This window comes from Terribacillus saccharophilus, assembly GCF_002272745.1.
Taxonomy (GTDB): Bacteria; Bacillota; Bacilli; order Bacillales; family Amphibacillaceae; genus Terribacillus; species Terribacillus saccharophilus_B.
The window spans coordinates 1-54,358 of the sequence record NZ_NPBD01000019.1; the positions used below are offsets into that span (position 1 = coordinate 1).

76 protein-coding genes, 1 pseudogene and 1 other annotated feature (1 of these 78 cut by a window edge) are annotated in these 54,358 nt (G+C 44.3%); of the genes and pseudogenes, 13 read left to right on the forward strand and 64 right to left on the reverse strand.

All coding sequences use genetic code 11. From position 1 onward, the window contains the following. On the reverse strand, positions 1-2,423 hold a 2,423-nt coding region (locus CHH58_RS17165), incomplete at its 3' end, for a cation-translocating P-type ATPase (RefSeq protein ID WP_095262902.1). A gap of 180 nt (positions 2,424-2,603) precedes the next feature. On the opposite strand from CHH58_RS17165, the gene pdaB reads away from it, so the two are divergent. The 5 genes from pdaB (at position 2,604) to CHH58_RS17190 (ending at position 7,276) form a co-directional block, all read left to right on the forward strand. After that, a complete protein-coding gene (gene pdaB / locus CHH58_RS17170; protein ID WP_095233795.1) occupies positions 2,604-3,365 on the forward strand; it encodes a polysaccharide deacetylase family sporulation protein PdaB in 762 nt (253 codons plus the stop codon). A gap of 65 nt (positions 3,366-3,430) precedes the next feature. Beyond that, positions 3,431-3,997 carry a spore germination lipoprotein GerD gene (gene gerD, locus CHH58_RS17175; protein ID WP_095231179.1) on the forward strand — a complete coding sequence of 189 codons (567 nt, stop codon included), beginning with the start codon at positions 3,431-3,433 and terminating at the stop codon, positions 3,995-3,997. A 128-nt stretch (positions 3,998-4,125) separates the two neighbouring features. Further along, a complete protein-coding gene (locus CHH58_RS17180) occupies positions 4,126-5,448 on the forward strand; it encodes an ABC transporter substrate-binding protein (protein ID WP_249275169.1) in 1,323 nt (440 codons plus the stop codon). Positions 5,449-5,471: 23 nt separating this feature from the next. Next, a complete protein-coding gene (locus tag CHH58_RS17185; RefSeq protein WP_095231178.1) occupies positions 5,472-6,386 on the forward strand; it encodes a carbohydrate ABC transporter permease in 915 nt (304 codons plus the stop codon). Next, positions 6,386-7,276 carry a carbohydrate ABC transporter permease gene (locus tag CHH58_RS17190; protein ID WP_095231177.1) on the forward strand — a complete coding sequence of 297 codons (891 nt, stop codon included), beginning with the start codon at positions 6,386-6,388 and terminating at the stop codon, positions 7,274-7,276. The genes CHH58_RS17185 and CHH58_RS17190 overlap by 1 nt, the downstream gene beginning before the upstream one ends. A 33-nt stretch (positions 7,277-7,309) precedes the next feature. On the opposite strand, the gene CHH58_RS17195 is transcribed toward CHH58_RS17190, so the two are convergent. Further along, positions 7,310-8,371 carry an Mrp/NBP35 family ATP-binding protein gene (locus CHH58_RS17195; protein WP_095231176.1) on the reverse strand — a complete coding sequence of 354 codons (1,062 nt, stop codon included), beginning with the start codon at positions 8,369-8,371 and terminating at the stop codon, positions 7,310-7,312. A gap of 100 nt (positions 8,372-8,471) precedes the next feature. Then, positions 8,472-9,194 (reverse strand): N-acetylmuramoyl-L-alanine amidase CwlD, encoded by a 723-nt coding sequence (gene cwlD, locus CHH58_RS17200; RefSeq protein ID WP_095231175.1) that lies wholly within the window; start codon positions 9,192-9,194, stop codon positions 8,472-8,474. A gap of 173 nt (positions 9,195-9,367) precedes the next feature. Between cwlD and CHH58_RS17205 the strand changes: the two genes are divergently transcribed. Genes CHH58_RS17205 through CHH58_RS17220 form a run of 4 tightly spaced genes read left to right on the forward strand, consistent with a single transcriptional unit; the run spans position 9,368 to position 10,676 of the window. Further along, on the forward strand, positions 9,368-9,580 hold the full coding sequence (locus CHH58_RS17205; protein ID WP_095231174.1) for a hypothetical protein: 213 nt from the start codon (positions 9,368-9,370) through the stop codon (positions 9,578-9,580). 20 nt (positions 9,581-9,600) lie between these two features. Then, positions 9,601-10,032, forward strand: coding sequence for an NUDIX hydrolase (locus CHH58_RS17210; RefSeq protein ID WP_095234761.1), 432 nt, complete (start codon positions 9,601-9,603; stop codon positions 10,030-10,032). Positions 10,033-10,044: 12 nt separating this feature from the next. Then, the gene (locus CHH58_RS17215) at positions 10,045-10,227 is read left to right on the forward strand and encodes a hypothetical protein (RefSeq protein WP_095231173.1); all 183 of its coding nucleotides are present in this window, start codon (positions 10,045-10,047) and stop codon (positions 10,225-10,227) included. 14 nt (positions 10,228-10,241) lie between these two features. After that, positions 10,242-10,676, forward strand: coding sequence for a VOC family protein (locus CHH58_RS17220; protein ID WP_095231172.1), 435 nt, complete (start codon positions 10,242-10,244; stop codon positions 10,674-10,676). A 34-nt stretch (positions 10,677-10,710) separates the two neighbouring features. On the opposite strand, the gene CHH58_RS17225 is transcribed toward CHH58_RS17220, so the two are convergent. Beyond that, a complete protein-coding gene (locus tag CHH58_RS17225) occupies positions 10,711-11,580 on the reverse strand; it encodes a cation diffusion facilitator family transporter (RefSeq protein ID WP_095262903.1) in 870 nt (289 codons plus the stop codon). A 229-nt stretch (positions 11,581-11,809) separates the two neighbouring features. On the opposite strand from CHH58_RS17225, the gene CHH58_RS17230 reads away from it, so the two are divergent. From CHH58_RS17230 to CHH58_RS17240, 4 genes are all read left to right on the forward strand, one after another. Next, entirely contained in the window at positions 11,810-12,010 is a 201-nt protein-coding gene (locus tag CHH58_RS17230) for a hypothetical protein (protein WP_095231170.1), read from the forward strand. Positions 12,011-12,095: 85 nt separating this feature from the next. Next, positions 12,096-12,257, forward strand: coding sequence for a hypothetical protein (locus tag CHH58_RS18505; RefSeq protein WP_170937682.1), 162 nt, complete (start codon positions 12,096-12,098; stop codon positions 12,255-12,257). 81 nt (positions 12,258-12,338) lie between these two features. Beyond that, positions 12,339-12,653, forward strand: coding sequence for a hypothetical protein (locus CHH58_RS17235; protein WP_179867407.1), 315 nt, complete (start codon positions 12,339-12,341; stop codon positions 12,651-12,653). Between the two features lie 188 nt (positions 12,654-12,841). Continuing rightward, positions 12,842-13,342, forward strand: coding sequence for an HAD family hydrolase (locus CHH58_RS17240; protein ID WP_095262904.1), 501 nt, complete (start codon positions 12,842-12,844; stop codon positions 13,340-13,342). A 62-nt stretch (positions 13,343-13,404) separates the two neighbouring features. Here CHH58_RS17240 and CHH58_RS17245 read toward each other — a convergent pair whose 3' ends face one another. The 60 genes and pseudogenes from CHH58_RS17245 to CHH58_RS17535 all read right to left on the reverse strand — a co-directional run. Further along, positions 13,405-13,707: a hypothetical protein gene (locus CHH58_RS17245; RefSeq protein WP_095233790.1), complete on the reverse strand. Its 303-nt coding sequence runs from the start codon at positions 13,705-13,707 to the stop codon at positions 13,405-13,407. 105 nt (positions 13,708-13,812) lie between these two features. Further along, entirely contained in the window at positions 13,813-14,628 is an 816-nt protein-coding gene (locus CHH58_RS17250) for a glycerophosphodiester phosphodiesterase family protein (RefSeq protein ID WP_095262905.1), read from the reverse strand. Between the two features lie 77 nt (positions 14,629-14,705). Further along, positions 14,706-15,236 (reverse strand): hypothetical protein, encoded by a 531-nt coding sequence (locus CHH58_RS17255; RefSeq protein WP_095231166.1) that lies wholly within the window; start codon positions 15,234-15,236, stop codon positions 14,706-14,708. A 42-nt stretch (positions 15,237-15,278) separates the two neighbouring features. After that, positions 15,279-15,809 (reverse strand): dihydrofolate reductase family protein, encoded by a 531-nt coding sequence (locus tag CHH58_RS17260; protein ID WP_095233788.1) that lies wholly within the window; start codon positions 15,807-15,809, stop codon positions 15,279-15,281. A gap of 112 nt (positions 15,810-15,921) precedes the next feature. Next, on the reverse strand, positions 15,922-16,314 hold the full coding sequence (rpsI, locus tag CHH58_RS17265) for a 30S ribosomal protein S9 (protein ID WP_038565267.1): 393 nt from the start codon (positions 16,312-16,314) through the stop codon (positions 15,922-15,924). Between the two features lie 21 nt (positions 16,315-16,335). Continuing rightward, positions 16,336-16,773, reverse strand: a complete 438-nt coding sequence (gene rplM, locus CHH58_RS17270; RefSeq protein WP_095220661.1) for a 50S ribosomal protein L13 — start codon at positions 16,771-16,773, stop codon at positions 16,336-16,338. Positions 16,774-16,944: 171 nt separating this feature from the next. Beyond that, on the reverse strand, positions 16,945-17,688 hold the full coding sequence (gene truA / locus CHH58_RS17275) for a tRNA pseudouridine(38-40) synthase TruA (RefSeq protein ID WP_095233787.1): 744 nt from the start codon (positions 17,686-17,688) through the stop codon (positions 16,945-16,947). An 11-nt stretch (positions 17,689-17,699) separates the two neighbouring features. Beyond that, complete coding sequence (locus CHH58_RS17280) at positions 17,700-18,503, reverse strand: energy-coupling factor transporter transmembrane component T family protein (protein WP_095231163.1); 804 nt, start codon at positions 18,501-18,503, stop codon at positions 17,700-17,702. Further along, positions 18,500-19,363, reverse strand: coding sequence for an energy-coupling factor ABC transporter ATP-binding protein (locus CHH58_RS17285; protein ID WP_095261601.1), 864 nt, complete (start codon positions 19,361-19,363; stop codon positions 18,500-18,502). Before CHH58_RS17285 ends, CHH58_RS17280 begins: the two co-directional genes overlap by 4 nt. Then, complete coding sequence (locus tag CHH58_RS17290; RefSeq protein WP_095234753.1) at positions 19,339-20,172, reverse strand: energy-coupling factor ABC transporter ATP-binding protein; 834 nt, start codon at positions 20,170-20,172, stop codon at positions 19,339-19,341. Before CHH58_RS17290 ends, CHH58_RS17285 begins: the two co-directional genes overlap by 25 nt. Positions 20,173-20,376: 204 nt before the next feature. Next, entirely contained in the window at positions 20,377-20,730 is a 354-nt protein-coding gene (rplQ, locus tag CHH58_RS17295) for a 50S ribosomal protein L17 (protein WP_038565254.1), read from the reverse strand. A gap of 46 nt (positions 20,731-20,776) precedes the next feature. Continuing rightward, entirely contained in the window at positions 20,777-21,721 is a 945-nt protein-coding gene (locus tag CHH58_RS17300) for a DNA-directed RNA polymerase subunit alpha (protein ID WP_038565251.1), read from the reverse strand. Between the two features lie 185 nt (positions 21,722-21,906). Beyond that, positions 21,907-22,296, reverse strand: a complete 390-nt coding sequence (rpsK, locus tag CHH58_RS17305; RefSeq protein WP_038565248.1) for a 30S ribosomal protein S11 — start codon at positions 22,294-22,296, stop codon at positions 21,907-21,909. A gap of 18 nt (positions 22,297-22,314) precedes the next feature. Then, positions 22,315-22,680: a 30S ribosomal protein S13 gene (rpsM, locus tag CHH58_RS17310; protein WP_038565245.1), complete on the reverse strand. Its 366-nt coding sequence runs from the start codon at positions 22,678-22,680 to the stop codon at positions 22,315-22,317. A 22-nt stretch (positions 22,681-22,702) separates the two neighbouring features. Next, positions 22,703-22,816: a 50S ribosomal protein L36 gene (gene rpmJ, locus CHH58_RS17315; protein WP_003156543.1), complete on the reverse strand. Its 114-nt coding sequence runs from the start codon at positions 22,814-22,816 to the stop codon at positions 22,703-22,705. Positions 22,817-22,851: 35 nt separating this feature from the next. Further along, positions 22,852-23,070 carry a translation initiation factor IF-1 gene (gene infA / locus CHH58_RS17320; RefSeq protein WP_038565240.1) on the reverse strand — a complete coding sequence of 73 codons (219 nt, stop codon included), beginning with the start codon at positions 23,068-23,070 and terminating at the stop codon, positions 22,852-22,854. A gap of 4 nt (positions 23,071-23,074) precedes the next feature. Beyond that, the gene (locus tag CHH58_RS17325) at positions 23,075-23,383 is read right to left on the reverse strand and encodes a KOW domain-containing RNA-binding protein (protein ID WP_095231160.1); all 309 of its coding nucleotides are present in this window, start codon (positions 23,381-23,383) and stop codon (positions 23,075-23,077) included. Positions 23,384-23,766: 383 nt separating this feature from the next. Continuing rightward, a complete protein-coding gene (locus CHH58_RS17330; protein ID WP_095231159.1) occupies positions 23,767-24,417 on the reverse strand; it encodes an adenylate kinase in 651 nt (216 codons plus the stop codon). Positions 24,418-24,456: 39 nt separating this feature from the next. Beyond that, a complete protein-coding gene (gene secY, locus CHH58_RS17335; protein ID WP_038565234.1) occupies positions 24,457-25,746 on the reverse strand; it encodes a preprotein translocase subunit SecY in 1,290 nt (429 codons plus the stop codon). Then, positions 25,746-26,186 (reverse strand): 50S ribosomal protein L15, encoded by a 441-nt coding sequence (gene rplO, locus CHH58_RS17340; protein ID WP_038565232.1) that lies wholly within the window; start codon positions 26,184-26,186, stop codon positions 25,746-25,748. The genes secY and rplO overlap by 1 nt, the downstream gene beginning before the upstream one ends. Positions 26,187-26,216: 30 nt before the next feature. Continuing rightward, positions 26,217-26,399, reverse strand: coding sequence for a 50S ribosomal protein L30 (rpmD, locus tag CHH58_RS17345; protein WP_038565229.1), 183 nt, complete (start codon positions 26,397-26,399; stop codon positions 26,217-26,219). A 13-nt stretch (positions 26,400-26,412) separates the two neighbouring features. Beyond that, the gene (rpsE, locus tag CHH58_RS17350) at positions 26,413-26,916 is read right to left on the reverse strand and encodes a 30S ribosomal protein S5 (RefSeq protein ID WP_038565226.1); all 504 of its coding nucleotides are present in this window, start codon (positions 26,914-26,916) and stop codon (positions 26,413-26,415) included. A gap of 21 nt (positions 26,917-26,937) precedes the next feature. Then, the gene (gene rplR, locus CHH58_RS17355) at positions 26,938-27,300 is read right to left on the reverse strand and encodes a 50S ribosomal protein L18 (RefSeq protein WP_038565223.1); all 363 of its coding nucleotides are present in this window, start codon (positions 27,298-27,300) and stop codon (positions 26,938-26,940) included. A 32-nt stretch (positions 27,301-27,332) separates the two neighbouring features. Further along, on the reverse strand, positions 27,333-27,869 hold the full coding sequence (gene rplF, locus CHH58_RS17360) for a 50S ribosomal protein L6 (RefSeq protein ID WP_095231158.1): 537 nt from the start codon (positions 27,867-27,869) through the stop codon (positions 27,333-27,335). Positions 27,870-27,898: 29 nt separating this feature from the next. Next, positions 27,899-28,297 (reverse strand): 30S ribosomal protein S8, encoded by a 399-nt coding sequence (gene rpsH, locus CHH58_RS17365; RefSeq protein ID WP_038565217.1) that lies wholly within the window; start codon positions 28,295-28,297, stop codon positions 27,899-27,901. A 31-nt stretch (positions 28,298-28,328) separates the two neighbouring features. Further along, positions 28,329-28,514 carry a type Z 30S ribosomal protein S14 gene (locus CHH58_RS17370; protein ID WP_038565213.1) on the reverse strand — a complete coding sequence of 62 codons (186 nt, stop codon included), beginning with the start codon at positions 28,512-28,514 and terminating at the stop codon, positions 28,329-28,331. Between the two features lie 21 nt (positions 28,515-28,535). Continuing rightward, positions 28,536-29,075 (reverse strand): 50S ribosomal protein L5, encoded by a 540-nt coding sequence (rplE, locus tag CHH58_RS17375; protein WP_038565210.1) that lies wholly within the window; start codon positions 29,073-29,075, stop codon positions 28,536-28,538. Between the two features lie 25 nt (positions 29,076-29,100). After that, positions 29,101-29,412, reverse strand: a complete 312-nt coding sequence (rplX, locus tag CHH58_RS17380) for a 50S ribosomal protein L24 (RefSeq protein ID WP_038565207.1) — start codon at positions 29,410-29,412, stop codon at positions 29,101-29,103. 36 nt (positions 29,413-29,448) lie between these two features. Beyond that, positions 29,449-29,817 carry a 50S ribosomal protein L14 gene (gene rplN / locus CHH58_RS17385; protein ID WP_038565204.1) on the reverse strand — a complete coding sequence of 123 codons (369 nt, stop codon included), beginning with the start codon at positions 29,815-29,817 and terminating at the stop codon, positions 29,449-29,451. A 43-nt stretch (positions 29,818-29,860) separates the two neighbouring features. Continuing rightward, positions 29,861-30,124, reverse strand: coding sequence for a 30S ribosomal protein S17 (gene rpsQ, locus CHH58_RS17390; protein WP_038565201.1), 264 nt, complete (start codon positions 30,122-30,124; stop codon positions 29,861-29,863). Between the two features lie 22 nt (positions 30,125-30,146). Further along, positions 30,147-30,347, reverse strand: a complete 201-nt coding sequence (gene rpmC, locus CHH58_RS17395; protein WP_038565198.1) for a 50S ribosomal protein L29 — start codon at positions 30,345-30,347, stop codon at positions 30,147-30,149. After that, positions 30,337-30,771: a 50S ribosomal protein L16 gene (gene rplP / locus CHH58_RS17400; protein ID WP_095220651.1), complete on the reverse strand. Its 435-nt coding sequence runs from the start codon at positions 30,769-30,771 to the stop codon at positions 30,337-30,339. The genes rpmC and rplP overlap by 11 nt, the downstream gene beginning before the upstream one ends. After that, positions 30,765-31,431 (reverse strand): annotated as a pseudogene (gene rpsC, locus CHH58_RS17405) (30S ribosomal protein S3). Before rpsC ends, rplP begins: the two are co-directional and overlap by 7 nt. Before the next feature lie 3 nt (positions 31,432-31,434). After that, positions 31,435-31,776 carry a 50S ribosomal protein L22 gene (rplV, locus tag CHH58_RS17410; protein WP_038565189.1) on the reverse strand — a complete coding sequence of 114 codons (342 nt, stop codon included), beginning with the start codon at positions 31,774-31,776 and terminating at the stop codon, positions 31,435-31,437. An 18-nt stretch (positions 31,777-31,794) separates the two neighbouring features. Beyond that, on the reverse strand, positions 31,795-32,073 hold the full coding sequence (rpsS, locus tag CHH58_RS17415; RefSeq protein ID WP_095231157.1) for a 30S ribosomal protein S19: 279 nt from the start codon (positions 32,071-32,073) through the stop codon (positions 31,795-31,797). 57 nt (positions 32,074-32,130) lie between these two features. Next, a complete protein-coding gene (gene rplB, locus CHH58_RS17420) occupies positions 32,131-32,961 on the reverse strand; it encodes a 50S ribosomal protein L2 (RefSeq protein WP_095231156.1) in 831 nt (276 codons plus the stop codon). A 28-nt stretch (positions 32,962-32,989) separates the two neighbouring features. Beyond that, positions 32,990-33,280 (reverse strand): 50S ribosomal protein L23, encoded by a 291-nt coding sequence (rplW, locus tag CHH58_RS17425; protein WP_038565180.1) that lies wholly within the window; start codon positions 33,278-33,280, stop codon positions 32,990-32,992. Next, positions 33,280-33,903, reverse strand: a complete 624-nt coding sequence (gene rplD, locus CHH58_RS17430) for a 50S ribosomal protein L4 (RefSeq protein ID WP_038565177.1) — start codon at positions 33,901-33,903, stop codon at positions 33,280-33,282. The genes rplW and rplD overlap by 1 nt, the downstream gene beginning before the upstream one ends. Positions 33,904-33,929: 26 nt before the next feature. Then, entirely contained in the window at positions 33,930-34,559 is a 630-nt protein-coding gene (gene rplC, locus CHH58_RS17435) for a 50S ribosomal protein L3 (RefSeq protein ID WP_095220650.1), read from the reverse strand. A gap of 27 nt (positions 34,560-34,586) precedes the next feature. After that, complete coding sequence (rpsJ, locus tag CHH58_RS17440) at positions 34,587-34,895, reverse strand: 30S ribosomal protein S10 (protein WP_095231155.1); 309 nt, start codon at positions 34,893-34,895, stop codon at positions 34,587-34,589. Between the two features lie 363 nt (positions 34,896-35,258). Next, entirely contained in the window at positions 35,259-36,449 is a 1,191-nt protein-coding gene (gene tuf, locus CHH58_RS17445) for an elongation factor Tu (RefSeq protein ID WP_095231154.1), read from the reverse strand. A 124-nt stretch (positions 36,450-36,573) separates the two neighbouring features. Further along, complete coding sequence (gene fusA, locus CHH58_RS17450) at positions 36,574-38,652, reverse strand: elongation factor G (RefSeq protein WP_095231153.1); 2,079 nt, start codon at positions 38,650-38,652, stop codon at positions 36,574-36,576. 39 nt (positions 38,653-38,691) lie between these two features. Continuing rightward, positions 38,692-39,162, reverse strand: a complete 471-nt coding sequence (gene rpsG / locus CHH58_RS17455) for a 30S ribosomal protein S7 (RefSeq protein ID WP_095231152.1) — start codon at positions 39,160-39,162, stop codon at positions 38,692-38,694. A gap of 41 nt (positions 39,163-39,203) precedes the next feature. Then, on the reverse strand, positions 39,204-39,617 hold the full coding sequence (rpsL, locus tag CHH58_RS17460; protein ID WP_038565163.1) for a 30S ribosomal protein S12: 414 nt from the start codon (positions 39,615-39,617) through the stop codon (positions 39,204-39,206). A gap of 109 nt (positions 39,618-39,726) precedes the next feature. Then, positions 39,727-39,978, reverse strand: coding sequence for a 50S ribosomal protein L7ae-like protein (locus CHH58_RS17465; RefSeq protein ID WP_095231151.1), 252 nt, complete (start codon positions 39,976-39,978; stop codon positions 39,727-39,729). 143 nt (positions 39,979-40,121) lie between these two features. Further along, the gene (rpoC, locus tag CHH58_RS17470; RefSeq protein WP_095231150.1) at positions 40,122-43,733 is read right to left on the reverse strand and encodes a DNA-directed RNA polymerase subunit beta'; all 3,612 of its coding nucleotides are present in this window, start codon (positions 43,731-43,733) and stop codon (positions 40,122-40,124) included. Positions 43,734-43,790: 57 nt separating this feature from the next. Next, positions 43,791-47,330, reverse strand: coding sequence for a DNA-directed RNA polymerase subunit beta (gene rpoB / locus CHH58_RS17475; protein ID WP_038565154.1), 3,540 nt, complete (start codon positions 47,328-47,330; stop codon positions 43,791-43,793). A gap of 65 nt (positions 47,331-47,395) precedes the next feature. Further along, complete coding sequence (locus CHH58_RS18815) at positions 47,396-47,527, reverse strand: hypothetical protein (RefSeq protein WP_255220341.1); 132 nt, start codon at positions 47,525-47,527, stop codon at positions 47,396-47,398. 430 nt (positions 47,528-47,957) lie between these two features. Next, entirely contained in the window at positions 47,958-48,560 is a 603-nt protein-coding gene (locus CHH58_RS17480) for a class I SAM-dependent methyltransferase (RefSeq protein ID WP_095231149.1), read from the reverse strand. Between the two features lie 92 nt (positions 48,561-48,652). After that, positions 48,653-49,015: a 50S ribosomal protein L7/L12 gene (gene rplL, locus CHH58_RS17485; RefSeq protein WP_095231148.1), complete on the reverse strand. Its 363-nt coding sequence runs from the start codon at positions 49,013-49,015 to the stop codon at positions 48,653-48,655. 52 nt (positions 49,016-49,067) lie between these two features. After that, positions 49,068-49,568: a 50S ribosomal protein L10 gene (rplJ, locus tag CHH58_RS17490; protein ID WP_095262906.1), complete on the reverse strand. Its 501-nt coding sequence runs from the start codon at positions 49,566-49,568 to the stop codon at positions 49,068-49,070. 39 nt (positions 49,569-49,607) lie between these two features. Beyond that, positions 49,608-49,752: a sequence feature (ribosomal protein L10 leader region), on the reverse strand. Positions 49,753-49,801: 49 nt separating this feature from the next. Continuing rightward, on the reverse strand, positions 49,802-50,494 hold the full coding sequence (gene rplA / locus CHH58_RS17495; protein ID WP_095231146.1) for a 50S ribosomal protein L1: 693 nt from the start codon (positions 50,492-50,494) through the stop codon (positions 49,802-49,804). Positions 50,495-50,658: 164 nt separating this feature from the next. Beyond that, positions 50,659-51,084: a 50S ribosomal protein L11 gene (gene rplK / locus CHH58_RS17500; RefSeq protein ID WP_141235032.1), complete on the reverse strand. Its 426-nt coding sequence runs from the start codon at positions 51,082-51,084 to the stop codon at positions 50,659-50,661. Positions 51,085-51,248: 164 nt separating this feature from the next. Beyond that, entirely contained in the window at positions 51,249-51,782 is a 534-nt protein-coding gene (gene nusG, locus CHH58_RS17505; RefSeq protein ID WP_038565138.1) for a transcription termination/antitermination protein NusG, read from the reverse strand. A 149-nt stretch (positions 51,783-51,931) separates the two neighbouring features. Next, on the reverse strand, positions 51,932-52,108 hold the full coding sequence (gene secE / locus CHH58_RS17510) for a preprotein translocase subunit SecE (protein ID WP_038565135.1): 177 nt from the start codon (positions 52,106-52,108) through the stop codon (positions 51,932-51,934). A 25-nt stretch (positions 52,109-52,133) separates the two neighbouring features. Next, positions 52,134-52,280, reverse strand: coding sequence for a 50S ribosomal protein L33 (gene rpmG, locus CHH58_RS17515; RefSeq protein WP_084160788.1), 147 nt, complete (start codon positions 52,278-52,280; stop codon positions 52,134-52,136). Positions 52,281-52,352: 72 nt separating this feature from the next. Beyond that, complete coding sequence (sigH, locus tag CHH58_RS17520) at positions 52,353-53,003, reverse strand: RNA polymerase sporulation sigma factor SigH (RefSeq protein ID WP_095231143.1); 651 nt, start codon at positions 53,001-53,003, stop codon at positions 52,353-52,355. An 86-nt stretch (positions 53,004-53,089) separates the two neighbouring features. Beyond that, positions 53,090-53,599 carry an NYN domain-containing protein gene (locus CHH58_RS17525; RefSeq protein WP_095231142.1) on the reverse strand — a complete coding sequence of 170 codons (510 nt, stop codon included), beginning with the start codon at positions 53,597-53,599 and terminating at the stop codon, positions 53,090-53,092. A gap of 2 nt (positions 53,600-53,601) precedes the next feature. Further along, positions 53,602-54,345 carry a 23S rRNA (guanosine(2251)-2'-O)-methyltransferase RlmB gene (rlmB, locus tag CHH58_RS17530; protein ID WP_095231141.1) on the reverse strand — a complete coding sequence of 248 codons (744 nt, stop codon included), beginning with the start codon at positions 54,343-54,345 and terminating at the stop codon, positions 53,602-53,604. Next, positions 54,335-54,358, reverse strand: partial view of a Mini-ribonuclease 3 gene (locus CHH58_RS17535; RefSeq protein WP_095262907.1) — the 3' portion only. The gene runs 381 nt beyond the window's last position; 24 of the gene's 405 nt are visible here — the last part of the coding sequence; its start codon lies beyond the right edge, outside the window; it ends in the stop codon at positions 54,335-54,337. Before CHH58_RS17535 ends, rlmB begins: the two co-directional genes overlap by 11 nt.

Here is a 54,358-nt window from a genome sequence, read left to right on the forward strand (position 1 = left end):
ATGGTCTGAGTATTGGACCTCGCAGAAAACGTTTGGAGTGTCCTGGCCAAAATAAGCGTCGTAAAGGCCATCGCTATTCCCATTTCGGTAGAATGCTGCAATCCAATATAGAAGGAAACGATGACTGCCGCTCCTATTAGCACCCCTCGAACGATTACACTTTGCAGCGTACCGCCAGAGAATATGCCCTCATTTATATCACGAGGTTTTCGTTTCATCACGTCCGGCTCTTCCTTCTCCATACCAAGAGCCAGCGCCGGCAAGGAATCATTGATTAAGTTAATGAACAGCAGCTGCAATGCAGTGAATGGATTTGGCATATTGAGAAAGACAGCGAAAAGGATAGCGATAATCGCACCCAGGTTCCCGGCAAACAAATAGCCTATCGCCTTTTTGATATTATCAAACACCGTGCGCCCTACTCCGACAGCGTTGACAATGGAGACAAAATTATCGTCTGCGAGTACCATAGCTGATGAATCTTTAGCTACATCCGTTCCGCTCCCCATAGCTATTCCTATATCTGCTTGCTTCAGTGCAGGGGCATCATTCACACCGTCTCCGGTCATTGCAGTAATAGATCCTTTGTTCTGCCACGCCCGGACAATTCTGATTTTGTTTTCCGGTGATACACGGGCATAGACAGAGATTCGACCAAGCTTCTCATCCAATTCTTCTTCAGATAATTTATCCAGTTCCTTACCTGTTAGAGCAAGATCTCCTTCTTCCATCAATCCGATTTCTTTCCCGATTGCCTGAGCTGTGGTTTTATGATCACCGGTGATCATGATACTGCGTATACCAGCACTTCTTGCTTCCGCAATGGAAGCAGGAACAGCTTCGCGCGGAGGATCAATCATAGCTGTAAGACCCACTAGTACAAGATCTTGTTCATCCTGTTCCTCCAATGAACCCTTATCGTCGGGTATCTTTTTGTAACCATAAGCCAGTACACGAAGCGCATTATCGGAGAATTTTTCGTTCTGATCCATTACTTCTTTAAGACGCGTTTCATCCAATGATTGTTCTTCTCCATCAATTAGGATGTGTGTGCATCTTTCGAACAGCACATCGGGTCCGCCCTTAATCAGCATTAGTCTATCTCCATCTAAGCGATAGACAGTGGACATCATCTTTCTATCCGAGTCGAAAGGCAGCTCCATTTCGCGTTCCTTCTCTTTTCGGAGCCGAGCTGGATCCAGTCCCATCTTCTGTCCGAAATGAATCAGTGCTGTTTCTGTCGGGTCTCCTATTTCTGCGCCCTCCTCACTGACACTAGAGTCATTGCAGAGAACAGCGATATTTAGAAGCAACTGCTCCGATTTGCTCCGCGCTGATTCATCTTCCGATATCCCTTCGCTTTTCCCAGGGACGAATGTATCTGTCACAGTCATCTTGTTTTGTGTGAGAGTTCCTGTCTTATCTGTACAAATTACACGAGTAGAGCCTAGTGTTTCCACTGCTGGAAGCCTGCGAATGATTGCTTGTTGCTTAGCCATCTTGGTCGTACCTACTGCCATAACGATCGTTACAATAGAAGATAATGCTTCCGGAATTGCAGCCACCGCTACTGCTACAGAGAAAGTGAAGGCATTAAGAAAGCCTTGGGTCATATCTGCCTGACCATCTCCAAACCAAAGGCGCGCGGCTTGAGCTGCAAAGATCAAAATACACAGCACCAAGACCCCAATTCCGAGTCTTTTACTGAATTCATCCAGCTTTTTCTGTAAAGGCGTCTGCTTGGATTCTGCTGTCTCGATCATATTGGCAATCTGCCCAATTTCAGTATTCTGGGCAATGGCTGTCACAATGAAGCTTCCTCGACCGTTCACTACCAGCGATCCGCTATGTACCATATTGATACGATCTCCAATAGAAGCTTCTTCCTCAATCACGTCTGTCTTCTTATCCGCTGCCTCTGACTCTCCTGTCAACATTCCCTCATTGATTTTTAGAGATTCGCTGCTGATTAGTCTACCGTCCGCCGGTACATAATCCCCTGCATCCAGCTGCACGATATCTCCTTTTGTCAGTTCCTTGGCCGGCACCGTCGTACTCTCTCCACCACGCACTACTTTAGCTGATGGAGCAGACATCTCCTGTAATGCCTCTAATGAGCTTTCCGCTTTCTTTGTCTGAACAACACTGATAACACTATTGAGCAAGATGACAAGAAAAATGATGATGGATTCTACCACTTCCCCCAATGCGAGCTGTACAGCTGCCGCTACAAGCAGGACAATGACCATAGCATCCTTGAAAGTGGCAAGGAACAACTTCCATACTGGATCCTTTTCCTTACTCTTCAATTCATTGTATCCATCCGCTTCCAGTCTCCGCTGGGCTTCTTCCTGCGATATACCCGAGCGTTGGGTCCCAAGTTCCTGTAAAACCTCTTCTGCATCCATGCGGTAAGCCTTCACTCCATGCCCCCCTTTCCAAATTCTCTCCTAATTGGTTTCCCCCAAATAAGCAAAATAGAATCAGCTTTTTTGTAAAAATGTTGTCATTTCTATTAACAGATAGCAGACAAGCATCATGTTCACGGACAGGCATGCATAGAATGGAACTACATTACGGAGACAGCGAAGGGAATGATAGGCATGCAGCACTTTTATGTATTCCGTTTCAACAAATGGAAAAGGTGGGCATTTGTCGTAGCAGCAGCAATGTTCACAGCGTTGATTATCTGGATGGAGACGAGCAGTTCGCTTTCCGTCTTTTCCTCGAAGGAAAAACCAGCAGCTTTGACACAAGGGAGTAAAGATGCTCCTAATATTGCACTAACCTTCAATATAAGCTGGGGAGATACGCAAGCTATCCCTATACTGGATGAATTGAAGGAACAGAATGTAAAAGCAACCTTCTTCGTCAGTGGCGAATGGGCTGAGCGCCATCCGCAAATCATCGACCGGATTGTCGAGGATAAGCATGAATTGGGAATGATGGGCTACCGGTATAAAAGCTATATCGATCAAGAGCCTGCTCAAATAAGAAAAGACCTCTCTTATGCAAAAGAGATATTCCGTAAACTTGGTCATGAAGATATCGAGCTGCTCCGGGCGCCAACGGGAGATTTCAATACTGAAATAATCCAGTTATCAGAGACCCTCGGTTTGAAAGTCATCCAATACAGTGTCAATCCACAGGACTGGCGTAATCCAGGAACACAGCTTATCGTAGATGAAGTCATGGAAGAAGCAAGTAATGGTGATATCATTCAGCTACATGCTTCTGATTCAGTCAAACAAACGGAAAAAGCTCTAGAGACTATCCTGCCCGCACTGAAGAATAAAGGATATCATTACGTCACTGTCAGCGAACTCATTGCTGGAGGAACCCCTGAATTGAAAGAAGTGAATTAATGCATAAACACTGCTCCTTTTGCGCAAATTAAGGGTACTTACTACAGTGGAAGGAGCACACGTTTATGTTTGTACGGTTAGTTCCGATCTTGTTATTATCCCTATTCGTGCTTACTTCATGCACGGGCGGGCAAGCCGCAGAAAGCAGTCAGCCGGATTATGATACGACCAAACAAATGGTCGCCGATATATTGAAAACAGATGAAGGCAAAAAAGCCATCTCAGAAGTGATGTCAGATGAGACAATGCAGGATTTGGTCTCCTTGGATGCTAGCAAAGTAGAAGATGCTATCAATAAATCATGGACATCAGAAGAAGGACAAAAATTCTGGAAAGAACGTTTCGAAGATCCGGAGTTCGTCGCAGCCTTCGCGAAAAACATCGGACCTGAGCAGAAGAAGCTCGTCAAAGATTTGATGAATGATTCCGATTTCCAAAAGCAGATGCTGCAGCTCTTGCAGGATCCAAAAGTACAAGAGCAGATGCTCAATGTCATGAAAAGTCAGGATTTCCGCAAGGAGCTGGAGAAAACAATCCAGGAATCTGCGGAGACACCAATGTTTGAGCAAAAGCTGATGCAGACTGTCCAAAAAGCATTGGAAGAAGCGCAATCCAAACAAAAAGAGAAGTAAACCTATAAGACCTAGGCGGATTATATCTGCCTAGGTCTTTTTTATCATCTTCTCTTAAAAGCGTTTCCAACTTTTTTACGGTGGGTAATAGAAGAACGCTTTCATAAATTAATCGGAGGGACTAAATTATGCTGAAAAGATTCTGTCTGCTAGCACTTGCATTACTCCTATTCCTGACGGGTTGTGCTGGATTTACCGGTGGATCAGAGGGAACTCAGGCTTCTGAAGGAAAAACTGAGGATGGTAAAGTAAAGATTGATTTCTGGACATTCTGGGGTTCGGAGATCCGCCGTCCTGTAATAGACAAAATCATCGAAGATTTTAATAACTCGCAAGATGAAATTGTAGTAGAACATACATACATACCATTCGGCGATATTTGGACAAAAGAATTGGCTGCTATCGCGGCAAACAATCCCCCAGATGTTGTCATTAATGACATTAACGCCACTGCCCTCCGCGGACAAGAAGGACAAGCTGAGAACCTGGCGCCATATTTGGAGAAAGACGATATTTCCGGACGATTCTATGAGAATCTTTGGGACACTACCTTGTATGAAGGCGATTCCTACGGGATTCCATTCAATACAGACACACGATTGTTGTTCTATAACAAAGATGCCTTCAAAAAAGCTGGACTAGATCCGAACAAGCCCCCTGAAACTTGGGAAGAGCTTGAAGAGTATGCTGAAAAACTCGACAAGAAGTCCGGCAATACATATGAACGAATCGGCTTCTATCCGCTTTATGGCGTAGGATCTGACGTGTGGCTATTGAATGGATCTGGAATGAATTATTTCAACGAGGATGATGAACCGGTCATCAATAGTGAAACAAACGTTGATACGATGGAATGGATCAAGAGCTGGAAAGATAAATACGGCGAAGACACTATCAACCGTTACCAATCTCAAATCGATAGTCAGCAAAGCAATCCTTTCTTTAACGGTTCGCTCGGTATGATGGCGAACGCAGCAACCTTCTACACACAAATTCGCGACTATGCACCTGACCTTGATTTTGGCGTAGCTCCATTACCGGAGAAAACATCTGGCAACGGCAACACAAGCTGGGGCGGCGGATTTGTAGCTGAGATTCCGAAAGGCTCTTCTCACCCAGATGAAGCATGGGAATTCATCAAATATCTAACAGATAAAGAAGCACAGGAATACTGGGCAGTGAAGAACTTCGATAATATAGCCAACATCGAAGCGTCAGAAAGTGCAGCAGCATCTGACGAACTATCAGAAAAGGATCAGATGGTTTATGAAATGGCAGCACAGAACCTGAACGAAACATTGCTTACCCCAATGCCTGCTTATGCCCCGGATTATGTGAATCTCATTAATCCGCAGCTCGATGCTATCCTTATAGAAAATAAACCAGCGCAGGAAGCATTGGATAAAGCACAGCAGGATGTCGAAGAACTTGTAGAAAAAACAGCACAATAGGGTTTCTTTTTTGGGGGGATACGATGAAAAAGAAAAAATGGTGGACGATGGGAAGACGTGAAAGTCTCCAAGGGTATATTTTCGTTGCCCCTTGGGTTATCGGTTTCCTCGCGTTCACACTAGGTCCGCTGGCGTTCTCTTTGTACGCCAGCTTTACCGATTACAACATCACATCCCGCATGGACTTTGTGGGTTTACAGAATTATGATCAGCTATTTACAGGGGATGACCTATTTTGGACATCCCTATATAACACGTTATACTTTGTTATTTTCTCTGTACCGCTCACAACCATAGGGGCTATCTTTATTTCGATGCTGATGAATCAAAGCCTGCCGGGCATGCGAATTTTCCGGACAATTTTCTATCTTCCGGCAGTTTTATCTGGTGTCGGCGTCTATCTGCTTTGGATGCAGCTCCTGGATCCCGGAACAGGTCTTGTTAACACCATTCTTTCCTGGTTCGGTATAAATGGACCGAACTGGCTGTTCGATCCCGATTGGACGAAACCGTCTCTTATCTTTATGAAGCTATGGAGTGTCGGCGGCAGTATGCTGCTTTATCTTGCGAGCATGCAAGGTATAAGCAAAAATCTGTATGAGGCAGCAGAAATAGACGGGGCTGGAGCATGGAAGAAGTTTCTGCATATCACGTTACCATTGATTACCCCAGTCATTTTCTTCGATATCATTACAAGTACAATAGGCAGCTTCCAAATCTTCCAAGAAGCATATGTTATGAGTCAAAACGGATCTGGAGGCCCAGCAAGCTCTATGCTGTTTTATAACCTTTATATGTGGATTAAAGCATTCCAATCGTTTGATATGGGCTATGCTATGGCAATGTCGTGGATTCTGTTTGTTGTTGTCCTCATAATCACGCTTATAAACCTGAAGCTTGCACCAAAATGGGTGCATTATGAAGGAGATGATAAGTGATGGACATGACAGAACGAAAGCAGCTTCCCAACAAACAAGAAAGAAGAAAGCCTGTTATAAGCAATAATCTGCTGCGGACGTTGAATTGGGTCCTGCTCGTAGTCGGAAGCCTCTTCCTATTATCACCAATCTGGTGGATGATTAGCACCTCTCTCAAACCGATGGAGGAGATCATGCAGTTTCCACCTACCCTATTGCCTCAGGAATGGCATTGGGAGAACTACGTACATACATGGCAGTCTGCTCCGTTTACGACGTATGCCGTGAATACCATTACCATTACACTCATTTGTGTGGTCGCTAACGTATTTGTGAATAGCTTTATAGCTTACGGGTTTGCTAAGATTCCATTCCCAGGCAAGAATCTCCTATTCACGATCGTTCTATCGACAATGATGATTCCTGGTTTTGTTACGCTAATTCCACAATATGTTCTGTTCGCTAAGCTGGAATGGCTTAATACGTATTATCCGCTCGTCGTGCCTGCCTTGTTCGGCAGTGCGTTCAATATCTTCCTGCTTCGCCAATTCTTCCGGACGATTCCAAACGAAATGATTGAAGCCGCAAAAATGGAAGGTGCGAATCACTTCTATATCTGGAGGAAGATTGCCCTGCCTCTTGTAAAGCCGGCACTGGCAACAGTAGCCATCTTCTCGTTCAACGGTGCATGGAACGACTTCCTTGGTCCCTTGCTTTACGTGAACGATGAAAGCCTCTATACGCTGCAAATCGGACTACAAGTATTCAAGGAGCAGGCGAGCACGCAATGGAATTATCTAATGGCTGGTTCCTTGCTTGTATTGCTGCCTGTGATTATTTTGTTCTTCGTATTCCAGAAGTACTTTATCAAAGGTGCGAATATCACAGGATCAAGCAGCTTCGACAAATAGAAAAAGCTGAGAGCAAAAATGCTCTCAGCTTTTTTATTGCATATATTTTTCTAAAATCGCCCTTGCCAAGTCATCATACGCATCTCCAAGCGGATGATTTTCTTGATAAACAGCCGGCGCAAAGACTCCTTCTTCCTTGTATGGCTGCGCCAGCGGCAAGCGTCCTATCACTTCTGTTTCAAGTGCATCCGCAAGCTTGTCTCCGCCGCCTTGACCGAAGACGTATTCTTTCTCACCAGTTGCCTGTACCTCATAGTACGCCATGTTTTCTACAACACCAAGGATTTCATGCTCTGTACGAAGCGCCATTTGACCAGCACGCGCAGCAACGAAAGCAGCGTTGGGATGCGGCGTTGTCACAATGATCTCCTTGGAGGATGGCAGCATCGTGTGGATGTCTAAAGCCACATCTCCTGTTCCTGGCGGAAGGTCGACAAGCAAGTAATCTAAATCGTCGCCCCATTGTACTTCTTTGAAGAAGCTTGTCAGCATTTTACCAAGCATTGGTCCGCGCCAGATGACTGGTCCGTTATCTTCCACGAAAAAGCCCATCGAGATAATCTTCACACCAAAACGCTCCACTGGTGTGATTTTGTCATCAACCACTTCCGGACGTTTCTCGATACCCATCATTTCGGGAACACTGAAGCCGTAAATATCAGCATCAATGATACCGACTTTAAAGCCGATACGCGCAAGTGCTACTGCCAAATTGACGGTAACCGTAGATTTCCCTACACCGCCTTTACCGCTGGCGATGTTGATGAATTTCGTCTTTGTATCCTTGTCCAGCAAAGATTTCTGCTTACCGGAGGATTGCGTCTGGCTGTAGCGGTCCACTACATCCTGTGGCAGCTGATCGAAGCGTAATCCTACTGTTGCAGCTCCTGCGTTCTTCAGAACATTAACAATTTCTTGCTGCAGCTGCATCTGTTCTGCAGTATTCGCCTTGCCAACCAAAATCTTCACGCTGACATGCCGTTTCTCTTCCTTGATCCGGATGTCCGCGATAGCGCCAGTTTCTCCTAGCGTCGTATGTAGAAAAGGATCTTCGATATCATTCAGAAGCTCCCGTACTTTTTCTTCTGTTACCATGTGAACGCCCCCTACCTAGCTTGTTCCGGAAAACGTTTTCCAGATTGCTTTTACCGCTAGTATAACATATTCTCAAGACAGCTAGGCAAGCGGCGCTCGGTCATTCATCTTCCGGCATCTTCTCGGTTGTATAACGGAGGATTCCCTCATAAATACTGAAAGCCATCTGCTCCTGATAAGGGGAATCCTTCAAGAGCTCAAGCTCCCGCGGATTTGACATGAATCCGATCTCAACAAGCGCACCGGTCGGCTTCGTATGCTTCAGTAGATACATCGTATTCAATGCCAGCGGCACCCGCGTCGTATTTTCCAAGTTACGTTTGATTTCATCCTGGATAAAAGTTGCTAATGCTTTACTGCCTTCATTATCTTCATTGAAAAACGTCTGGGCTCCGGCCCATTTGGAAGAAAGCAATGCATTCGTATGAATGCTGATATAAAAGTCTGCTTCCTTTTCTTCGATAAAGGCCACCCGATTCCTTATGTCCTCTGATTTGCGGCGGGATAGCCCTTTTGTCTCTTCATCCGCCAGATCCACATCATCTTCCCGTGTTAGATAGACGAGCGCACCTGCCTGCTGCAAATAGTCTCGCAGCATTTTTGAGACTGCTAATGTAATTCCCGCTTCCTGTGTTCCATCTGAACCTTCCGCCCCGCCGTCGACACCACCATGCCCCGGGTCTATTACAATCGTCTTGCCAGCTAACGGCAAGGACCAGGAATGAGAAGATTCCTCTGTCGTGACGATCTTCGGTACGTAGTAAGCGAGCAGCATGATAAACAACGCAGCTGCTACGGCTCCTGCAATCCATCTTCTAGTCATTCGTGCTTCCTCCCATACCGCGCATTTGTACACTATATGGGACAACCATACCGGATATACGCTCTTCTTTGGAATTTATGCGAGCACTGGTATAATAAAGCTAGTAATACGAATGAAGCTAGTAATACGATTAAAAATAGCTATACAAAGTATGACAGAAAAGGACGTACAAAATGAATTTCGATAATCAGACGAAACGCTTATATTTGAATGTTGGTATTTATGTCGTGCTGGGCGGAATAAGCGCACTGCTATATTTGCTCCATCACAATCTAATCATTATTGGCATCTGCTTACTCGTCAGCTACTTAATCAGCTACGGTATCTCCAATACTTTTTTTCCTCGCAGCAAAGATACCTTCTACCCGAAGGATGAAAGGAAGTAATTACGTTGGCCAACTATATCATGGACTTACGTGAAACAGTCGGCAGCCGCCCGCTCGTCATGGCTGGTGCCGGTGTCATTATTCGGAATGAATTCGGACAGCTGCTCTTACAGCTAAGAGCGGATACAAAGGATTGGGGACTTCCAGGCGGTGCTATGGAGCTCGGAGAATCACTGGAAGACACAGCCAGACGAGAGCTTTATGAGGAAACAGGACTGCATGCTGAGCGCTTCAGCTTCCAGCGTATGTGTTCAGGACCTGACTTCTATGCTAAGTATCCAAACGGTGACGAGGTGTATAATGTCATCTCTGTTTATGAGGCTTACGGCGTTTCAGGAGAATTCACCATGCTTGATGGAGAAAGCCTGGATTTGCGGTATTTCCCTCTAGATGACCTGCCCGAACTCAACCACATCACCCAGAAAATGCTTTCTGGCCTACTCATTCCATAAAGGGGCACGATTATGACAAGAAAAACCTGGATGTACTTATTTATCATGCTAGCCGGATTATCCATGGGCTTGTACAATAACTTTACCAACTTAGGAACATTGCTGCTCATGATCCTGCTTAGTGCCGCTGCCGTGATCATGATCATCTTTAACATCAGTGTAGGGCTCAAAAACCGGCGACAAAAAAAACAATAGGAGTGTTTGCCGAAATGAACCAGATCAATTTGATTTGCTTAGGTGCTAATGACATGCAAGCATCACTTGCTTTCTATCGTGATGGCCTGGATTTCGAGACAAGCGTAAAAGAGAACTCACCGAATATCGTCTTCTTCAACAACAGAGGAACGAAGCTGGAATTGTTTCCGCTTGATGCATTACGCAAGGATATCAATGCGGATAATCCGCCTGAAACAGGCACTGGATTTCCTGGGTTCACACTTGCTTATAATGCCAAGACGGCACAGGAAGTTGATTATGTAATCGAGAAAGCGGCACGAGCTGGTGCTACGATCGTCAAACAGCCGCAGCGTGTTGATTGGGGTGGCTACAGCGGTTATTTCACTGACCCTAACGGCTATTATTGGGAAGTAGCGTTTAGCGAGCATTGGAAGTTCGACGAAAACAATATGCTGATCATTGAGTAAAGAAAAAAGCCAGAAGCATATTCGCTTCTGGCTTTTATTGTGGTTCCACATGAACATTTACCCAATAGACGTCATGCTCGCGCTTTAGCGTCTTCTCAACTGTTGTTGCTACGTCATGGGCTTGCCGGATGTCCAGCGTGGAATTGACCAAGATCTCTGTATCAACGATGGCATTATTTCCATAGCTTCTCGCTTTCATCGTCTTTATGCCTTTTACACCTTGGATTTTCATTATCGTCTCCGTGTACGAAACCATTAGTGTTTCATCGAATCCATCGGTCAGCTGATGGGAAGAAGAAGTGAAGATCTCCCAAGCCGTCTTACAGATAATCAAACTAACAATAATTGCTGCCAAAGGGTCCAGCCAAGGCAAACCAAGCTGTGAACCAACGATACCAACTACAGTACCCACACTTACAAGTGCATCTGATAGATTATCCTTTGCTGCCGCTTTTACAGATTGACTGTTTATTTTCGAACCCAGCCGCATATTATATCGATAAACAAAAAACATAACGATTGCCCCGAATACGCCTGTCCAGGCTGCCATCATATCTGGTGCCTCGTTAGAACCATCAAATACATTAAGCACAGCCGTATATAATACTTGCAGCCCGACCGTCATCATAATAAAGGAAGCAATAAGACTTGCGACCGTCTCTGCTTTCCAATGACCGTACGGATGATCTGCATCAGGTGGCTTCCTCGCCAGTTTCAGCCCGATCAATACAGCGACAGAAGCGACAATATCTGTAGCATTATTTAAACCGTCCGCTCGTAAAGCAGCCGATCCACTTATAAATCCAACAATTAGTTTCAAAGAGGACAAGACAAGATAAGCACCGATACTAATATAAACTCCGCGCTCTCCCATCTTCAGTTCCTTGTATTTTTCATTCTCCAACGCCTCGTCAGCCCTTTCATTCCAGTTCCATCATCATATCAGCCCAACATTGGGTGGGTCTACAGCAACGTTTTTTCAAGATGCCATATGAATAGCCGCGAGCTAATAGTTTTTCCCTGAGCAAAAGCGCAGATAATTCACAAAAGGAAAGCTAATCAAACGATTGATCAAGATAGACACCATCCGCCCATGGGTGCATAAGCTAGCGTGAGGAAGGAGCGATGATAAGTTGAATAACAACGATACTGTCATTGTCGTAGAGGAAAGATATGAGTTCATCGCCACGGTGATATCTTATATAGGCCTAATCCTGTCCCTGATCGGAGCAACAATTGCACTTTACATTTCTTACGCATCTTATAAAAGGTCTGTACAGAATGCTGGAAGCGGAAACGGATACGGCGCCGTCACAGCTGCCGTTATTGCATAAGCATGAAAAAGCCTCTTGTTTACTACAATGATACAGAGGCTCTTTTTAAGAGTTCTGAAGACAAGCCTAATAAGGAGGATGATGAATGGAAGAAGATCTGGAACAGCGCATCCGTCTGCTCGAGCTGGAATTGGAAAAAATGAAAGAGGAAAACAAACACCCCAGGCACAGCTGGATATGGGCTTTCGTTCCGATACTAGCATTGCTTATTCCGATAGCGGCCATCCTCCGCGATACCTTCAATTAAAAAAAACACTTAATTAGGCTGCTGTCCTGCGCCTTCCGCTCTTGCCCGTCATACACTGGCACAGAAAGGAAGGTGTTTTTCATGCAAGAACAAAATCACTCTCTTGTACCTTATCAAGCTGACGAGCAAGTTCAATATTCTTATCCGGTTTATACGGATGAATACCGACGCCGTCCTGGTTATGGCTTCGGTGGATTCGGTCGTCCAGGTTATGGCTATGGCCGCCCTGGGTTCGGCTACGGCGGCGGACCATTTCTAGGCGGTGTCGTCGGCGGTCTGATCGGCAGCAGCTTGCTTTATCCGCCTTATTATAACCGGCCTCGGCCTTACCCATACCCTTACTATCCTTATCCGTACCCTTACTATAACTATCCTTACTATGGTTACGGATATTAATATACAAAGAGGGATAACAGTCCCTCTTTTTGTTATGTTCTCTTCACACATAGGTAACCTGATGTTGTCAGACAAAGGTGACAGGTGTTGCGTGTCATTGTATTACTGATAATATTAATAAGAAACCCAGCAGATTAGGTAGATGGAGAAAAGGAAGAAAATCATAAAGATAAAAGAGGAGGAACAAGATGACGAAACAATACAACCAAGTTAGAGAATTCCATAAGGCATTCGATCACTTACAACATGACAAACCAACTCCTATGAGTAAAGAGATTGCATTAAATCGTGCAGTCTGGTCAGGTGAGGAATTAATGGAATTTCTATATGCTACAGTAGGTGGAAATGTCTCTGAATTTGAAAAGCTTTATGAACAATTCCTAGTAGGATTAGAGAAAGCCAAAACCAAAATACGTGAAGAACAAAAGCCAGTAGATGACGTTCTTATTGCTCAAGCTGATGCATTAATTGATGAGGCTTATTTTAACAATGGTTCGTTTGCTATTCTTGGTGTTGAGCCTGAACCACTGTTTGATATTGTACATGAAGCTAATATGGGCAAGTTACACAATGGTGTTGCAAAGTATCGTGAAAGTGATGGGAAAATACTGAAACCGGAAAACTGGGAAAGAGATTTTGCTCCCGAGAAAAGATTGAAAGTTGAAATTGAGCGTCAAGCAAGTACATAACCTAAAAGAAGGTACATAATACAATCCCACCCAAAAAGCATACCCTTATCGGTATGCTTTCTTCAGTAACGGCTTCCTTTGCGTGTCATTTTGACAAATGCAGCGATGAGCATTAGTACACCAGGTAAGAGGAAGTATAATAGCACTGCATAGATACCTACTGCTGCCGCTACAATGAGGAGAACACCAGCTAGCACCGATTTTCGATCAAGCAAGAATGCGGCGATGATGCCTAAGATGCCAGCGGCAATCCCAAGAACTCCAAAGTTCCCAACTGTATACGTATTTTCAATTAAGGTAAAGAACATAGCTAGAAGTGAGGCAATAATACCAAAGATGCCCCCTACAATTGCGATTGTTTTCATAGTTAAAACTCCCTTCATTGCTGCATTGACTTCCTATCTCTATATCACCCCAGCGTGAAGCTAAACATTTGGACGCAAAAAAAGGAATATATCACTAGTAGTGATTTACTCCTTCTTCTCCATTTTATTTACCAAAAAGGCAGGATCATCTGAGAAGATGCCATCAACTTCGAATTGCAGCATCTCCTCTGTCCATTCTCTTTCGTCTCCTCGGTAATAGGCATGAACCTCGAGCTCATGATTATGTATCAAATCAACTACTGATTCTTCTAAAATTCCAGCATAGATACCCACGCCAATTGCAATATCATTAATTGCTTGTAGATCTTCCCTGTCTAGCTGCTCCAGATCTTTCTTCTTCAGCAGCTGAACCAACGTAAGTTCAGGATCGAGTTCGTGCAGTGCATGAATGCTGTCTTTGCTGAACGATTGCAGTATGACTTGTTCCATCGGGATAGCATACTGCTCTAGCAATTGCAGTAGTTGCTCTTCCATGACAAGCTCTCCCTCATCATCTTCACGTGTCTCGATATAATAATGTACTTCGCTGCCATACCGTTCCAGAATCTCTTTCATAGTTGGTACTGTCTGCCCTTCTCCCGCATCAAGCTCCTTTACCTTTTTCAAAGTAAGCTCTTCGACTAACCCCGTTCCGTCAGTTGTCCGATCAACCGTATCATCATGCATTGCAACCAATTCACCATCAACTGTCCTGCGCAAATCGATTTCGATATAATCCGCTTCATCCTCCACTGCCTGATCATAGGAGAGAAATGTATGTTCAGGCTCAACTGCAGATGCTCCGCGATGGGCAATGATTAGTGGACTATAGTCAGAATAATGGGCAGCCTCCGTATGGATTGATGAGCAGCCCGCCAGCAACAGGACACATAACAATAAAAATGTAATAGATTGTCTCATACAGCTAATTTAAAGGACCTTGATATAGATTACCATGCAGCTAGTGTTAAGAGTGAAGGCACAGGGTGGATTGGTATTTACATTGTCTTTATATTTGGATAATAGGTATCAATCCACGGATAGAATTTTGTACATAGATTCGATAATTGTCGCTCGTCTGTCATTACCAAATCAAACACATCCGCACTAATCTGAAACACCCGGTCTTCCGTATAGAACATAAGAGAAGAACACTTCCGGCCTTGAGCGGTCTGTTTACATAAAGCATTCACATTCTCTGTTGTAATATTCTTAACTGTCATATAGATGTATCTTCCTCCCTCCTCATCATGCACGTAAGTCTCCGTCCAGTTGGAGAGTTTAATGGAATTCTTCAGGTATTGTCTATCCCATATCCGCTTTGAGCCTATATAATATCCGATAAAGCCCGTCATGGAAATATGTGTGTTTACGGAGAAGATAGAGTGAACAAAATCTCGGAGAATAGGTAAGTTAGAATGATCCTCGAAATGAGACGTGGCTATTCGCAGGCGATGGGAAGCTGGTGCTTGAAAATAGATAGTGGAATCGCTATCGAAAAGATCTAGCTGCGTTATGGAAAAGTGCATATACGACTCCTTCTTTTATATATGATATGTCGATAGACTATTTTAAACCTTCACTTCATAATGCAGCTCCACAAACTGATTGAACCGTCTAGTCCTTTTTAAAGTAAGATCAGCATGATACTGTCCTTCTTTGAATAAAGGTATTCCGCTGCCAAGAAGCACAGGTGAGACAGTAAGAATCAATTCATCCAGCAATTTCTCCTTCATGAAAGAAGACAACAGCTCTCCTCCTCCGACTATCCAGATATTCCTGCCTTCTTGTTGTTTTAGCTGATTTGTGAAATTCACAACATCATCCCGGACAAATTGTACGTGCTCTGTATCCTTTACACCTGAACGCGTAAAGACATAACATGCTTTATTTTGGTAAGGAAAATCTTCAATATGGTTTATCAGCCAGTCATACGTCTTCTTACCCATCAGAACTGTATCAACTGTATCGTAGAATTCCGAATACCCGTTATCCCCTTCACCTTCCACCGAAAAGAGCCATTCCAGTGATTCCTCTTTAGTTGCTATATAACCATCCAGACTTGCGGCAATGAATAAGACTAGCTTGCGTGATTGCACAATAAAACCTCCCCATCATAATTCGCGCACATTTTGTTTAGTGTACCAAAAAGTTCAAAGTACGCAAAAAAAAGACTCCCAACCAATAGGTTGAGAGCCTTTTGAGTACCCAAAATTAACGTTTTGAGAACTGTGGAGCGCGACGTGCACCTTTAAGACCGTATTTTTTACGTTCTTTCATACGTGCGTCACGAGTTAGGAAGCCAGCTTTTTTAAGTGTACCGCGGTATTCTGGATCTGCTTCAAGAAGCGCACGAGAGATACCGTGACGGATAGCACCTGCTTGTCCTGTGAATCCACCACCCTGTACAGTTACAAGAACGTCGTAGTTGCCAGCAGTTTCTGTTGCAACTAGAGGTTGGTTGATGATTGTACGAAGTGTTTCGTATGGGAAGTAATCTTCCGCACTACGGTTGTTTACTGTTACTTGACCTGTGCCTGGTACTAGACGTACGCGGGCAGTAGAGCTTTTACGGCGACCGGTGCCGTAGTATTGTACTTGTGCCACGATTGTTTACCTCCTTTTTAATTAACCGCGAAGTGTATAAGCTTCTGGTTGTTGTGCTTGGTGTTTGTGCTCAGCGCCACGGTATACGTGAAGCTTTTTGATCATTTTACGTGCAAGTGGTCCCTTAGGAAGCATGCCTTTGATAGCAAGCTCAAGCATTTGCTCAGGGTATTTTGTACGCATTTCGTCAGCTGTACGCTGTTTCAAACCACCTGGGTGATTAGAGTGACGGTAGTAGATCTTGTCAGCAAGTTTGTTACCAGTAAGTTCGATTTTCTCAGCGTTGATGATGATTACGTTATCACCAGTGTCGGCATGTGGAGTGTAAGTTGGTTTGTGCTTACCACGTAGGATAGCAGCAACTTCACTTGCAAGACGACCAAGAGTTTGGCCTTCTGCATCCACAACAAGCCATTTGCGTTCGATATTGCTTTCGTTCGCCATGAATGTTGTACGCATGTCATTTCCTCCATTTTTTCGATTGAATCGTTCATTTATTATTCTACACAATTAGTCTTCCGGGGCTAACCGTGGTATAGAAATAAAATGCCATAAACCATAGTATATCATCATAGTCCCTCATGTCAAGAGCATGTAACACCCGAATGCGTTGTTTTACAAAAATAGTTTTCAGTAGTCCACTTTCCATAGGCAAAGTCCGCTCGCAGCAGCGGTTTTACTCGCCAAGTGCCGATCCTTCGATTCTAGTATTCTTGCCATGTCTTCCGGCTCCTTGCGTGCGTTTGCAATGTCGATTAGTGTACCTACAAGAATACGAACCATATTGTATAGGAAGCCGCTTCCTGTGAAGGTAAAGACAAGCATGTCGTCCTGCTTTTCACATACAGCTTCATAGACGGTCCGGATTTTGTCACCTTTGACTCCTGTACTTGCAGAACAAAAAGCGCTGAAGTCATGCGTCCCCTCGATAGCTGTGATAGCTTGCTGAATCCTATCTAGCTCGAGCTGATAGGGTACATGATGCACATAATGACGCTTGAACACATCCTGTTCAGGAGCATTAAGGACAAAGTACTTATACTGCTTCTGCTTTACACTGTAGCGTGCATGGAAATCTTCATCAGCTTGTGCTATGTCTATTATCCGCACATCATCCGGCAGCAAGGCATTGAGCGCTTTACGCCAATTATAGTCTCCCATACGAAGCTCCGTATCAAAATGGATAACCTGCCCTCTGGCATGCACACCTGCGTCTGTACGACCCGAGGCTTGAATCCTTATTTTTTGTCCTTTATGAATCATCATAAGTGCCTTCTGCAGCTCTCCTTGGACCGTTCGTTGCTCGTCCTGGACCTGGAAACCGGAAAAACGTGTCCCGTCATAGCTGACAGTTGCCTTCATACGTTGCGTCATCTTTGTAACTCCTAACTATAATCTCTCGTTATCAAGGCTGCAGCAACCACTATAATGAAGATGACGAGTGCCGCAACATCCCGCTTCATCACTTGCAGCTCCCGAAGCTTCGTACGTCCTTCTCCGCCGCGATAACCTCTTGCTTCCATCGCCATAGCAAGCTCCTCCGCCCGCTTAAAGGCACTGACAAACAAAGGCACTAACAACGGAATTACAGCCCGTACACGCTCCCTGAATGGCCCTGTACGGAAATCCACACCTCTGGAAGCCTGAGCGTTGGAAATCTTCTCGGTCTCCTGAAGTAATGTCGGAATAAACCGTAAGGATATAGACATCATCAGTGCCAGTTCGTGTACGGGGAACTTGAATCGGCGCAGTGGTCCTAGTAGGGCCTCGACTCCGTCTGTGATCTCTATCGGCGTGGTCGTTAACGTCAGCAGAGATGTCAAAAGGATAAGCAAAAAGAAACGCAGTGATATGACAGCTCCTTGTTCCAATGCTCCGCTATAGATCGGCAATCCGAATACATTCACCAATACAGTGCCTTCCTTTGTAACGAATAAGTGCAAGATAAACGTGAAGACAATCAGAAACCATACTGGTGTCAGCCCCTTGGCGATAAACCGCCATGGCACCTTCGTCAGAAGTGTACCTCCAACCGCAAACACTGTGAACAGGGCATAGCTGACGATGTTATTGGCAAAGAAAATGAAAATCACATAAAAGAAGATGATCAGCATCTTGATCCTCGGATCCATCCGGTGAACGATGCTATTGGTCGGAACATACTGACCGACAATCAGCAGATTGTTCATTTATTACCACCTGCCAAACCTGCCAGCTGCTCAGCGAGCCTGTCTACATTCTCTCCCTCAAAGACGACCGGTTTGCCGAAGCGTTCGGATGTCTTCTGGAGAAACTGGAATATCTCCGGCACATCAAGCTGTACCTGCTGGAGAGCTTGCCGTTTTTGAAAGACTTCTACTGGTGGCCCTTCCATATACTTTTCCCCTTTATCAAGTACAAGCATATGATCGGCGTAAGTCAGCGCGTCCTCCATGCTGTGTGTTACCAATATCGTTGTCAGCTGCTGTTCTTTATGAAGCCGGTAAAACATATCCATAATCTCACGCTGACCGCGTGGATCTAATCCTGCTGTCGGTTCATCCAGAACGAGTACACGCGGCTGCACAGCAAGCACACCTGCAATCGCAACACGACGCATTTGCCCGCCGCTAAGCTCAAATGGGGAACGGCTTAGTAAAGATAGATCCAACCCTACAGCCTCTGCACTTTCCTTTACACGCTTTGCAATCTCATTCTCAGCTACTCCGAAGTTCCGCGGGCCGAAGGCAATATCCTTCTCTACTGTTTCTTCAAATAGCTGATGCTCAGGGTATTGGAAAACAATACCCACTTGTTTACGTAGCTCTTTCGCTTGCTTAGGCTTCTTCTTTGGCTCCAGCGTATGCTCACCGATATGTACGCTTCCGCTGGTAGGTCTGACTAATCCGTTCAAGTGCTGCAATAGAGTAGATTTACCGCTGCCAGTATGCCCGACAATAGCAGTGAAGCTCCCCCCTGGCAGATGGAAGGACAGATTATTTAGCGCTTTATGCTCAAACGGGGAGTTTGCCTGATACGTATAATCTACTTGTTCGAATGTAATGTCCATAATGCATCTAACAACTCCTCGTGATCAATCGGCTGCTCATCCAGGGTAATACCTTGTCTTTCCAAAGCATGAGCAAGCTGCGTAACAAATGGCACGTCCAAACCGATCTGCTGCAGTTCAGTCTGTCTTTTTACTAATTCTCTCGGTACAGTAGTCGTCCATATTTCTCCATCGTTCATAACCAACACTCGATGCGCCTGCATCACTTCATTCAGATCGTGGGTAATAGTAATCAAACCTAGCTGCTGCGCTTCTTGAACACGATGAACAGTATCAAGGATTTCCTTCCTGCCAAGTGGGTCCAGCATCGCTGTTGCTTCATCCAGGATAATAACACTAGGAGATATAGCAAGTACACCTGCTATAGCCACACGTTGCTTCTGACCGCCAGATAGTCGGTATGGTTCATGCAGCAAGTAATCCTGCATACGTACCTGTTCTAATGAAGAAGTAATTCGATCCATCATTTCAGCACGAGGCACACCACGGTTCTCCAAGCCAAAAGCAACATCATCACGAACAGTCGTACCAACGAATTGATTGTCTGGGTTTTGGAAAACCATACCTACCTGGCGTCGTATCTCCCATATATTCTCTTCGTTCAGTGGTATGCCATTAATAATAATTTCCCCTTCAGTCGGAAACAGCAGTCCATTCATCAGCTTGGCAATCGTTGACTTGCCTGAGCCATTGTGACCGATAATCGCCAGCCATTCCCCAGCTTCTACTTGGAAACTGACATTGCGAAGTACATAGGGCTGCTCTTCCTCGTATCGGAAAGAAACATTCTTAAATTCAATCGCGTGCATGCTATTCGAGCTCCTTCGTCATTACCCGACTATTTCCGGGGAAATACTAAACGTGTTTGTCCGTTCCTGTCATTTCTATAGCTAGTATAAAGAATCCAGACAAAAAAGAAAAGCAAGCGCTAATGTTGGCGCTTGCTTTGTATGCAAAAGAAAAAGGGCCGGAATACACCTCGTGGTAGAGATTTTCCTGCCCTTGTTAATACATTATACTAGTTCAATGATTGCCATAGCGGCACCGTCACCACGACGCTGTCCAAGTTTCAACACGCGTGTGTAACCTCCTTGACGTTCTTCATAACGTCCGGCGATATCGCTGAATAGTTTTTGTACTGCGTCTTGGTTCTCGTCCGCTTTAGTACCGTACAAGAATGATGCAGCTTGACGACGAGCGTGAAGATCTCCACGTTTGCCAAGAGTGATCATTTTTTCCACTGCAGAACGAAGCTCTTTAGCTTTCGCCTCCGTTGTTTCCAATCTTTCGTGAACGATAAGATCAGTTGCAAGGTTACGCAAAAGCGCCATACGAGCATCCGTAGTACGTCCTAACTTTCTAGCCATAGGTTATCCCTCCCTTTCCTGGTGTCAAATGCTCCGCTAGGCGGGATCAGTCTTCTTTACGAAGACCAAGTCCTAAATCGATTAGTTTCTTTTTAACTTCTTCTAATGATTTACGTCCTAGGTTACGCACTTTCATCATGTCTTCTTCAGATTTATTAGCAAGTTCTTGTACCGTGTTGATTCCAGCACGTTTCAGACAGTTGTAAGAACGAACAGACAAGTCCAATTCTTCGATTGTCATCTCAAGAACTTTCTCTTTTTGGTCTTCTTCTTTTTCAACCATGATTTCGGCATTTTGTGCTTCATCAGTAAGACCTACGAAGATATTTAAATGCTCCGTATAAATCTTTGCACCAAGAGACACTGCCTCTTCAGGTCGGATACTGCCGTCAGTGAATACATCTAACGTCAGTTTGTCGAAGTTAGCCAACTGGCCAACACGCGTGTTTTCCACTTGATACGTCACTTTTGAAACTGGCGTAAAGATGGAGTCAATTGGAATGACACCAATCGGCTGATCTTCATGGTTATTCTGATCAGCTGGACGGTAGCCACGGCCGCGTTCTGCCGTAAGCTTCATATGCAAGTGAGCATTCTTACCCAAAGTTGCAATATGAAGATCCGGATTCAGTACTTCTACATCGCTATCGAAAGTGATGTCAGCAGCAGTTACTTTCCCTTCACCTTGTACATCGATCTCTAATGTTTTTTCTTCATCAGAGTAGATTTTAAGAGCCAGTTTTTTCAAGTTCAAAATGATGGTTGTCACGTCTTCTACTACGCCTTCAATCGTAGAGAATTCATGGAGCACGCCATCAATTTGAATGGAAGTTACAGCAGCGCCAGGAAGTGAGGATAATAGGATACGACGCAAGGAGTTTCCTAGTGTAGTACCATATCCACGCTCAAGCGGTTCTACAACGAACTTTCCAAATGTAGCATCATCGCTGATCTCAACCGTTTCAATCTTTGGTTTTTCAATTTCGATCATTATAAAGCCCTCCTTTAAAACGTCGAAACCCCGGTTAGAATTGCTCCTAACCGAAATTCCCCATATTGCGGTTCCCGTTTCTGCATCTTGACGATACGTTTCTTACTGTATGACCTGATCGCTTTTAAGCTATCATAACCCATTATAGACAGGGATACAAATTCTATACAGCAAGTAGGAAAAACTTATACGCGACGACGTTTAGGCGGACGGCAGCCGTTATGTGGAACTGGAGTGACGTCACGGATCGCTGTCACTTCAATACCTGCAGCCTGAAGTGAACGGATCGCAGCTTCACGACCAGCACCAGGGCCTTTAACTGTTACTTCCAAAGTCTTCATGCCGTTTTCTACAGCAACTTTAGCAGCAGCTTCAGCAGCCATCTGTGAAGCGAATGGAGTAGATTTACGGGAACCTCTGAAACCAAGGGAACCTGAGCTGCTCCAGCTGATTACGTTACCTTGTACATCAGTAATCGTAACGATTGTGTTGTTGAAAGTAGAACGGATGTGAGCAATACCAGTTTCGATATTCTTTTTCACACGACGTTTACGAGTTTGTTGTTTACGAGCCATGTTTGTTTACCTCCTTACTTATTTTTTCTTGTTAGCGATTGTACGGCGTGGGCCTTTACGAGTACGAGAGTTGTTCTTCGTTTTCTGACCACGAACCGGCAATCCACGACGGTGGCGAAGACCACGATAAGAACCGATTTCAATTAGACGCTTGATGTTAAGAGATACTTCACGGCGAAGATCCCCTTCAGTAGTGTAGCTGTCAATTGTTTGACGAATTCTGGATAGTTCGTCTTCTGTAAGATCACGAACACGTGTATCTTCAGAAACGCCAGCTTCTTTTAGTACCTTTTGCGCTGTGTTTTTTCCAATTCCATAGATGTATGTTAGGGAAATAACAACGCGTTTGTCACGCGGAATATCAATACCTGCTATACGTGCCATTAGCTACGTGCACCTCCTTGTATTATCCTTGTTTTTGCTTATGCTTAGGATTTTCACAGATTACCATTACTTTGCCTTTACGACGAATGACTTTACATTTTTCGCAAATCGGCTTTACAGATGGTCTTACCTTCATCATCTATTCCTCCTTTAGTATCGGAGCTAGTCAAATTATTTATAACGGTACGTAATACGTCCTTTAGTTAAGTCATAAGGGGAAAGCTCTACCGTTACTTTATCTCCAGGAAGAATTCGAATAAAGTGCATACGAATTTTACCGGAAACATGTGCTAAAACGGTGTGGCCATTCTCTAACTCCACCTTAAATTGCGCATTAGGCAATGTATCGGTGACAGTTCCTTCTACTTCAATTGCATCATCTTTCGCCATCGGTCTATCTCCCTTCTTCAAATCTCTTCACGGTATGATTGACATAAGTAGATATCGCAAATCGCAGTTTACCATTGGTTACGCGACCAGCTTCTAGAAGGCTGCGGCGGACTTCCGGTGATACATACGGCAGTGGATTCACATGACGCAAAGCTTTGCGCTTCGGTGAATCATACTTTCGTTTCTCTCCGTCAGCAAGCAACACAAAACGACTGTCAATTTTTCGAATGACAATCGCAAGCTGACCTGCTTCTCGCCCATGTGCGATACGAACAACCTGACCAATCCGTGGACTTGTATCCGTTTCGCTCAAACATGATCACCTTCATCATAGCTTATTTCGAAGCTGTGCGTAAGTTAGCATTCTATGCTGCAAACAAGGAGCATATTCTACCACTTTTCTGTCTGAAAGTCCAGGTTAGAAAAGCTGCATGTTAGGGAATCTATATTAAGTCCACAAATTGAGTCACAATTTGTTTCATGATTGTTCATATTCAGCCTTGTCAATTAGCGTCAGGATATCAGTAAGGCACGGTTCCGATGATGGAAGCTTGAACGAATTGCGAGTCGCAAATCGTTTCAACTCTACCACGAGGTCTATTATACTCTATCAAGGGATAGAATGCATCCTTACGCTATCTCGAGCCTAAAGAGCAATTCCACCCGTACTAAAAGAGTATAGCTTGCACACCTGTATCAGCGAAGATTATTCAAGCGCTGATCGATGTCGTGGAAGACCTGATCGATTGCTTGGTCACCGTTCACTGTTACAAGATAGCCCTTATCGTTGTAGAAGTCCAATATCGGTTTCTGTTGCTCGATATTGACTTCCAAACGTTTTTTCACCGTTTCCGGCTTATCGTCGTCTCGCTGGATCAGCGCAGTACCATCCTTGTCGCATACCCCTTCTTCTTTCGGAGGGTTATAGACGGTATGATACGTAGTGCCGCATGTCGGACAAACCCATCTGCCAGATAAACGCTCCACCAAATTCTCCTGAGGAACCTCTACATGTAAGACGTAATCTACATTAGCATTCAAATCGTCCAGCAATGCGTCAAGCGCCTCTGCCTGAGCAAGCGTACGAGGAAAACCGTCAAGTAAAAATCCGTTGTTGGTGTCATCCTTACCTAAACGGTCACGGACTATACCAATTGTTACTTCATCCGGAACTAGTTTCCCCTGGTCCATGAAAGCTTTCGCTTCACGGCCAAGCTCCGTTCCTTCTTTTATTGCAGCTCGGAACATATCTCCTGTTGAGATATGAGGGATGCTATATTTATCTACAATCTTCTCTGCCTGTGTACCTTTACCGGCACCCGGCAGACCCATAAGAATTAAATTCAACGAAATTCCCCTCGCTCTCGTCTGTTTGTAGACTGTTCTCTATTTCATGAAGCCTCGGTAATGACGCTTCACTAACTGGCTTTCTAGCTGTTTCATCGTCTGCAACGCTACCCCTACCACGATCAGTAGGCTCGTTCCTCCGATTTGGACAGAAGTCGGCAAGTTGGCAATAGAGCCTAAGATAATAGGCAATACAGCTACAGCAGCCAAGAAGAGAGACCCAACGAAGGTTAAACGATACATCACACTGGTGAGGTACGTTTCCGTGCTTTTCCCTGGGCGAATACCCGGGATGTAGCCACCTTGCTTGTTTAAGTTCTCTGCCATTTGTTCCGGATTAACCTGAACAAATGTATAGAAATAACTAAATGCAAGAATCAGGACTACATAGATTACCATCCCAATTGGTTGCGTATAATCGAATACGTTCTCGATCGTAGTTGCTACATTTCCTTCAAAGAAACTCGCGATTGTACGCGGAGCATAGATAAAGGAAACTGCGAAAATTACAGGGATTACTCCAGCAGCGTTTACTTTAATCGGCAAGTGGGTGGACTGACCGCCTACTTGTGAACGACTAGTGGTACGCTTCGAATACTGGATTGGAATTTTACGAAGTGCTTGAGTGATATAAATCACACCAACAATTACGGCAATGATCACGATAGCGATAATTGCAACGATCACGACATTAAGGAATAAATCATCACCAGGATTGCTGAAGTACTGTTCCCAAAGCTGGTTTAAACCATTTGGAATTGCAGCAGCGATACCGGCGAAGATAATAATGGAAATACCATTACCTACACCATGAGCTGTGATCTGTTCTCCTAACCACATCAAGAATGCTGTTCCTGCAGTCAATACGATTGTAATGACAGCGAACTTATAAAAACTTGGATCGGAAATGAGCATACCGCCGGATAACTGATTGAATCCGATGGACATACCTACCGCCTGTATTAACGCTAGCACGATAGTGGCATAACGAGTCACTTGTGCCAACTTACGACGTCCCATCTCTCCTTGCTTTTTCCACTCACTGAATGTCGGGATGACATCCATTTGCAGAAGCTGCATGATGATCGAGGCAGTGATGTACGGCATGATACCCATCGCAAGGATGGAGAAGTTCTGCAATGCACCGCCGCCAAAAGTATTCAGAAATCCGAATACGTTCTGCTGATTCATAAAGTCGATCGCGGAACGATCGGTAAATGGAACAGGAATAAACGTACCGAGTCTGAAAATGATCAGCATTAGCAATGTAAAGATGATTTTATTTCGTATATCTTTTACACGCATAAAATTGGAGATTGTACGAAACATTAGATCACCTCTGTTTGACCGCCCGCTGCCTCAATCGCTTCTTTAGCAGAAGCTGAGAACTTGTGAGCTTTAACAGTAAGTTTCTTTTCGATGTTTCCGTTTCCTAGAACTTTAATACCGGCTCTCAATTTGCTAACAACTCCGCTTTCAAGTAGAAGCTCTGGAGTTACCTCTGTACCCTCTTCAAAACGGTTAAGGGTTTCAAGGTTAACAATTGAGTACTCAGTACGGTGGATGTTTGTGAATCCACGTTTAGGAAGACGTTGGAATAGTGGCATTTGGCCACCTTCGAAACCTAGACGTACACCGCCGCCAGAGCGTGCATTTTGTCCTTTATGTCCACGGCCGGATGTTTTACCGTTACCTGAAGACATACCACGACCTACACGATTGCGAGTTTTACGTGTTCCTTCTGCTGACTTCAATTCATGAAGTTTCATAATGGCACCTCCTCTTTTACATTTAAATCATTATACTTCTTTAACTGATACTAGATGAGAAACTCTGTTGATCATGCCGCGAACAGTTGGATTGTCTTCCAAAACAACTGACTGACGGATCTTTCTAAGGCCTAGAGCTTGAACAGTTTTGCGCTGTTTTTCTAGTCTTCCGATCGTACTGCGCGTGAGGGTGATTTCTAATTTGTTAGCCATGTGCTTTCCCTCCTTATCCTAACAGTTCTTCTACAGACTTTCCACGAAGTTTCGCAACTTCTTCTGCACGTTTCAATCTGCTAAGTCCGTTAAGTGTTGCACGAACCATGTTGATTGGAGTGTTAGAACCAAGTGATTTAGAAAGGATGTCTCCGATACCACCAAGCTCAAGTACCGCACGTACAGGTCCACCGGCGATAACTCCAGTACCTTCTGCAGCTGGCTTCATCAAGATGTTGCCGGCGCCGAATTCACCGATGATTTCATGTGGAATAGTTGTACCAACGATAGGTATAGTAATTAGATTTTTCTTCGCGTCTTCAATAGCTTTACGGATCGCTTCTGGTACTTCTTGTGCTTTACCAGTACCGAAACCTACATGGCCGTTTTTGTCGCCTACTACTACAAGAGCAGCGAAACGGAAACGACGACCACCTTTTACTACTTTAGCAACACGGTTAACCGTTACTACGCGTTCTTCAAGATCAAGTTTGTTCGGGTCAATTGTTGTACGCAAGTTGTGTCCCTCCTTTTTAGATTAGAATTTAAGACCAGCTTCACGAGCTGCTTCAGCCAATGCTTTTACACGTCCGTGGTAAAGGTAGCCTCCACGGTCAAATACGATAGTTGTTACGCCAGCTTCTTTCGCACGGTTAGCAACTGCTTCTCCGACCTTTTGAGCTGCTTCAACATTGCTTGTAGATTCTAGGCTAAGGCTAGCATCCTTAGTAGAAGCACTTGCAAGTGTTTTACCAGTTGTATCATCGATCAACTGTGCGTAGATGTGCTTGTTAGAACGGAAAACGTTCAAACGTGGGCGCTCAGATGTTCCTGAAATGCTTTTACGAACACGATTATGTCTTCTCTTACGCGATTCGTTTTTTGCAACTTTTGTAATCATTCAGGTCACTCCTTTCTGGTTTAACGAAAATCTTATTTCGCTGTTTTACCTTCTTTACGACGTACGAATTCGCCTTCGTAACGGATTCCTTTACCTTTATAAGGCTCTGGAGGACGGATTGCACGGATGTTAGCAGCTACTGCGCCAACAGCTTCCTTATCGATACCTTTAACAACTACACGAGTGTTAGAAGGAACTTCGATTTCAATACCGTCACGGTGTTCAACTTCAACTGGATGAGAGTAACCAGCGTTGATCACGACTTTGTTGCCTTGTTTAGTAGCACGATAACCTACACCGATGATTTCAAGAGCTTTCTCATAACCAGCGTGTACGCCTTGTACCATGTTTCCAAGGATGGAACGAGTAGTTCCGTGAAGAGCACGGTGTTCCTTGCTGTCAGTTGGGCGTTCAACAGTAAGAACGTTCTCTTCAAGTTTGATCACCATATCTTGGTGGAATGTACGAGTCAATTCACCTTTAGGACCTTTTACAGTCACAGTGTTGTTTTCATTTTTGAATTCAACGCCTGCAGGGATTTCAAGAATCTTTTTACCTACGCGGGACATATGTGCACCTCCTTACTAATTGTTGGGAATTACCAAACGTATGCTAGCACTTCGCCGCCGACAGCTTGCTCACGTGCTTCTTTATCAGACAATACGCCTTTAGAAGTTGAAACAACTGCGATACCAAGTCCGTTAAGGACACGTGGAATTTCAGTAGATTTCGCGTAAACACGAAGACCAGGTTTACTGATACGTTTGATACCAGTGATAACACGCTCGTCGTTTTTACCATATTTCAAAAAGATGCGTAGAACACCTTGTTTGTCATCTTCTACGAATTCGTAATCACGAATAAAGCCTTCACGTTTAAGGATATCAGCAACATCCTTTTTCAGCTTAGAAGCAGGAAGCTCCAGTTTTTCATGACGAACAGTGTTTGCATTACGAATACGAGTTAGCATATCTGCGATAGGATCTGTCATAACCATTAATCATTACCTCCTTCCCTGATTTAGGGGATTACCAGCTTGCTTTTTTAACGCCAGGAATTTGACCTTTATAGGCTAGTTCGCGGAAACAAATACGGCATAGCTTGAATTTACGTAGTACAGAGTGTGGACGTCCGCAACGTTCGCAGCGTGTGTACTCTTGTACTTTAAATTTCTGTGGGCGTTGTTGTTTCACGATCATAGATTTTTTAGCCACAATATTCCCTCCTTTTTACCTTTATTTTTGGAAAGGCATGCCTAGCTGAGTAAGTAGCTCACGAGCTTCTTCGTCAGTGTTGGCTGTAGTTACGATAACGATGTCCATTCCACGTACTTTACTTACTTTATCGTAATTGATTTCTGGGAAGATTAGCTGTTCTTTAACACCTAGTGTATAGTTACCACGACCATCAAACGCTTTGTTTGAGATACCACGGAAGTCACGTACACGTGGAAGGGAAACTGCGACTAGTTTTTGAAGGAATTCATACATACGCTCTCCGCGCAATGTAACTTTCGCTCCGATTGGCATACCTTCACGAAGACGGAAACCTGCGATAGATTTCTTAGCTTTCGTGATGATTGGCTGCTGACCAGCAAGCAAAGACAATTCCTCTACTGCAGAATCAAGTGCTTTAGAGTTTTGAACGGCGTCACCGACACCCATGTTAATAACGATCTTTTCGATCTTTGGTACTTGCATTACAGATTTATAGCTGAATTTTTCCATTAGAGATGGAGAAATCTCGCCTTGATATCTTTGTTTCAATTCATTCATCGAGTAGCCCTCCTTTCAGAAGAAATTATTTATCGATAGCTTGACCGGATTTCTTAGCGATACGGACTTTTTTGCCGTCTTTCACTTCGTAGCCTACGCGAGTTGGCTCTCCAGTTTTAGGATCGATCAGCATTACGTTAGAAACGTGAATCGCTGCTTCGATTTCAAGGATTCCGCCCTGCGGGTTATCCTGAGAAGGTTTCGCGTGTTTTTTGACGATGTTTATTCCTTCGACAAGAACACGGTCTTTCTTCGGATAAGCTTCAAGGATGGTACCTTCTTTACCACGATCTTTACCAGTGATTACTTTAACTTTGTCACCTTTTTTAACATGCATGTGTACTGCACCTCCTTAACAAGGCATTAAGAGTTTTTACAATACTTCAGGAGCAAGGGAAACGATCTTCATGAACTTAGCATCACGCAATTCACGTGCAACTGGTCCGAAGATACGAGTTCCTCTTGGGCTCTTGTCATCTCTTACGATAACAGCTGCGTTTTCGTCGAATTTGATGTAAGAACCATCTTTGCGACGAACACCGCTTTTCGTACGTACGATTACAGCTTTAACAACTTCACCTTTTTTGACAACGCCACCAGGTGTTGCTTGTTTCACCGTACAAACGATTACGTCACCAATGTTAGCTGTTTTACGACCAGATCCGCCTAGCACTTTAATTGTTAGGACTTCACGAGCACCAGAGTTATCAGCGACTTTCAAACGAGTCTCTTGTTGAATCATACGAGTGTTACCTCCCTTCGGAATCCTTCCGAGCGATCTTAAATTAGATAATTACTGCTTCTTCTACTACTTCAACCAAACGAAAACGTTTCGTTGCAGATAATGGACGAGTTTCCATGATACGGACCAAGTCACCAGTTTTTGCTGTACCGTTTTCATCATGCGCTTTTAGCTTTTTAGAATACTTAACACGCTTGCCGTACAGCTTGTGAGTTTTGTAGGTTTCAACAAGAACAGTGATTGTTTTATCCATTTTATCGGATACAACACGTCCAACGTAGACTTTACGATTGTTACGTTCACTCATGTCGCGAACCTCCTCTCGGAATTTAGTTATTTACGCTTAATTCTCTTTCACGAACAACAGTCTTCATGCGAGCAATTGTCTTACGGACTGTGCGAATACGTGCTGTATTCTCAAGTTGTCCAGTAGCTAATTGGAAGCGCAGGTTGAAAAGTTCTTCTTTAAGAGACTTAACTTTTTGTTCAATTTCGGCAGTGGTCAGTTCTTTGATTTCATTAGCCTTCATTGATTTCACCACCAATTTCTTCACGTTTTACGATCTTAGTTCTAATTGGCAGTTTGTGAGAAGCAAGACGCAATGCTTCGCGAGCCACCTCTTCAGATACTCCAGCAATTTCGAACATGATCTTACCAGGTTTCGTTACAGCAACCCAGCCTTCAGGAGAACCTTTACCGGAACCCATTCGGACTTCTAGAGGTTTTTTCGTGTATGGCTTATCTGGGAAGATTTTGATCCATACTTTACCGCCACGTTTCATGTAACGAGTCATAGCGATACGAGCAGATTCGATTTGACGGCTAGTGATCCAAGCTGGATCAACAGCTTGTAGACCCCATTCACCAAATGCAACTTCTGTACCGCCTTTAGCACGGCCATTCAATTTACCACGGTGTTGTCTACGATATTTTACGCGTTTAGGCATTAACATAATGCTTTTCCCCCTTCCTTATCGGTTGTTTTTAGTTGGAAGGACTTCGCCACGATAGATCCATACTTTAACGCCAAGCTTACCATAAGTTGTATCAGCTTCAGCTGTGCCATAGTCGATGTCAGCACGTAGAGTATGAAGTGGAACTGTTCCTTCGCTGTAAGATTCTGCACGAGCGATATCTGCTCCGCCTAGACGACCGGAAACTTGTGTACGGATACCTTTAGCACCAGCACGCATTGCACGTTGCAATGTTTGTTTCTGTGCACGACGGAATGAGATACGGTTTTCAAGTTGACGAGCGATGTTGTCTGCTACCAATTTAGCATCAAGATCTACACGTTTCACTTCAACGATGTTGATGTGAACACGTTTGCCAGTCAGGCTGTTCAATGCTTTACGAAGTGCTTCCACTTCAGAACCGCCTTTACCGATTACCATACCAGGTTTACCAGTGTGAATAGAAATATTTACACGGTTAGCAGCACGTTCGATCTCCACTTTAGAAAGTGCAGCATCTTTCAAACGTTGTTCTAGATAATCACGAATTCTGATATCTTCATGTAGTAAATCAGCGTAATCTTTGCCACCGTACCACTTGGATTCCCAGTCACGGATGACGCCGACGCGAAGACCTATCGGATGTACTTTTTGACCCACTGCTTAACCCTCCTTCTTTTCTGTAACAACCACTGTAATGTGGCTAGTACGTTTGTTGATTTGGCTTGCGCGGCCTTGAGCGCGTGGACGGAAACGTTTCAATGTAGCACCTTCGTTTACGAATGCTTCAGAGATAACAAGGTTATCCGTATCCATTTCATAGTTGTGCTCTGCGTTAGCAACTGCAGAACGAAGTACTTTTTCTACTGCCAATGATGCACCACGCTGAGTGTGACGCAAAATCGCAACAGCTTCTCCGACATTTTTTCCTCGAATTAAATCAACAACTAAGCGGACCTTACGAGGAGCAATGCGAACTGATTTTGCCATAGCTTTTGCTTGCATTTAGGATTGCCTCCCCTCTTAGCGTTTTGTTTTCTTGTCGTCCGCTGCGTGTCCTCTGTACGTGCGAGTTGGCGCGAATTCACCAAGTTTATGACCTACCATATCTTCAGTAACATAAACAGGTACGTGTTTACGGCCATCGTACACAGCGATTGTGTGTCCAACGAATGTTGGGAAAATAGTAGAACGACGGGACCAAGTTCTGACAACTTGTTTCTTGTCGTCTTCGTTCAATTTGTCGACTTTCTTTAGCAAATGATCATCTGCGAAAGGTCCTTTTTTCAAACTGCGACCCATACATAAACCTCCCTTTGCGATATGGAGACGGGTGAAAATCCCCGCCTTGCTACCACATTATTTTTTACGCTTACGTACGATAAATTTATCGGACTGCTTATTACGTTTACGTGTTTTGTAACCAAGTGTTGGTTTACCCCAAGGAGACATTGGTGATTTACGTCCGATTGGAGCACGTCCTTCACCACCACCGTGTGGGTGATCGTTAGGGTTCATTACAGATCCGCGAACTGTTGGGCGTTTGCCTAACCAGCGAGAGCGTCCTGCTTTACCAATTACGATTAGTTCATGTTCCAAGTTACCAACCTGACCGATTGTAGCACGGCAAGTACCTAGTACTAGACGTACTTCACCAGAAGTTAGTCTTACAAGAACATATTTACCTTCACGGCCAAGGATTTGAGCTTGTGCACCAGCAGAACGAGCTAGCTGAGCACCGCGGCCAGGTTTCAATTCGATGTTGTGGATGATCGTACCAACTGGGATTGTAGCAAGCTCCATAGCGTTACCCACTTTGAAGTCAGCACCTTCACCAGAAATGATCTCAGTTCCTACTTCCAAGCCTTTCGGAGCAAGGATGTAGCGTTTTTCACCATCAACATAGTGAATTAGAGCGATGTTAGCAGTACGGTTTGGATCGTACTCGATTGTAGCAACGCGTCCTGGTATTCCATCTTTGTCGCGTTTGAAGTCGATAATACGGTATTGACGTTTGTGTCCACCACCTTGGTGACGTACAGTCAATTTACCTTGGTTGTTACGTCCGCCACGTTTGTGAAGCGGTGCAAGCAATGATTTCTCAGGCTTGTCAGTTGTAATTTCGGCAAAATCCGATACAGACATGTTACGACGTCCGTTAGTAATCGGTTTATACTTTTTAATCGCCATCGTTGTTTCCCTCCTTCTCTATTATTTCTTAAACACCTTCGAAGAAGTCAATTTCTTTGCTGTCTTCAGATAGTGTTACTACTGCTTTTTTACGATCTGGGCGGTATCCGCCGTAACGACCTTGACGTTTGAATTTACCTTTAAGGTTTTGAGTGTTCACTTGTTCCACTTTTACACCAAAGATTACTTCAACCGCTTGTTTGATTTCGATCTTATTAGCACGTTTGTCAACTTCAAACGTGTACTTCTTATCAACCATAAGGTCAGAAGAATGTTCCGTAATTACAGGGCGCTTAATAATATCACGTGGTTCTCTCATTATGCAAGCACCTCCCCTGCTTTTTCAGCTGCCTCTTTCGTTAAGATCAGCTTATCATGCGTAAGCAAGTCAAGAACGTTAACTTCGCTTTGTTTCAACACTTTTACGTTTTTAAGGTTGTTTGCAGAACGTACAACAGTTTCGTCTTTATCTGCAGTAACGATCAATACCTTTTTATCAACGTTAAGTGCATTAAGCATAGCAACGACATCTTTTGTTTTAGGAGCATCAAATGCAAGACTCTCTAGAACTACGATGTTTTCTTCTTGTACTTTAGAAGATAGTGCTGATTTAAGCGCTAGACGACGAACTTTTTTAGGTAGTTTGTAGCTGTAGCTGCGTGGAGTCGGTCCGAAAACTGTTCCACCGCCAACCCATTGTGGTGAACGGATGGATCCTTGACGTGCGCGGCCAGTACCTTTTTGACGCCATGGCTTTCTTCCACCGCCTCGTACTTCAGAACGTCCTTTTACTTTATGCGTACCTTGACGCATAGAAGCACGTTGCATTAGTACTGCTTCGTGTAATACATGTGTGTGTGGCTCGATACCGAAAACGGAATCGTTCAATTCGATTTCTCCGACTTGAGATCCGCTCTGGTTGAATAGTGCTACTTTAGGCATGATATATCCTCCCTTCGTATTGTGAATTAGTTACCTTTTACGGCACCTGATACTTTCACGTAAGATTTTTTCGCACCAGGTACGTTACCTTTAACAAGGATAAGGTTGCGCTCAGCGTCAACTTTAACGATTTCAAGGTTTTGAACTGTAATTTGCTCTCCGCCCATTTGTCCTGGTAGTGCTTTACCTTTGAAAACGCGCATAGGGTCAATTACACCCATTGAACCCGGTCTTCTGTGGTAACGTGAACCGTGTGACATTGGTCCGCGGGATTGGTTGTGGCGCTTGATTGCACCCTGGAATCCTTTACCTTTAGAAGTACCTGTTACATCTACTGTTTCTCCAGCTGCGAAAATCTCTACGCTAACCTCTTGTCCAACTTCGTGTTCGTCAAGAGCAGCGTCACGGATTTCACGAATGTAGCGCTTAGGTGTTGTGTTTGCTTTCTCAGCATGGCCTTTAGCAGGTTTGTTAGCGTTGTTTGCTTTCTGATCAGCAAATCCTAGTTGCAATGCGTTGTAACCGTCAGTTTCGACAGTTTTCTTTTGAAGAATTACGTTTGGTTCAGCTTGGATAACTGTTACAGCTTGAAGTTCACCACTTTCAGTGAATAGCTGTGTCATGCCGATCTTGCGTCCCAAGATTCCTTTCGTCATCCGTTACACCTCCTATTTTGTGTAAAATTATAGTTTAATTTCGATGTCCACACCGGACGGTAAGTCAAGTCTCATCAATGAATCAACTGTTTGCGGTGTAGGACTAACGATATCAATAAGACGTTTGTGAGTGCGCATTTCGAACTGCTCACGAGAGTCTTTATATTTGTGCACCGCACGTAGAATTGTGTATATAGATTTCTCTGTAGGAAGCGGAATCGGACCTGATACGTTAGCACCAGAACGTTTCGCTGTATCCACGATTTTTTCTGCAGACTGATCAAGGATTCTATGATCGTATGCTTTTAGACGGATTCTGATTTTCTCTTTTGCCATTATTTTCCCTCCTTTATCGCCCTTATTCTTTAGGACATTCTCAGCGGAAATTAACTTGACCACCCTGCCATGGCAAAGGGGCCTGGTGTGCCAACAACCTCCCGCATCATCGCCTTTAAATGACCAACATTATAATTATATAGAAAAAATGCGGTCAATGCAAGTCTTATCTAGTTTTACAGCTTAAAAGTCTGTATTCCTTCATAAGATGACACTTTATGTATTATACATAGGCTTTATGCTGTTTTCAAGTCATTTCGGCTTTTTTTACAATTTACTGGTGCTGCCAATCTTTGGGTCCGAATATATAAAAAAAACAGACAGCACGTCTGCTGTCTGTTTCTTCTATATTGTTATATCAGCTTACGCTTCGATAACAGATACAACGCCTGATCCAACAGTACGGCCACCCTCACGGATAGAGAAGCGAGTACCATCTTCGATAGCGATTGGAGAGATAAGCTCAACAGACATCTCTGTGTTATCGCCAGGCATGATCATTTCAGTACCTTCTGGAAGGTGAACTACGCCAGTTACGTCAGTTGTACGGAAGTAGAACTGTGGGCGGTAGTTAGTGAAGAATGGAGTGTGACGTCCACCTTCTTCTTTAGAAAGAACATAAACTTCAGCTTTGAACTTTGTGTGCGGAGTGATTGTACCTGGTTTAGCAAGTACTTGTCCACGGCTGATGTCATCACGGGATACACCACGAAGTAGAGCACCGATGTTATCGCCAGCTTCAGCGTAATCAAGAAGTTTACGGAACATTTCTACACCAGTAACGATTGTTTTCTTAGGAGCTTCGTTAAGACCGATGATATCAACTTCGTCACCGACTTTAACTTCTCCACGCTCAACGCGGCCTGTAGCTACAGTACCACGACCAGTGATAGAGAATACATCCTCAACTGGCATCATGAATGGTTTTTCTTTGTCGCGTTCTGGAGTTGGGATGTACTCATCAACAGCGTCCATAAGTTCGAAGATTTTAGCTTCGTAATCAGCGTCACCTTCAAGAGCTTTAAGAGCAGAACCTTTGATAACTGGTACATCGTCACCAGGGAAGTCATATTCGCTTAGAAGATCGCGAACTTCCATTTCAACAAGTTCAAGAAGTTCTTCATCGTCAACCATGTCGCATTTGTTTAGGAATACAACGATCGCAGGAACACCTACGTTACGAGAAAGAAGGATGTGCTCACGAGTTTGTGGCATTGGACCATCAGCAGCAGATACTACTAGGATAGCTCCATCCATTTGTGCAGCACCAGTGATCATGTTTTTAACATAGTCAGCGTGTCCTGGGCAGTCAACGTGTGCATAGTGACGAGTATCAGTTTCGTACTCTACGTGTGCAGTAGAGATAGTGATTCCACGTTCTCTTTCTTCTGGAGCACCATCGATTTGGTCGTAAGCCATAGCTGTACCTGAACCAGTTTTCTTATGAAGTACAGTTGTGATAGCTGCAGTTAGTGTTGTTTTACCATGGTCAACGTGTCCGATTGTACCAACGTTAACGTGGGATTTGGAGCGGTCGAATTTTTCTTTACCCATTAGTAATTCCTCCTTAAATATGGAAATATCTCATGTATTAGATAGTATGTTTCTTGTACTGCAGAAGCATGCGTGCACGCACGCTTCCAATACAAGTTATACTCGATTACTGGCCAAAAATCAATTATTGTCCAGCGTTTTTCTTGATAATTTCTTCTCCAACGCTTTTCGGCACTTCTTCATAGTGGTCGAATGTCATTGTGTAAGTTCCACGGCCTTGTGTGTTGGAACGCAACGCTGTTGCGTAACCGAACATTTCAGCAAGTGGCACATATGCATTAACTACCTGAGCAGGTCCACGTGTATCCATACCTTCAACACGTCCGCGACGGGAAGTGATATCGCCCATGATGTCTCCCATGTATTCTTCTGGGATAACAACTTCCACTTTTACAAGTGGCTCCAAGATGACAGGGTTACATTTGTTCTTAGCGTTTTTAAGCGCCATTGAAGCAGCAACCTTAAAGGCCATCTCGTTGGAATCGACATCGTGGTAGCTTCCATCAAATAATGATGCTTTAACGTCGATTAGCGGATAACCAGCCAATACACCGTTTTGCATTGATTCTTTGATACCAGCTTCAACAGATGGGATGTATTCACGAGGAACTACACCACCAACGATTTTATTTTCGAACTCGAAACCAGCGCCTTCTTCGTTTGGCTCGAATTTGATCCAAACGTGTCCGAACTGACCGCGACCACCGGACTGACGTACGAATTTACCTTCGACTTCAGCAGATGCACGGAATGTTTCGCGGTATGCTACCTGTGGAGCACCTACGTTTGCTTCTACTTTGAATTCGCGACGCATACGGTCAACGATGATATCCAAGTGAAGCTCACCCATACCGGAGATGATAGTCTGACCAGTTTCTGGGTTTGTTTCAGTTCTGAATGTAGGATCTTCCTCAGCTAGTTTACCAAGTGCAACGGACATTTTATCTTGGTCCGCTTTTGTTTTTGGTTCGATCGCAACAGAGATAACTGGCTCTGGGAATACCATAGACTCAAGGATAACTAGTGATTTTTCATCACACAGCGTATCACCAGTCGAAGTATCTTTCAAACCAACTGCTCCTGCGATATCACCAGCGTAAACTTTGGAAATCTCTTCACGAGTGTTTGCGTGCATTTGTAGGATACGGCCTACACGCTCACGCTTGTCCTTCGTAGAGTTTTTCACGTAAGAACCTGCTTCCAATGTACCAGAGTACACACGGAAGAAAGTAAGTTTACCTACGAACGGATCAGTTGCAACTTTGAAAGCAAGTGCACTGAATGGCTCGCTGTCGCTGGATTTACGTACGATCTTCTCTTCAGTACCAGGAACGATACCTTCGATAGCTGGTACGTCAGTTGGTGCAGGCAAGTAATCAACAACACCGTCGATTAGAAGCTGAACACCTTTGTTTTTGAATGCTGAACCACAGAATACTGGGTAGAATTCAACACTTAGAGTCGCTTTACGAACAGCTTGTTTAAGCTCTTCGTTAGAGATCTCTTCCCCTTCAAGGTAGCGTTCCATAAGATCTTCATCTTGTTCCGCTACTGCTTCAATAAGGTTCGTGCGGTATTCTTCCACAAGATCCTTCATGTCTTCAGGGATTTCACGAGTCTCGAAGTTTTGTCCAAGATCGTCAAGGTAGAAATGAGCTTCCAAAGTGATTAGGTCGATGATTCCTTCGAAATCATCTTCCGCACCGATTGGAAGTTGTACTGGGTGCGCGTTAGCGCCCAGACGTTCATGCATCGTCTTAACTGAATAAAGGAAGTCTGCACCTGTTTTATCCATTTTGTTGACGAACACGATACGTGGTACACCGTAAGTTGTAGCCTGACGCCAAACAGTTTCTGTTTGCGGCTCAACACCAGACTGTGCATCAAGCACAGCTACCGCACCATCAAGTACGCGTAGGGAACGTTCTACTTCAACAGTGAAGTCTACGTGTCCTGGTGTATCGATGATGTTGATACGGTGGTTTTTCCATTGAGCAGTTGTTGCAGCAGATGTGATAGTGATACCACGCTCTTGCTCCTGCTCCATCCAGTCCATTTGAGAAGCACCTTCATGAGTTTCTCCAATTTTGTGGATACGTCCTGTATAGAATAAAATACGCTCTGTTGCAGTTGTTTTACCGGCATCGATGTGAGCCATGATACCGATATTACGCGTATTTTCTAAGGAGAACTCTCTAGCCATACGGTCTTTCTCCTTCCTAGAGTGAATTTAAGATATATCTTACCAGCGGTAGTGAGCAAACGCTTTGTTTGCTTCCGCCATTTTATGCATATCTTCACGTTTCTTAACAGCAGCACCTGTGTTGTTAGACGCATCAAGAATTTCGTTAGCAAGACGCTCTTCCATTGTTTTTTCACCGCGTAGACGGGAATAGTTAACAATGTAACGAAGACCTAGTGCTGAACGACGCTCTGGGCGTACTTCAACTGGTACTTGGTAGTTGGAACCACCAACACGGCGTGCGCGTACTTCAAGTACAGGCATAACGTTCTTCATGGATGTTTCAAAAACCTCCATTGGATCGTTTCCACTACGTTCTTTAACTAGTTCGAATGCTGCATAAAGAATCTTTTGAGCTTTACCGCGTTGTCCGTCAACCATGATTTGGTTGATCAAACGAGTTACCAATTTAGAGTTGTACAACGGATCTGGCAACACGTCACGTTTCGCTACAGGACCTTTTCTTGGCATATATTCTCCTCCTTTCTGATGATGGTTATATTATTTTAGTCTTATTTTTTAGGGCGTTTAGTACCATATTTAGAACGACCTTGTGCGCGGCCGTCAACACCTGAAGTATCAAGCGCACCACGTACGATATGGTAACGTACACCCGGTAAATCTTTCACACGTCCGCCGCGGATCAAAACAACACTGTGCTCTTGCAAGTTGTGTCCGATTCCAGGAATGTAGGCAGTAACCTCGATTCCGTTTGTCAAACGTACACGTGCATATTTACGCAATGCGGAGTTTGGTTTCTTCGGAGTCATTGTACCAACACGAGTACAAACACCACGTTTTTGTGGAGAAGACTGGTTAGTCAATGATTTCTTGAAACTGTTGTACCCTCTGTTCAATGCTGGAGAGTCAGATTTCTTTGTTTTGCTTACGCGACCTTTGCGTACTAATTGATTAATAGTAGGCATGTTTTTTCCTCCTTTCAAAGCTTTTTTGTAATACCACACATCCAGGTGGTTCATTTTCGGGCAAAAAACAAAGCTTTCACGAGCTGAGCTAGCATCAGCTTCGCCAAAACTATCTTTTGATTGCCACAGTAGCTGTCCCTACATCTATGCCACAAGCTTCACCTAAGCGCTTCATAGAATCCACTTGGATCGCTGGTATGCCTAATTCTTCTGCCAACTTTCTTACCTGGCTGGTAATATACTCGGCAGCGTCATTTGCAATGACAACTGAGTTCACTTGGCCTTGCTTCATGGCCTTGAGTGTTTGTTTGGTTCCGATAACGATTCCCGTATTAGCTTGCGCTACTTTTTCATAAGACATATGCATATCCTCCAAAGTAAACAAGGAGAATCGGAAGCACCTTGATTATAGTATCACTCTAGTAAGCTGATGTCAATCACCTTAACGAGAGATTTACAGTGCTTCCGACAATTATTTTGTTTCCTTGTGTATTAGGGTTACCGTTACGGTGTTACAGTTTCGATTTCCTGACCTTCTGTTACTTCTTCAGGAGTATCAAGTTTCGCTTTGATCTTACGGTACTGCGGCATACCAGTACCAGCAGGAACAAGCTTACCAATGATAACATTCTCTTTCAAGCCGAGAAGTTCATCGCGCTTACCTTTGATAGCTGCATCGGTAAGGACACGAGTTGTTTCCTGGAAGGAAGCGGCAGACAAGAAGGAATCCGTTTCTAGAGAAGCTTTCGTAATACCAAGCAATACTGGTTTACCACTTGCTGGCTGGAAGCCTTCTCTTAGGACTTCACGGTTTGCTTCCCGGAATTGATGGATCTCAAGAAGTGAACCTGGCAGTACATCTGTTTGACCAGAATCGATAACACGCACTTTACGAAGCATCTGGCGAACCATTACTTCAACGTGTTTATCGCCGATTTCTACCCCTTGCATACGGTATACTTTCTGTACCTCTTTTAATAGATACTGCTGAACGCCAGCTACACCACGAACTCGAAGAAGTTCTTTCGGATCTACAGAACCCTCTGTCAGTTCTTGACCAGCTTCGATTGCGTCACCTTCAGCAACACGCAAGCGTGCACCATAAGGAGCAGTGTAAGTCTTCGTTTCAACTGTACCTTGAATTGTAACCTCTTGCTTCTCTTTTACATCATTGACCTCAATAACTGTTCCTTTGATCTCGGAGATGACAGCTTGACCTTTAGGGTTACGCGCCTCGAACAACTCCTGGATACGCGGCAAACCTTGTGTGATATCGTCACCGGCTACCCCACCTGTGTGGAACGTACGCATTGTAAGCTGTGTTCCTGGTTCACCGATGGATTGTGCAGCGATGATACCAACTGCTTCGCCTACTTCGACGTCGCTGCCAGTTGCAAGGTTGCGGCCGTAACATTTCTTACATGCACCATGCTTCGTGTTACATGTGAAGACAGTACGGATCGCCACTTCTTCGATACCTGCATCTACGATTAGTCTTGCTGTATCTTCACCAATCAATTCGTTCTTAGCAACGATTACATCACCTGATTCAGGATGTTTGATATTCTCGAACGCAGTACGCCCTACAAGGCGGTCATACAAAGGCTCGATCATTTCAGTTCCTTCAGTCAGTGCACGGACTCTAAGGCTGCGGTCAGTACCACAATCTTCTTCACGGATGATAACATCCTGCGCTACGTCAACAAGACGACGAGTCAAGTAACCGGAATCGGCAGTTTTCAGTGCTGTATCGGCAAGACCTTTACGCGCACCGTGTGTAGAGATAAAGTACTCGAGTACTGTCAGACCCTCACGGAAACTGGACTTGATCGGCAACTCGATGATTCGTCCTGCCGGGTTGGCCATTAGACCACGCATACCAGCAAGCTGAGTGAAGTTAGATGCGTTACCACGGGCACCGGAATCACTCATCATGAAGATAGGGTTACGGTTGCTCAAGGATTTCATCAGGCGCTCCTGAATGTCATCCTTCGCTTTAGACCAGATAGAGATAACACGGTCATATCGCTCTTCTTCCGTAATCAAACCACGACGGAACTGTTTCAACACTTTATCCACTCGGGATTGTGCTTCATCAAGGATCTTTGTTTTTTCTTTCAATACGACGATATCAGAGATACCAACCGTAATACCTGCTTTAGTGGAATAACTGAATCCAAGGTCCTTCATGCGGTCAAGCATTTTGGACGTTTCACTGATTTTGAAGCGTTTGAACACTTCTGCGATGATGTCGCCCAGGAAACCTTTCTTGAACGGGGAGATAATGTCGCGTTTCGCGATCTCCTCTTTGATATTCGCACCCTTCTCAACGAAGTAGTGAGCAGGTGTTTTTTCTTCTAAGTTCTCACGAGTCGGTTCGTTCATGTAAGGGAACGAGCTCGGCAAGATTGTATTGAAGATAAGTTTACCTACTGTTGTAAGCAGGATTTGGTTTTTTTGCTCTTCTGTGAACGTTTCATTGTTCAATGAACCGGCATCTACTGCTACACGAGTGTGCAAATGTACATAACCGTTCTGATAAGCAAGCATTGCTTCGTTTACATCTTTGAAGACTTTACCTTCGCCGATAGCATCTTCACGCTCAAGTGTTAGGTAGTAGTTACCTAGTACCATATCCTGAGATGGAGTTACGACTGGTTTACCGTCTTTCGGGTTCAAGATGTTCTGTGCAGCAAGCATAAGGATACGAGCCTCTGCCTGTGCTTCTGCTGATAAAGGAACGTGGACAGCCATCTGGTCACCATCGAAGTCAGCGTTATAAGCTGTACATACTAGCGGGTGAAGACGGATTGCGCGACCTTCTACCAATGTCGGTTCGAATGCCTGAATACCTAGGCGGTGAAGCGTAGGTGCACGGTTAAGCAATACCGGATGCTCACGGATTACTTCTTCGAGCACATCCCAGATTTCCGGATGAAGACGTTCGATTTTCCGTTTTGCAGATTTAATGTTATGTGCAAGGCCTTTTTCCACCAATTCTTTCATGATGAATGGTTTGAATAGCTCAAGCGCCATTTCTTTCGGAAGACCACACTGATACATCTTCAGATGCGGACCTACGACGATTACAGAACGTCCGGAATAGTCTACCCGTTTACCAAGCAAGTTCTGACGGAAACGCCCTTGTTTACCTTTCAGCATGTGAGAAAGAGATTTCAATGGACGGTTACCAGGACCTGTAACAGGACGACCGCGACGACCGTTATCGATTAACGCATCAACAGCTTCCTGAAGCATACGTTTTTCGTTTTGTACGATGATGCTAGGTGCACCAAGGTCCAACAAGCGTTTCAGACGGTTGTTACGGTTAATCACTCGACGATAAAGATCATTCAAGTCAGATGTAGCGAAACGTCCGCCATCAAGCTGTACCATTGGACGAAGCTCAGGAGGAATAATCGGAAGTACATCCAATACCATCCAAGAAGGTTCGTTTCCAGAGTGACGGAATGCTTCCATTACTTCTAAGCGCTTGATCGCACGCGTTCTGCGCTGACCTTGTGCTGTTTTCAATTCTTCGCGAAGTGCTTCCACTTCTTTCTCCAATTCGATATCTTGAAGAAGCTTACGGATTGCTTCCGCACCCATTTGAGCTTGGAACGTGTTACCGTATTTTTCACGATAGAGGCGATATTCTTTCTCAGAAAGAAGTTGCTTCTTCTCAAGTGCTGTATCACCAGCATCTGTCACGATATACGCTGCGAAGTAGATAACTTCTTCCAACGCACGAGGAGACATATCCAGTACAAGACCCATACGGCTCGGAATACCTTTGAAGTACCAAATGTGAGACACAGGAGCTGCTAGCTCGATGTGTCCCATACGCTCACGGCGTACTTTGGCTTTGGTAACTTCTACGCCGCAACGATCACATACAACGCCTTTATAGCGAACACGTTTGTATTTACCGCAATGACATTCCCAGTCTTTTTGAGGACCGAAGATACGCTCACAGAACAAACCGTCTTTTTCAGGCTTTAACGTACGATAGTTAATCGTTTCCGGCTTTTTAACTTCTCCGTAAGACCATGAACGAATCTTATCAGGTGAAGCCAAACCTATTTTCATAAACTCAAAATTATTTACATCTATCAAGGGGCCTACCTCCCTTTTAGTATCCCGTTACTGCTATGCAGTCGATGTTGTGCCGCCTTACCCTTCCTGTACATCAAGATTGATGCGGTCAGGTGCTTGCGTCTCGTCTTCATCTTCGAGTTCTCTTAATTCTACTTCTTCTTCTTCACCGTTGAGGATTTTAACATCCATACCAAGACTCTGAAGCTCTTTAATTAATACTTTAAATGATTCTGGTACACCTGGCTCTGGTACATTATCACCTTTAACAATAGCTTCATAAGTCTTCACACGACCGACAACGTCATCGGATTTAACTGTAAGAATCTCTTGCAAAGTATATGCCGCACCATAAGCTTCAAGTGCCCAAACCTCCATCTCACCAAAACGCTGTCCACCGAACTGCGCTTTACCACCAAGCGGCTGCTGCGTTACTAGTGAATATGGACCTGTAGAACGTGCATGCAGCTTGTCATCAACCATGTGCGCAAGCTTGATCATGTACGATACGCCGACAGAGACACGGTTATCGAATGGTTCACCGGATCTTCCATCATAAAGGACAGTCTTCGCGTCACGTGGCATACCAGCTTCTTCTAGCGTTTCCCAAACATCTTCCTCACGCGCACCATCAAATACTGGTGTTGCAACGTGGATGCCCAGCGCACGAGCTGCCATACCTAAGTGAAGCTCAAACACCTGTCCGATATTCATACGAGATGGTACCCCTAGTGGGTTAAGCATGATATCAACTGGTGTGCCATCTGGCATGAATGGCATATCCTCTTCTGGAAGTATCTTAGAGATAACCCCTTTGTTACCGTGACGTCCGGCCATCTTATCTCCTTCAGAAATCTTACGTTTCTGAACGATATAAGCACGTACAAGCTGGTTTACACCTGGTGGTAATTCATCGCCATCTTCACGGTTGAAGATCTTAACATCCAATACGATACCGCCGGCACCATGAGGTACACGAAGAGATGTATCACGGACTTCACGAGCCTTCTCACCGAAGATCGCATGCAATAGGCGTTCTTCTGCAGATAGCTCAGTTACACCTTTAGGCGTTACTTTACCAACAAGCAAATCACCATCGGAAACTTCAGCACCAACACGGATGATTCCGCGCTCGTCAAGGTTCTTCAGTGCGTCTTCCCCTACATTAGGAATATCGCGTGTGATTTCTTCCGGTCCTAGCTTCGTATCACGTGCTTCAGACTCATATTCCTCGATATGGATAGATGTGTAAACATCATCTTTCACAAGGCGTTCACTCATGATGATAGCATCCTCGTAGTTGTAACCTTCCCATGTCATGAAGGCAACAAGAACGTTACGCCCAAGTGCAAGCTCTCCATCCTGCATGGAAGGTCCATCGGCAAGGATTTCACCTTTTGTCACACGGTCACCTACGCTGACGATCGGACGTTGGTTATAGCAAGTTCCTTGGTTGGAACGATTGAATTTCTGCAGACGATAACGATCTGTATCGCCTTTTACTTCACTGCCGCCTACTTCTGTTACACGGCGTACAATGATTTCTTTCGCTTCAACGCGCTCTACAATACCTTCTGCGCGGCAGATAACAGCTGCACCGGAGTCTTTTCCGGATACATATTCCATACCGGTACCTACGATTGGTGCTTCTGGCTGCATCAACGGTACTGCTTGTCGCTGCATGTTCGCACCCATCAATGCACGGTTGGAGTCATCGTTTTCCAAGAACGGGATACATGCTGTCGCAGCAGATACAACCTGTTTCGGTGATACGTCCATGTAATCGATACGTTCACGAGCTACGATTGTATTCTCCTCACGGAAACGTGCAACGACTTCTTCGTTTGCGAAGCCGCCATCTTCTGTTAGCGGAGAGTTTGCCTGTGCGATAACGTAGTTATCCTGCTCATCAGCAGTAAGGTAATCAATATGTTCAGTTACAAGGTTTGTCTCCGGATCAACACGACGGTAAGGTGTCTCGATGAAACCGAATTTGTTCACTTTCGCATATGTGGAAAGGGAGTTAATCAAACCAATGTTCGGACCCTCTGGCGTTTCGATCGGACACATTCTTCCATAGTGGGAGTAGTGTACGTCACGCACTTCAAAGCCAGCACGTTCCCGAGTCAAACCACCAGGTCCCAAAGCAGAAAGACGACGTTTATGCGTCAATTCACCTAGCGGGTTTGTCTGGTCCATGAACTGAGAAAGCTGGGAGCTTCCGAAGAATTCTTTAATAGATGCAATCACTGGTCGGATATTGATCAGCTGCTGCGGCGTGATAGCTGACGTATCCTGAATGGACATACGCTCGCGTACTACACGTTCCATACGGGATAGACCAATACGGAATTGGTTTTGCAGCAATTCACCTACTGAACGTAATCTTCTGTTACCAAGGTGATCGATGTCATCTGTGTCGCCAACTTCATACAATAGGTTAAAGAAGTAGCTGACTGCTGCCACGATATCAGCAGGGTCTAGATTCTTCACACTGTCATCAACTGTAGCATTACCAGTGACACTCAGTGTACGTTCGCCTTCAGGATCAGTTGGGTCGACGATTTTAATTGTTTGCACGACAATCTGATCTTGTACTACACCGTCATGCGGCTCCAAGATATTCTCGCCGAACTTGCCGTTTGAACCGTCAAGATAAGGAAGAATCTTATCAAGTAGACGACGATCTAACTTGTCGCCTTTTTGTGCAAGTACTTCACCAGTCTCTTCATCGACAATTGGCTGTGCCAACGTCTGGTTGAACAAACGGTTTTTAATATGAAGCTTTTTGTTCATTTTGTAGCGGCCTACATGTGCTAGGTCATAGCGTTTTGGATCGAAGAAACGAGAAACAAGCAGGCTTTTCGCGTTCTCTACAGTAGGCGGCTCTCCTGGACGAAGGCGCTCGTAGATTTCAAGCAACGCTTTTTCAGTAGTTTCTGTGTTATCTTTCTCCAACGTGTTACGTAAGTACTCGTTCTCACCGATCAAATCGATGATTTCCTGATCACTTCCGAATCCAAGCGCACGAAGCAAGACAGTGATAGGAAGTTTACGCGTACGGTCGATACGGACATGGACTACATCCTTCGCATCCGTCTCGAACTCAAGCCATGCACCACGGTTCGGAATAACAGTTGCCGTATGGCCACGTTTTCCGTTCTTGTCGAATTTCTCACTGAAATAAACACTAGGGGAGCGAACAAGCTGTGATACGATAACGCGTTCAGCACCGTTGATGATGAACGTTCCTGTATCTGTCATCAATGGGAAGTCACCCATGAATACTTCCTGTTCTTTTACTTCGCCTGTCTCGTTATTCAACAAACGGACTTTCACACGAAGCGGAGCGTTATAGGTAACGTCTCTTTCTTTTGCTTCATCTACTGGATATTTCGGTTCGCCAAGGCTATAGTCGACAAATTCCAGCGATAAATTACCCGCGAAATCCTCGATCGGGGAAATATCCTGGAACATCTCTCGTAATCCTTCTTCTAAGAACCATTCATAAGAAGCAGTTTGAATCTCGATAAGATTCGGTAACTCTAGCACTTCACTAATACGTGCATAGCTTCTGCGCTGGCGGTGTCGTCCATACTGAACTACTTGACCTGTCAACAGCTTCACCCCTCAAATCAAACATTAGTAATGTATTCAAGCTGCAATCCGTAGACTGCAGTAAATCAACATCCTGCAGCAGAAATCTCCTGCTGTGAGTCTCTCACTTGACCGACCTTTTTCGGATAAAGGTCTGCCTGAATTGCCGGAATGCCGATTGACTTTCCATGCAATAAATTATATATTGTAGCTAACATAAATGAATCGCCACAATATTTGCATTGTTCACATCTTCTGTTTACATAGAAAAGCATTCGCATAAATACGAATGTGATGTGAATGTTGTAATGAAACGGGCTTACCTTCCTGTTTAACAAAAATCAGAAAGTGGTATAGTTCCAACAGCGTAACACTCCTACTGTCCTTCCTGCGCCGCCTTCAAGCTAAAAACGAAAAAGGTTTTTACATAAAAACCGTTAAAAATTCAGCTTGCTAGCTCCTCCGAATGGCGACATAACCCTGATCATACATATTTAGATAAAATCGACGAAGGCAAAAACATAATAATGATAGCAGTCTTGCCATGCGGCCGACAGTTTAAACACGATTCTCTAAGAAAATTATAATCCTCTCCGAGTATCGTTATCTATTGGCATTTTACAATACTACCACAAGCTTTTATACGAGTCAATCTTTTTTAGCTAATAGAATGTAATAGCCCTTTTCCTTCTTGACGATTTCACACGAGCCGAAAAGCTGATTCAATTTTTCCTGAGCAGATGGGGCACCTTGTTTCTTTTGAATGACAACCCAGAGCTCTCCTTGAGGAAGCAGCGCCTGGTAGCTCTCTTCAAATAACTGATGTACAACCTTCTTGCCTGCTCGGATTGGAGGGTTAGTAGCAATTGCCGCGAACTTCCGGTCCGAATAAGCGGTTAAGCGATCACTCACATAAAAATGTGTATTATCCGCTCCATTAGCCTCAGCATTCTGTTTTGCAAGTGATACTGCGCGCTCATTGACATCACTCATCACAATCGCGCGATTTGCGAATGCTTTCGCAAATGAAATGCCGATCGGTCCATATCCACAGCCAAGATCCAGTATATCCCCTTCTGTTTCAGGCTCCCTGAAGACATCAATCAAAATCCTGGAACCGAAATCCACTTCTTTCTTGGAAAATACCCCGGTATCCGAAGTGAACACAAGTTCATTGCCTTTTAAAGTGAATCGCCATGTAGTAGGAGCACTTTTAGATTGCGGCTGATTGGTATAATAATGATCCGACATAATTGGTCACCTTCTTTATTCAGGATCCATTCACGATTGCCATGGAGAGATAGATAAAAGGAAAGCTCGCCCGAGGGCGAGCTTTCTTGTTATTACTTAACTTCTACAGAAGCTCCAGCTTCTTCAAGTTTAGCTTTAAGTTCTTCAGCGTCAGCTTTAGAAAGACCTTCTTTGATGTTTCCAGGAGCGTTATCTACAAGATCTTTAGCATCTTTAAGACCTAGACCAGTTGCTTCGCGTACAGCTTTAACAACTTTGATTTTAGAAGCGCCAGCGCTTGTAAGAACAACGTCAAATTCAGTTTGCTCTTCAGCAGCTTCAGCAGCTCCGCCACCAGCTACAGCTACAGGAGCTGCAGCAGTTACGCCGAATTCTTCTTCGATAGCTTTAACAAGATCGTTCAATTCTAGAACGGACATACCTTTAATCTCTTCAATGATTGTCTCTTTAGACATGATATTTCCTCCTTGGGGAATGTTTTATTTTGTTTTGAAGTCTCAGGCAGCCTTAAGCGCCTTGCTCTTCTTTTTGTTCTGCGATTGCTTTCGCAGCGTATGCGAAGTTGCGAACTGGTGCTTGTAGCACGCTAAGCAACATAGAAAGCAAACCTTCGTAGTTCGGTAGATCTGCAAGTTCTTTAACTTGATCTACAGAAGCCACGTTGCCTTGGATGACACCAGCTTTGATTTCTAGTGCTTCGTTCTTTTTCGCGAAGTCGTTCAAGATCTTAGCAGGAGCAATTACATCTTCATTACTGAAGGCAATAGCAGTTGGGCCTGTCAAGTTCTCGTCTAGTTCTGTCAAACCAGCAATTTCCGTAGCACGGCGAGTCAATGTGTTTTTGTAGACTTTGAAATCCACACCAGCTTCACGAAGCTGTTTGCGTAGTTCAGTCACCTCAGAAACAGTAAGACCACGGTAGTCTACTACGATTGTAGATTGGCTCGCTTGGAATTTCTCAGCGATTTCAGTTACAACCTGTTGCTTTTGTTCGATGATCTTGGACATATGTTCCACCTCCTGTTAGCTTGTTCACCATTATACCTGGAGTTAACATGAAAAATGCCTCCATTCGACATGGAGGCATGATCACAAGGAACAGTCGGAACAGACTGCCTTTATATCTCACACACCTCGGCAGGAGATTAAGCCCTAGGGCACCTGCTGTCTTAGGTATAACGTTTATTAGGTTTTAACCACAGTTGATTATATAGTGTTTCCAATTAGATGTCAACAGACAATTAACGGAATGGTGCTACGTCAACTTTGATTCCAGGACCCATAGTAGAAGCGATTGCTACGTTCTTCATGTAAAGGCCTTTGGAAGCTTGTGGTTTAACTTTAATAAGTTGTTCAATCAATGCAACAAGGTTTTCTTCCAATTTCTCTTGAGAGAAGGAAGCTTTACCGATTGGTACATGGATGTTGGACTGTTTGTCAACGCGGTACTCAACTTTACCAGCTTTGATTTCCTGGATAGCTTTTTCTACGTCAAATGTAACAGTTCCAGTTTTAGGGTTAGGCATAAGACCTTTTGGTCCTAGTACACGGCCCAATTTACCAACTTCAGCCATCATGTCCGGAGTTGCAACGATAACGTCGAAATCGAACCAGCCTCCGTTGATTTTCGCGATTAGATCTTGTTCGCCTACGAAGTCAGCGCCAGCAGCTTCCGCTTCTTTTGCTTTATCGCCTTTAGCGAATACCAATACGCGTTGAGATTTACCAGTACCGTGTGGCAATACCATTGCGCCACGGATTTGCTGGTCAGCTTTCTTAGGGTCTACTCCCAAACGGAAAGCAGCTTCGATTGTTTCGTCAAATTTAGCAGTAGCTGTCTTTTTGACAAGCTCAACAGCTTCTTTTACTTCGTACAATGCAGTACGGTCAACAAGCTTAAGTGCTTCTTGTTTCTTTTTGCTTTTTACAGCCATTTCCTTTTCCTCCTCGGATTGTGGTTTTAACGGTAGGACCTCCCACTTGTTAAAGCGGAGCGGACAATGTCCGCTGATAGCCGGGAAATGCCGGCTTTTAAAAAGGCTGCGAAATGGTATACTCCATTCACGCAACCTCGTCAGTTTCTATGATTGAATCAGAATTAGTCTTCGATGACAATTCCCATACTGCGAGCAGTACCTTCAACCATACGCATTGCTGATTCAACGTTTGCAGCATTCAAGTCAGGCATTTTTGATTCCGCAATCTCTCTTACTTTATCGCGTTTAAGTGTAGCGACTTTGTTACGGTTCGGTTCGCCTGAACCTGATTCGATACCAGCTGCTTTCTTAAGCAAGACTGCAGCAGGCGGAGTTTTGGTGATGAATGTAAATGAACGGTCTTCGAATACCGTGATTTCAACTGGAATGATCAAGCCAGCTTGCTCTTGCGTGCGGGCGTTAAATTCCTTACAGAATCCCATGATGTTCACACCTGCTTGACCTAGTGCCGGCCCAACTGGTGGAGCTGGATTCGCTTTAGCTGCAGGGATCTGCAATTTTACAACTTTGATTACTTTTTTAGCCACGAGACACACCTCCTTAAGTCCGTGATGTGGTAATAGGGTTTTGCACCCTCCCACTCAACATGTCTGTATAGCTATATATTATAGACTATAGTCATTAACATTAAGATTCTAGCATTTATCTATAAACAATGCAAGGGGCTTCCAAATAAATTCCGATTGCAGGATTATAATTTTTCGATTTGGGAGAAATCAAGCTCCACTGGAGTTTCCCGCCCAAACATATTTACATGAACTTTCACTTTCTGTTTATCCATGTCGATATTTTCGATCGTTCCAGTAAAGTCGTTGAACGGTCCATCAGTAACACGAACACTTTCCTTCTCTTCGAAGTCGAATTCTGTAAGTGTCTCTTCCATGCCCATCCGTTTAAGGATTACTTCGACTTCTTCCTCCAAAAGCGGTGTCGGCTTCGAACCTGAACCAGTGGATCCGACGAAACCAGTTACGCCCGGTGTATTACGAACTACATACCAGGAATCATCCGTCATGACCATTTCAGTCAATACGTAACCAGGGAAGACTTTCTTCATCGCTGTCTTACGTTTACCGTTCTTGATTTCTGTCTCTTCATCCTCAGGAACAACGACGCGGAAGATTTTATCTTCCATTCCCATGGAATCGAGTCTTTTCTCAAGGTTGGCCTTTACTTTATTTTCATATCCAGAATAAGTGTGTACGACATACCATCTTTTTTCCATGCTGTCAGGACAAGCGCTTGTCCTTCCCTCCCTTTGGTTTAGTTATTGTCGATGCTGGGCAAAAAGACCAATTTAAAAAACCCGTCGGAACGGGTTTTTTTCTACGAGCAATATTTAATATCATTATAGCATATATCAGCGGGCATTATTCAAAAGAATAAATTTAAAATCTCAGAGATCCCTAAATCAACTAAACCGAAGAATATAGCAGCGAACACGACTGTTAAAACTGTCACGATCGTATAGCGATATAGTTCTTTACCGGTTGGCCAGCTAACCTTCTTCATCTCTTTAGATACATTTTTCAAAAACGTAACAGGATTCATGGTACTACCCCCAAACTCTCGCCGACTATTTCGTCTCCCGATGAACAGTATGCTTGTCGCATCGTTTGCAGAATTTCCTAGTCTCTAAGCGTTCTGATTGATTCCCACTCTTTGCTGTGGAATAATTGCGGCTCAAACATTCCGAGCACGCTAATGTAACTGATTTACGCAAAATTCTTCACCCTCTCGGGTATTTTGACACAATTTTACTGTAGCACGCATGAAAAGGCTTGTCAACGAAGCTTTATAACGTAACTTCGCTGATTTCAAGATAGCGCTCAAGCTTTCGCTTCACACGCTGCAGGGCATTATCAATCGATTTGACATGCCGCTTCAATTCCTCAGAGATCTCTTGATAAGACCTGCCGTCAAGATAGAGAGCCAATACCTGTCTCTCCAGTTCACTGAGCAGCTGCGCCATCTTCTCCTCCATATCAAGGAACCGTTCCTGATTGATCAAGACGTCTTGCGGATCACCCGCTTTAGAGCTGACTATGATATCAAGCAGAGTCCTATCGGATTCCTCATCATAGATTGGCTTGTCCAGCGATACATAAGAATTAAGCGGAATATGCTTCTGTCTTGTCGCCGTCTTGATTGCTGTGATGATCTGCCTGGTTACACAAAGTTCGGCGAACGCCTTGAATGAAGCGAGCTTCTCTCCATTAAAATCACGGATGGCCTTATAAAGACCAATCATCCCTTCCTGGACAATGTCTTCCCGGTCGGCTCCTATCAGAAAATACGTACGAGCTTTCGCTCTGACAAAGTTTCGATACTTGTTAATCAGAAAATCTAGGGCATCAACATGACCTGCTTTGACTAAATCTACAAGAACACTATCTTCCATCACTGCGTAATCCTGGTCTACCGTCCGTTGCTTGACAATTGTCACTTAAGGATTCCCCCTGACCATGTATACCGCGAATTCATAGGGTCATTATACAGGCGGTCTAAATAACCGTCAATATACTACTTTGGCTATTTCTTCCTTCTGCGCCATGCTTCGAGTGTTTCCCTCACTTCGGGTTTTAAAGGGATTTTTGGCGGAAATTGTCGAGTATTGTACTCTTGGATTTCCTGGTCGATCTCCCGCTCGATTTGCTTTATCTCCAGATATAGTTCTCTGGATGATTTACGGAGTGCACCTTGCCCAAATATAGTACGCTGTTCTGCATAATCAGAAGTTGCAACGTAAACTTGTGTCTTGACATTTTTCAACGTTTTAATCAGTTTTTCGATACGGTCATCCGCCGTCTCTTTTTCTTTTGTATAGAGAACTTCTACTTTATAATTTTCGTATTTTTTCTCCAATCCCCTCACATGATAGGCATCGAATACGACAATTACCCGATGACCTGTGTAAGCCTGATACTCGGCCAGCTTCTCAATCAGCAGCTGGCGGGACTGTTCAAAATCCGTATCGCGGAGTGCATGCAGTTCTTCCCATGCCCCGATGACGTTATAGCCATCGACCACTAATATGACCATCTTTATTCCCCTAGGGGATGACGCTGGCGGTTTACTTCATACATGAGAAGACTTGCCGCGACACTTGCATTAAGGGAAGTGACTTTACCATGCATAGGAAGCGAGACTGTCCAATCACATTTCTCCCGGACAAGCCTGCTGATACCTTTTCCTTCATTTCCGATTACAAGGGCAATTGCTCCGACTGCATCCAGACGGCGATAATCAATCGCACCTTCTGCTGCCGTACCAGCAACCCAAACATTCCGTTCCTTCAAATGATCAATCGTCTGCGCCAGATTCGTCACGCGGGCGACCGGAATATACTCGATAGCTCCCGCAGAAGTCTTGGCTACCGTAGCGGTCAAGCTGACTGAACGTCGCTTCGGAATGATGACGCCATGTGCTCCGACTGCATCTGCCGTACGCAGAATAGAACCAAGATTATGCGGATCCTCCATTTCATCAAGGATGATGAAGAACGGCTGCTCTCCCCGTTCTTCTGCTACACGGAATAGGTCATCCACTGAGCTGTATTCATATGCTGCAACCGAAGCAACAATCCCTTGGTGAGTGCCCTCGATCAATTGATCTAATTTTCGTTTCGGTACTTTCTGTACGATTGTACCGCTTGCCTTTGCGAGTTCCTGAATTGACTGCCATGTTTTTGGCTGCAAATGCTCCGAAACCATGATTTTGTTAATTGAACGGCCAGACCGCAACGCTTCCGTTACAGGGTTTTTTCCGATTATCCATTCATCTGCCATGCTGCTGACTCCT

What these genes read in the sequence shown, in the direction of transcription:
- cwlD (WP_095231175.1), bottom strand. Translation starts at nt 9,194, where the DNA reads ATGACTAGAAGATGGATTGCAGGAGCCGTAGCAGCTGCGTTGTTTATC.
- CHH58_RS17480 (WP_095231149.1), bottom strand. Translation starts at nt 48,560, where the DNA reads ATGTCGGATCATTATTATACCAATCAGCCGCAATCTAAAAGTGCTCCT.
- rpsL (WP_038565163.1), bottom strand. Translation starts at nt 39,617, where the DNA reads ATGCCTACTATTAATCAATTAGTACGCAAAGGTCGCGTAAGCAAAACA.
- rplM (WP_095220661.1), bottom strand. Translation starts at nt 16,773, where the DNA reads ATGCGTACAACATTCATGGCGAACGAAAGCAATATCGAACGCAAATGG.
- CHH58_RS17255 (WP_095231166.1), bottom strand. Translation starts at nt 15,236, where the DNA reads ATGCACTTTTCCATAACGCAGCTAGATCTTTTCGATAGCGATTCCACT.
- rplX (WP_038565207.1), bottom strand. Translation starts at nt 29,412, where the DNA reads ATGCATGTTAAAAAAGGTGACAAAGTTAAAGTAATCACTGGTAAAGAT.
- CHH58_RS17465 (WP_095231151.1), bottom strand. Translation starts at nt 39,978, where the DNA reads ATGTCTTATGAAAAAGTAGCGCAAGCTAATACGGGAATCGTTATCGGA.
- CHH58_RS17215 (WP_095231173.1), top strand. Translation starts at nt 10,045, where the DNA reads ATGACAAGAAAAACCTGGATGTACTTATTTATCATGCTAGCCGGATTA.
- rpsJ (WP_095231155.1), bottom strand. Translation starts at nt 34,895, where the DNA reads ATGGCAAAAGAGAAAATCAGAATCCGTCTAAAAGCATACGATCATAGA.
- CHH58_RS17245 (WP_095233790.1), bottom strand. Translation starts at nt 13,707, where the DNA reads ATGAAAACAATCGCAATTGTAGGGGGCATCTTTGGTATTATTGCCTCA.
- rplN (WP_038565204.1), bottom strand. Translation starts at nt 29,817, where the DNA reads ATGATTCAACAAGAGACTCGTTTGAAAGTCGCTGATAACTCTGGTGCT.
- rplW (WP_038565180.1), bottom strand. Translation starts at nt 33,280, where the DNA reads ATGAGAGAACCACGTGATATTATTAAGCGCCCTGTAATTACGGAACAT.
- rplD (WP_038565177.1), bottom strand. Translation starts at nt 33,903, where the DNA reads ATGCCTAAAGTAGCACTATTCAACCAGAGCGGATCTCAAGTCGGAGAA.
- rplQ (WP_038565254.1), bottom strand. Translation starts at nt 20,730, where the DNA reads ATGGCTAGAAAGTTAGGACGTACTACGGATGCTCGTATGGCGCTTTTG.
- rplR (WP_038565223.1), bottom strand. Translation starts at nt 27,300, where the DNA reads ATGATTACAAAAGTTGCAAAAAACGAATCGCGTAAGAGAAGACATAAT.
- rpsH (WP_038565217.1), bottom strand. Translation starts at nt 28,297, where the DNA reads ATGGTTATGACAGATCCTATCGCAGATATGCTAACTCGTATTCGTAAT.
- CHH58_RS17180 (WP_249275169.1), top strand. Translation starts at nt 4,126, where the DNA reads ATGCTGAAAAGATTCTGTCTGCTAGCACTTGCATTACTCCTATTCCTG.
- CHH58_RS18505 (WP_170937682.1), top strand. Translation starts at nt 12,096, where the DNA reads ATGGAAGAAGATCTGGAACAGCGCATCCGTCTGCTCGAGCTGGAATTG.
- CHH58_RS17210 (WP_095234761.1), top strand. Translation starts at nt 9,601, where the DNA reads ATGGACTTACGTGAAACAGTCGGCAGCCGCCCGCTCGTCATGGCTGGT.
- rlmB (WP_095231141.1), bottom strand. Translation starts at nt 54,345, where the DNA reads ATGGCAGATGAATGGATAATCGGAAAAAACCCTGTAACGGAAGCGTTG.
- CHH58_RS17190 (WP_095231177.1), top strand. Translation starts at nt 6,386, where the DNA reads ATGGACATGACAGAACGAAAGCAGCTTCCCAACAAACAAGAAAGAAGA.
- CHH58_RS17195 (WP_095231176.1), bottom strand. Translation starts at nt 8,371, where the DNA reads ATGGTAACAGAAGAAAAAGTACGGGAGCTTCTGAATGATATCGAAGAT.
- truA (WP_095233787.1), bottom strand. Translation starts at nt 17,688, where the DNA reads ATGACGCAACGTATGAAGGCAACTGTCAGCTATGACGGGACACGTTTT.
- rplB (WP_095231156.1), bottom strand. Translation starts at nt 32,961, where the DNA reads ATGGCGATTAAAAAGTATAAACCGATTACTAACGGACGTCGTAACATG.
- CHH58_RS17240 (WP_095262904.1), top strand. Translation starts at nt 12,842, where the DNA reads ATGACGAAACAATACAACCAAGTTAGAGAATTCCATAAGGCATTCGAT.
- rpsM (WP_038565245.1), bottom strand. Translation starts at nt 22,680, where the DNA reads ATGGCACGTATAGCAGGTATTGATATTCCGCGTGACAAACGCGTTGTT.
- CHH58_RS17280 (WP_095231163.1), bottom strand. Translation starts at nt 18,503, where the DNA reads ATGAACAATCTGCTGATTGTCGGTCAGTATGTTCCGACCAATAGCATC.
- CHH58_RS17525 (WP_095231142.1), bottom strand. Translation starts at nt 53,599, where the DNA reads ATGGTCATATTAGTGGTCGATGGCTATAACGTCATCGGGGCATGGGAA.
- rplE (WP_038565210.1), bottom strand. Translation starts at nt 29,075, where the DNA reads ATGAATGAATTGAAACAAAGATATCAAGGCGAGATTTCTCCATCTCTA.
- CHH58_RS17250 (WP_095262905.1), bottom strand. Translation starts at nt 14,628, where the DNA reads ATGAGACAATCTATTACATTTTTATTGTTATGTGTCCTGTTGCTGGCG.
- CHH58_RS17235 (WP_179867407.1), top strand. Translation starts at nt 12,339, where the DNA reads ATGCAAGAACAAAATCACTCTCTTGTACCTTATCAAGCTGACGAGCAA.
- rpmJ (WP_003156543.1), bottom strand. Translation starts at nt 22,816, where the DNA reads ATGAAGGTAAGACCATCTGTAAAGCCGATTTGCGAAAAATGTAAAGTC.
- gerD (WP_095231179.1), top strand. Translation starts at nt 3,431, where the DNA reads ATGTTTGTACGGTTAGTTCCGATCTTGTTATTATCCCTATTCGTGCTT.
- rplL (WP_095231148.1), bottom strand. Translation starts at nt 49,015, where the DNA reads ATGTCTAAAGAGACAATCATTGAAGAGATTAAAGGTATGTCCGTTCTA.
- rpmC (WP_038565198.1), bottom strand. Translation starts at nt 30,347, where the DNA reads ATGAAGGCTAATGAAATCAAAGAACTGACCACTGCCGAAATTGAACAA.
- CHH58_RS17290 (WP_095234753.1), bottom strand. Translation starts at nt 20,172, where the DNA reads ATGCACGCGATTGAATTTAAGAATGTTTCTTTCCGATACGAGGAAGAG.
- rplV (WP_038565189.1), bottom strand. Translation starts at nt 31,776, where the DNA reads ATGCAAGCAAAAGCTATGGCAAAATCAGTTCGCATTGCTCCTCGTAAG.
- rplC (WP_095220650.1), bottom strand. Translation starts at nt 34,559, where the DNA reads ATGACGAAAGGAATCTTGGGACGCAAGATCGGCATGACACAGCTATTC.
- rpsK (WP_038565248.1), bottom strand. Translation starts at nt 22,296, where the DNA reads ATGGCTCGTAAACAACAAACTCGTAAACGTCGTGTGAAAAAGAATATC.
- rpsS (WP_095231157.1), bottom strand. Translation starts at nt 32,073, where the DNA reads ATGGGTCGCAGTTTGAAAAAAGGACCTTTCGCAGATGATCATTTGCTA.
- CHH58_RS18815 (WP_255220341.1), bottom strand. Translation starts at nt 47,527, where the DNA reads ATGTTAGCTACAATATATAATTTATTGCATGGAAAGTCAATCGGCATT.
- infA (WP_038565240.1), bottom strand. Translation starts at nt 23,070, where the DNA reads ATGGCGAAAGATGATGCAATTGAAGTAGAAGGAACTGTCACCGATACA.
- CHH58_RS17205 (WP_095231174.1), top strand. Translation starts at nt 9,368, where the DNA reads ATGAATTTCGATAATCAGACGAAACGCTTATATTTGAATGTTGGTATT.
- rpmD (WP_038565229.1), bottom strand. Translation starts at nt 26,399, where the DNA reads ATGGCTAACAAATTAGAAATCACCCTCACGCGCAGTACGATCGGAAGA.
- CHH58_RS17300 (WP_038565251.1), bottom strand. Translation starts at nt 21,721, where the DNA reads ATGATCGAAATTGAAAAACCAAAGATTGAAACGGTTGAGATCAGCGAT.
- fusA (WP_095231153.1), bottom strand. Translation starts at nt 38,652, where the DNA reads ATGGCTAGAGAGTTCTCCTTAGAAAATACGCGTAATATCGGTATCATG.
- tuf (WP_095231154.1), bottom strand. Translation starts at nt 36,449, where the DNA reads ATGGGTAAAGAAAAATTCGACCGCTCCAAATCCCACGTTAACGTTGGT.
- nusG (WP_038565138.1), bottom strand. Translation starts at nt 51,782, where the DNA reads ATGGAAAAAAGATGGTATGTCGTACACACTTATTCTGGATATGAAAAT.
- secY (WP_038565234.1), bottom strand. Translation starts at nt 25,746, where the DNA reads ATGTTTCGTACAATCTCCAATTTTATGCGTGTAAAAGATATACGAAAT.
- pdaB (WP_095233795.1), top strand. Translation starts at nt 2,604, where the DNA reads ATGCAGCACTTTTATGTATTCCGTTTCAACAAATGGAAAAGGTGGGCA.
- rpsG (WP_095231152.1), bottom strand. Translation starts at nt 39,162, where the DNA reads ATGCCAAGAAAAGGTCCTGTAGCGAAACGTGACGTGTTGCCAGATCCG.
- CHH58_RS17185 (WP_095231178.1), top strand. Translation starts at nt 5,472, where the DNA reads ATGAAAAAGAAAAAATGGTGGACGATGGGAAGACGTGAAAGTCTCCAA.
- CHH58_RS17220 (WP_095231172.1), top strand. Translation starts at nt 10,242, where the DNA reads ATGAACCAGATCAATTTGATTTGCTTAGGTGCTAATGACATGCAAGCA.
- rplJ (WP_095262906.1), bottom strand. Translation starts at nt 49,568, where the DNA reads ATGTCCAAGATCATCGAACAAAAGCAACAGGTTGTAACTGAAATCGCT.
- secE (WP_038565135.1), bottom strand. Translation starts at nt 52,108, where the DNA reads ATGAATCCTGTTACGTTTTTGAAAAATGTATCTAAAGAGATGAAGAAG.
- rplP (WP_095220651.1), bottom strand. Translation starts at nt 30,771, where the DNA reads ATGTTAATGCCTAAACGCGTAAAATATCGTAGACAACACCGTGGTAAA.
- CHH58_RS17285 (WP_095261601.1), bottom strand. Translation starts at nt 19,363, where the DNA reads ATGGACATTACATTCGAACAAGTAGATTATACGTATCAGGCAAACTCC.
- rplO (WP_038565232.1), bottom strand. Translation starts at nt 26,186, where the DNA reads ATGAAACTTCATGAATTGAAGTCAGCAGAAGGAACACGTAAAACTCGC.
- rplA (WP_095231146.1), bottom strand. Translation starts at nt 50,494, where the DNA reads ATGGCTGTAAAAAGCAAAAAGAAACAAGAAGCACTTAAGCTTGTTGAC.
- rplF (WP_095231158.1), bottom strand. Translation starts at nt 27,869, where the DNA reads ATGTCCCGCGTAGGTAAAAAGATTCTTGAAATCCCTGCAGGCGTTGAA.
- rpsQ (WP_038565201.1), bottom strand. Translation starts at nt 30,124, where the DNA reads ATGAGTGAACGTAACAATCGTAAAGTCTACGTTGGACGTGTTGTATCC.